The 57,671-nt window shown below is 45.7% G+C and carries 53 protein-coding genes (2 of these 53 cut by a window edge); 34 read left to right on the top strand and 19 right to left on the bottom strand.

Annotation, left to right across the window (positions count from 1 at the left end; all coding sequences use genetic code 11):
• From BN3912_RS03120 to BN3912_RS03090, 7 genes are all read right to left on the bottom strand, one after another.
• Positions 1–1,837, bottom strand: the 5' portion of a protein-coding gene (locus tag BN3912_RS03120) for an ATP-binding protein (protein ID WP_023984447.1). Its footprint begins 11 nt before the window's first position; only the first 1,837 of its 1,848 coding nucleotides appear in the window; the start codon lies at positions 1,835–1,837; its stop codon lies beyond the left edge, outside the window.
• Positions 1,838–1,845: 8 nt separating this feature from the next.
• Positions 1,846–2,955, bottom strand: a complete 1,110-nt coding sequence (locus BN3912_RS03115; RefSeq protein WP_023984448.1) for a hypothetical protein — start codon at positions 2,953–2,955, stop codon at positions 1,846–1,848.
• A 4-nt stretch (positions 2,956–2,959) separates the two neighbouring features.
• Positions 2,960–3,826, bottom strand: coding sequence for an adenine-specific DNA-methyltransferase (gene yhdJ / locus BN3912_RS03110; protein WP_023984449.1), 867 nt, complete (start codon positions 3,824–3,826; stop codon positions 2,960–2,962).
• Positions 3,827–3,853: 27 nt separating this feature from the next.
• Positions 3,854–4,060 (bottom strand): helix-turn-helix domain-containing protein, encoded by a 207-nt coding sequence (locus BN3912_RS03105; protein WP_023984450.1) that lies wholly within the window; start codon positions 4,058–4,060, stop codon positions 3,854–3,856.
• Positions 4,061–4,239: 179 nt separating this feature from the next.
• A complete protein-coding gene (gene mobV / locus BN3912_RS03100) occupies positions 4,240–5,601 on the bottom strand; it encodes a MobV family relaxase (RefSeq protein ID WP_023984451.1) in 1,362 nt (453 codons plus the stop codon).
• Positions 5,602–6,193: 592 nt separating this feature from the next.
• Positions 6,194–6,586 (bottom strand): hypothetical protein, encoded by a 393-nt coding sequence (locus BN3912_RS03095; protein WP_023984452.1) that lies wholly within the window; start codon positions 6,584–6,586, stop codon positions 6,194–6,196.
• Between the two features lie 22 nt (positions 6,587–6,608).
• Entirely contained in the window at positions 6,609–7,841 is a 1,233-nt protein-coding gene (locus BN3912_RS03090) for a site-specific integrase (protein WP_023984453.1), read from the bottom strand.
• Positions 7,842–8,132: 291 nt separating this feature from the next.
• Between BN3912_RS03090 and BN3912_RS03085 the strand changes: the two genes are divergently transcribed.
• The gene (locus BN3912_RS03085; RefSeq protein WP_023984454.1) at positions 8,133–9,116 is read left to right on the top strand and encodes a hypothetical protein; all 984 of its coding nucleotides are present in this window, start codon (positions 8,133–8,135) and stop codon (positions 9,114–9,116) included.
• Between the two features lie 128 nt (positions 9,117–9,244).
• Here BN3912_RS03085 and BN3912_RS03080 read toward each other — a convergent pair whose 3' ends face one another.
• From BN3912_RS03080 to rlmN, 4 genes are read right to left on the bottom strand one after another with little or no spacing between them, the layout of a single operon-like run.
• Complete coding sequence (locus BN3912_RS03080; protein ID WP_023984455.1) at positions 9,245–10,237, bottom strand: lysylphosphatidylglycerol synthase transmembrane domain-containing protein; 993 nt, start codon at positions 10,235–10,237, stop codon at positions 9,245–9,247.
• Positions 10,238–10,240: 3 nt separating this feature from the next.
• The gene (locus tag BN3912_RS03075; protein ID WP_023984456.1) at positions 10,241–11,344 is read right to left on the bottom strand and encodes a PdxA family dehydrogenase; all 1,104 of its coding nucleotides are present in this window, start codon (positions 11,342–11,344) and stop codon (positions 10,241–10,243) included.
• Positions 11,344–12,288, bottom strand: coding sequence for a DUF4837 family protein (locus BN3912_RS03070; protein WP_023984457.1), 945 nt, complete (start codon positions 12,286–12,288; stop codon positions 11,344–11,346). The genes BN3912_RS03075 and BN3912_RS03070 overlap by 1 nt, the downstream gene beginning before the upstream one ends.
• Positions 12,275–13,315: a dual-specificity RNA methyltransferase RlmN gene (rlmN, locus tag BN3912_RS03065; protein WP_023984458.1), complete on the bottom strand. Its 1,041-nt coding sequence runs from the start codon at positions 13,313–13,315 to the stop codon at positions 12,275–12,277. The genes BN3912_RS03070 and rlmN overlap by 14 nt, the downstream gene beginning before the upstream one ends.
• Positions 13,316–13,494: 179 nt before the next feature.
• Here rlmN and BN3912_RS03060 point away from each other — a divergent pair, with 179 nt between their 5' ends.
• Both BN3912_RS03060 and BN3912_RS03055 read left to right on the top strand, forming a co-directional pair.
• Positions 13,495–14,808, top strand: a complete 1,314-nt coding sequence (locus BN3912_RS03060; protein WP_023984459.1) for a SpoIID/LytB domain-containing protein — start codon at positions 13,495–13,497, stop codon at positions 14,806–14,808.
• Positions 14,809–16,086 carry an MFS transporter gene (locus BN3912_RS03055; RefSeq protein WP_023984460.1) on the top strand — a complete coding sequence of 426 codons (1,278 nt, stop codon included), beginning with the start codon at positions 14,809–14,811 and terminating at the stop codon, positions 16,084–16,086.
• Positions 16,087–16,305: 219 nt separating this feature from the next.
• Here BN3912_RS03055 and BN3912_RS03050 read toward each other — a convergent pair whose 3' ends face one another.
• On the bottom strand, positions 16,306–16,755 hold the full coding sequence (locus BN3912_RS03050; RefSeq protein ID WP_023984461.1) for a type I restriction enzyme HsdR N-terminal domain-containing protein: 450 nt from the start codon (positions 16,753–16,755) through the stop codon (positions 16,306–16,308).
• 108 nt (positions 16,756–16,863) lie between these two features.
• Here BN3912_RS03050 and holA point away from each other — a divergent pair, with 108 nt between their 5' ends.
• From holA to BN3912_RS03030, 4 genes are all read left to right on the top strand, one after another.
• Positions 16,864–17,892: a DNA polymerase III subunit delta gene (gene holA / locus BN3912_RS03045; protein WP_023984462.1), complete on the top strand. Its 1,029-nt coding sequence runs from the start codon at positions 16,864–16,866 to the stop codon at positions 17,890–17,892.
• Between the two features lie 778 nt (positions 17,893–18,670).
• Positions 18,671–19,108, top strand: a complete 438-nt coding sequence (locus BN3912_RS03040; protein ID WP_036859657.1) for a helix-turn-helix domain-containing protein — start codon at positions 18,671–18,673, stop codon at positions 19,106–19,108.
• A gap of 90 nt (positions 19,109–19,198) precedes the next feature.
• Positions 19,199–19,978: a dihydroorotate dehydrogenase electron transfer subunit gene (locus tag BN3912_RS03035; protein WP_023984464.1), complete on the top strand. Its 780-nt coding sequence runs from the start codon at positions 19,199–19,201 to the stop codon at positions 19,976–19,978.
• Positions 19,966–20,877 (top strand): dihydroorotate dehydrogenase, encoded by a 912-nt coding sequence (locus BN3912_RS03030; RefSeq protein WP_023984465.1) that lies wholly within the window; start codon positions 19,966–19,968, stop codon positions 20,875–20,877. Before BN3912_RS03035 ends, BN3912_RS03030 begins: the two co-directional genes overlap by 13 nt.
• A 355-nt stretch (positions 20,878–21,232) precedes the next feature.
• On the opposite strand, the gene aroC is transcribed toward BN3912_RS03030, so the two are convergent.
• Both aroC and BN3912_RS03020 read right to left on the bottom strand, forming a co-directional pair.
• On the bottom strand, positions 21,233–22,306 hold the full coding sequence (gene aroC / locus BN3912_RS03025; RefSeq protein ID WP_004368167.1) for a chorismate synthase: 1,074 nt from the start codon (positions 22,304–22,306) through the stop codon (positions 21,233–21,235).
• An 11-nt stretch (positions 22,307–22,317) separates the two neighbouring features.
• On the bottom strand, positions 22,318–22,947 hold the full coding sequence (locus BN3912_RS03020) for an FKBP-type peptidyl-prolyl cis-trans isomerase (protein ID WP_004368168.1): 630 nt from the start codon (positions 22,945–22,947) through the stop codon (positions 22,318–22,320).
• Positions 22,948–23,460: 513 nt separating this feature from the next.
• Here BN3912_RS03020 and BN3912_RS03010 point away from each other — a divergent pair.
• The 11 genes from BN3912_RS03010 (at position 23,461) to BN3912_RS02960 (ending at position 37,023) form a co-directional block, all read left to right on the top strand.
• Positions 23,461–25,668 carry a S8 family serine peptidase gene (locus tag BN3912_RS03010; protein WP_023984466.1) on the top strand — a complete coding sequence of 736 codons (2,208 nt, stop codon included), beginning with the start codon at positions 23,461–23,463 and terminating at the stop codon, positions 25,666–25,668.
• Between the two features lie 165 nt (positions 25,669–25,833).
• Positions 25,834–26,328 carry a flavodoxin FldA gene (gene fldA, locus BN3912_RS03005; RefSeq protein ID WP_016665564.1) on the top strand — a complete coding sequence of 165 codons (495 nt, stop codon included), beginning with the start codon at positions 25,834–25,836 and terminating at the stop codon, positions 26,326–26,328.
• Between the two features lie 26 nt (positions 26,329–26,354).
• Complete coding sequence (locus tag BN3912_RS03000) at positions 26,355–26,708, top strand: DUF2023 family protein (RefSeq protein WP_016665565.1); 354 nt, start codon at positions 26,355–26,357, stop codon at positions 26,706–26,708.
• Positions 26,709–27,297: 589 nt separating this feature from the next.
• Entirely contained in the window at positions 27,298–29,418 is a 2,121-nt protein-coding gene (locus tag BN3912_RS02995) for a glycoside hydrolase family 20 protein (protein WP_023984469.1), read from the top strand.
• Between the two features lie 312 nt (positions 29,419–29,730).
• A complete protein-coding gene (locus BN3912_RS02990) occupies positions 29,731–30,651 on the top strand; it encodes a M48 family metallopeptidase (protein WP_023984470.1) in 921 nt (306 codons plus the stop codon).
• A 188-nt stretch (positions 30,652–30,839) separates the two neighbouring features.
• Positions 30,840–31,289 carry an NfeD family protein gene (locus BN3912_RS02985; RefSeq protein ID WP_004368176.1) on the top strand — a complete coding sequence of 150 codons (450 nt, stop codon included), beginning with the start codon at positions 30,840–30,842 and terminating at the stop codon, positions 31,287–31,289.
• A 46-nt stretch (positions 31,290–31,335) separates the two neighbouring features.
• The gene (locus BN3912_RS02980) at positions 31,336–32,286 is read left to right on the top strand and encodes an SPFH domain-containing protein (RefSeq protein WP_004368177.1); all 951 of its coding nucleotides are present in this window, start codon (positions 31,336–31,338) and stop codon (positions 32,284–32,286) included.
• A gap of 833 nt (positions 32,287–33,119) precedes the next feature.
• Positions 33,120–34,220, top strand: a complete 1,101-nt coding sequence (locus tag BN3912_RS02975) for a UDP-N-acetyl glucosamine 2-epimerase (RefSeq protein WP_023984471.1) — start codon at positions 33,120–33,122, stop codon at positions 34,218–34,220.
• A 12-nt stretch (positions 34,221–34,232) separates the two neighbouring features.
• The gene (locus BN3912_RS02970; RefSeq protein ID WP_023984472.1) at positions 34,233–35,033 is read left to right on the top strand and encodes an SDR family NAD(P)-dependent oxidoreductase; all 801 of its coding nucleotides are present in this window, start codon (positions 34,233–34,235) and stop codon (positions 35,031–35,033) included.
• Positions 35,034–35,093: 60 nt separating this feature from the next.
• Positions 35,094–36,437 carry an MATE family efflux transporter gene (locus tag BN3912_RS02965; RefSeq protein WP_023984473.1) on the top strand — a complete coding sequence of 448 codons (1,344 nt, stop codon included), beginning with the start codon at positions 35,094–35,096 and terminating at the stop codon, positions 36,435–36,437.
• A gap of 19 nt (positions 36,438–36,456) precedes the next feature.
• A complete protein-coding gene (locus BN3912_RS02960; RefSeq protein WP_004368182.1) occupies positions 36,457–37,023 on the top strand; it encodes a helix-turn-helix transcriptional regulator in 567 nt (188 codons plus the stop codon).
• Positions 37,024–37,655: 632 nt separating this feature from the next.
• Here BN3912_RS02960 and BN3912_RS02955 read toward each other — a convergent pair.
• Positions 37,656–38,363, bottom strand: coding sequence for a hypothetical protein (locus tag BN3912_RS02955; protein WP_230204623.1), 708 nt, complete (start codon positions 38,361–38,363; stop codon positions 37,656–37,658).
• Positions 38,364–38,497: 134 nt separating this feature from the next.
• On the opposite strand from BN3912_RS02955, the gene BN3912_RS02950 reads away from it, so the two are divergent.
• The 14 genes from BN3912_RS02950 (at position 38,498) to BN3912_RS02885 (ending at position 50,895) form a co-directional block, all read left to right on the top strand.
• The gene (locus BN3912_RS02950) at positions 38,498–39,091 is read left to right on the top strand and encodes a hypothetical protein (RefSeq protein WP_023984476.1); all 594 of its coding nucleotides are present in this window, start codon (positions 38,498–38,500) and stop codon (positions 39,089–39,091) included.
• A 4-nt stretch (positions 39,092–39,095) separates the two neighbouring features.
• On the top strand, positions 39,096–39,983 hold the full coding sequence (locus BN3912_RS02945; RefSeq protein WP_023984477.1) for a tetratricopeptide repeat protein: 888 nt from the start codon (positions 39,096–39,098) through the stop codon (positions 39,981–39,983).
• A 281-nt stretch (positions 39,984–40,264) separates the two neighbouring features.
• Positions 40,265–41,095, top strand: a complete 831-nt coding sequence (locus BN3912_RS02940) for a prephenate dehydratase (RefSeq protein ID WP_023984478.1) — start codon at positions 40,265–40,267, stop codon at positions 41,093–41,095.
• Positions 41,082–42,257, top strand: a complete 1,176-nt coding sequence (locus BN3912_RS02935) for a pyridoxal phosphate-dependent aminotransferase (protein WP_023984479.1) — start codon at positions 41,082–41,084, stop codon at positions 42,255–42,257. Before BN3912_RS02940 ends, BN3912_RS02935 begins: the two co-directional genes overlap by 14 nt.
• 362 nt (positions 42,258–42,619) lie before the next feature.
• The gene (locus tag BN3912_RS02930) at positions 42,620–43,684 is read left to right on the top strand and encodes a bifunctional 3-deoxy-7-phosphoheptulonate synthase/chorismate mutase type II (protein WP_016665570.1); all 1,065 of its coding nucleotides are present in this window, start codon (positions 42,620–42,622) and stop codon (positions 43,682–43,684) included.
• A gap of 24 nt (positions 43,685–43,708) precedes the next feature.
• Positions 43,709–44,485, top strand: a complete 777-nt coding sequence (locus tag BN3912_RS02925) for a prephenate dehydrogenase/arogenate dehydrogenase family protein (RefSeq protein WP_016665571.1) — start codon at positions 43,709–43,711, stop codon at positions 44,483–44,485.
• A gap of 54 nt (positions 44,486–44,539) precedes the next feature.
• A complete protein-coding gene (locus tag BN3912_RS02920; RefSeq protein WP_004368190.1) occupies positions 44,540–45,493 on the top strand; it encodes an endonuclease/exonuclease/phosphatase family protein in 954 nt (317 codons plus the stop codon).
• A 344-nt stretch (positions 45,494–45,837) separates the two neighbouring features.
• Entirely contained in the window at positions 45,838–47,187 is a 1,350-nt protein-coding gene (gene ffh / locus BN3912_RS02915) for a signal recognition particle protein (RefSeq protein WP_004368193.1), read from the top strand.
• Positions 47,188–47,201: 14 nt separating this feature from the next.
• Complete coding sequence (gene folD, locus BN3912_RS02910) at positions 47,202–48,080, top strand: bifunctional methylenetetrahydrofolate dehydrogenase/methenyltetrahydrofolate cyclohydrolase FolD (RefSeq protein ID WP_004368194.1); 879 nt, start codon at positions 47,202–47,204, stop codon at positions 48,078–48,080.
• Entirely contained in the window at positions 48,081–48,260 is a 180-nt protein-coding gene (locus BN3912_RS02905) for a tetratricopeptide repeat protein (protein ID WP_004368195.1), read from the top strand.
• An 8-nt stretch (positions 48,261–48,268) separates the two neighbouring features.
• Entirely contained in the window at positions 48,269–48,502 is a 234-nt protein-coding gene (locus tag BN3912_RS02900) for a 4Fe-4S binding protein (protein WP_004368196.1), read from the top strand.
• A gap of 7 nt (positions 48,503–48,509) precedes the next feature.
• The gene (locus tag BN3912_RS02895; RefSeq protein WP_023984480.1) at positions 48,510–49,592 is read left to right on the top strand and encodes a 3-methyl-2-oxobutanoate dehydrogenase subunit VorB; all 1,083 of its coding nucleotides are present in this window, start codon (positions 48,510–48,512) and stop codon (positions 49,590–49,592) included.
• Positions 49,589–50,356 (top strand): thiamine pyrophosphate-dependent enzyme, encoded by a 768-nt coding sequence (locus BN3912_RS02890; RefSeq protein WP_023984481.1) that lies wholly within the window; start codon positions 49,589–49,591, stop codon positions 50,354–50,356. The genes BN3912_RS02895 and BN3912_RS02890 overlap by 4 nt, the downstream gene beginning before the upstream one ends.
• On the top strand, positions 50,353–50,895 hold the full coding sequence (locus tag BN3912_RS02885; RefSeq protein ID WP_023984482.1) for a 2-oxoacid:acceptor oxidoreductase family protein: 543 nt from the start codon (positions 50,353–50,355) through the stop codon (positions 50,893–50,895). The genes BN3912_RS02890 and BN3912_RS02885 overlap by 4 nt, the downstream gene beginning before the upstream one ends.
• Before the next feature lie 327 nt (positions 50,896–51,222).
• On the opposite strand, the gene cobC is transcribed toward BN3912_RS02885, so the two are convergent.
• Genes cobC through BN3912_RS02865 form a run of 4 tightly spaced genes read right to left on the bottom strand, consistent with a single transcriptional unit; the run spans position 51,223 to position 54,182 of the window.
• Positions 51,223–51,759 (bottom strand): alpha-ribazole phosphatase, encoded by a 537-nt coding sequence (cobC, locus tag BN3912_RS02880; RefSeq protein ID WP_023984483.1) that lies wholly within the window; start codon positions 51,757–51,759, stop codon positions 51,223–51,225.
• A gap of 9 nt (positions 51,760–51,768) precedes the next feature.
• Positions 51,769–52,611 carry an adenosylcobinamide-GDP ribazoletransferase gene (locus tag BN3912_RS02875; protein WP_023984484.1) on the bottom strand — a complete coding sequence of 281 codons (843 nt, stop codon included), beginning with the start codon at positions 52,609–52,611 and terminating at the stop codon, positions 51,769–51,771.
• 6 nt (positions 52,612–52,617) lie between these two features.
• On the bottom strand, positions 52,618–53,658 hold the full coding sequence (cobT, locus tag BN3912_RS02870) for a nicotinate-nucleotide--dimethylbenzimidazole phosphoribosyltransferase (RefSeq protein ID WP_023984485.1): 1,041 nt from the start codon (positions 53,656–53,658) through the stop codon (positions 52,618–52,620).
• Positions 53,655–54,182, bottom strand: a complete 528-nt coding sequence (locus BN3912_RS02865; RefSeq protein ID WP_023984486.1) for a bifunctional adenosylcobinamide kinase/adenosylcobinamide-phosphate guanylyltransferase — start codon at positions 54,180–54,182, stop codon at positions 53,655–53,657. Before BN3912_RS02865 ends, cobT begins: the two co-directional genes overlap by 4 nt.
• A 207-nt stretch (positions 54,183–54,389) precedes the next feature.
• Between BN3912_RS02865 and BN3912_RS02860 the strand changes: the two genes are divergently transcribed.
• Together BN3912_RS02860 and ilvD are read left to right on the top strand one after the other, a co-directional pair.
• The gene (locus BN3912_RS02860; RefSeq protein WP_023984487.1) at positions 54,390–55,610 is read left to right on the top strand and encodes an OmpA family protein; all 1,221 of its coding nucleotides are present in this window, start codon (positions 54,390–54,392) and stop codon (positions 55,608–55,610) included.
• 411 nt (positions 55,611–56,021) lie between these two features.
• Positions 56,022–57,671 carry the 5' portion of a dihydroxy-acid dehydratase gene (ilvD, locus tag BN3912_RS02855; protein ID WP_023984488.1) on the top strand. 153 nt of this gene lie beyond the right edge of the window, so the window shows 1,650 of its 1,803 coding nt (coding positions 1–1,650); its start codon is at positions 56,022–56,024; its stop codon lies off the right edge, out of view.

Below are 57,671 nucleotides of genomic sequence, written 5' to 3'. Positions count from 1 at the left end.
GATTTGTTTTAAATCGTTCCCGTAAGATTTTTAAGAACGTGGAATTTCTTGAATCCGCATCTTCTACCATTGCTTTATAATCAAGAATATACGCATTTTGTATAACACTTTGCTTCATATCCAAATCTAAATATACAGATTTCGAACGGAAATACATTTCACCATTAGAGAATAGTGGTTTAAACCCATTATTTATCAGATGTTTCCTATACCTATCGTCAAAATCAACAATTCCATAGAACCACATTCTTTGAACTCGATTACCATAATATTCGGCTAAACGTTGAGTTCTTGTATCTAACTGAAATTCTACTATCGAATTTTGTTCTGCACTAATACCCAATCGTTTAAGCTCAACTACAACAACATCAACTTTGGCATTTTCTATTTGTGGATTTTCCGAGAAAAATAATGTCATATCAGGTCTGTCATCATCGTTATCTTTAACCTCACCTTGCGTAATTACATTAATTACTTTGGACATTTCAGCTTCACTTAATACCATATAATAGCTCATAAACTTATCATCAAAAATCCATACATTATTGTTGTACAAATCAGTGATGATATTTTCATCCTTGAACTCGGAAAATTTTGGTGCAATAAGGTTATGAATATCCGCTTCTTTATTTTTGGCATTTAATGTTTGCATTCTTTTTATGACATTTTGTCTAAACAGAATATATTCCGCTAAAGCTCGTGCAGATAAATCAAGTGATTTCTCAAACTGCTCGTCATTTAACTCTTTTGCACCCAAGATTTCTTTTTGGTCTCTAAAAAATTTATCTTGCGCTTTCTTTAATACATCTGACTGCGAAGAATATCCAATGTCATTATTTTCAAAATATCCACTTAAATGAGGATATGTATCATTTAGGTATTTCTCCTTGCTTTTATTATTTCTTTCAATCTGAGGAAACTGTTCTTTTACAACCTCTGCAATAGCATTACGAAAGATGAATTTAATAATACTTAAGTCTGAATCAGGTATAGATAAGTTTATACGAGCTCCATCTACACTCCCTTGAAAAGATTCAGACATAAGCAAAAATATCATTTCATAACCTGTTGGCAAATTTTCTCCTGCAATAATATCTATCTTATGGCTACGTTCGTCTATTGCTAATGCAGTAATGACATTACTCTCTTTTGGAGCAACTTCTCTAACATTATAATATAATTCAATTTTGTTAAAAAGGTCTGTTTGAGCACCTAATGGCTTTATTTGAAAATTCGGTAATTCAACTGTATTGATTGTATCTTTAACACAAGAGCCTCCAATGGTAGTTTTGATATAAACACTTATTTGTTTGCCAGCAAGTTTAGCTTTATAGAACTTCATATAAAAGTTTTCTAATAAAGCTTTCTTTATATAATGTGGATTTATATAATCATTTTTGCCAAGTCTTTCTCCTGTGAAGCCACTCATTCTAAAAATTGAGCCATTGAGTGTTGGCTCGATTTCAGTTATAGTACAATCTTTATCAAATGCTTCATTAAATTCAAAAACTCGTTGTTTTGAATTATCGAAAACGCTTTTAACTTCAACTTTATCAAAATAGCATAAATAGACCAAGCGTCCTAAACCTTTGTGGCTTTGTTCTTCAACATCAAATAATTTGGAAAATTTTCCAAATCTTACATCATTGAATCCAACACCATTATCTGAAAGTATAACTATTAAATTATGCAATTCTCCATAATTACTCAATGATATATTGATATTGAATTCGGTAGCATTTGCATCTAAAGCATTTGCAAACGCTTCAAAATAAATCATCTCAAATGACGATTTAGAGAAAAACATCTTCAATGCTTGTTTGATATTAACTTCCATATTATTTTTTATAATTCATCCTCATAGTTAAACTCAACTCTACTTTGAAGTATTATCTCTTTGAGTACATTCGAAATCAGCCCTGCATCTTCTACTCTTTGAAAATGATGTAGCAGTGTTGGGATATTTATAATTTCCTCTATGCATTCCATATACTTACAAACAATATCTTCTACAACATAAGTTTTGGAAGCATCTTTATACAATTTATCTTTCAAAACACCCACATCATCAAGCGATTTAACCACGAATGTAATAGGATATTTTTCTATTTTCTCAATGTCAAGGAAATACTTTTTGAAATCCAACGTTTCTGTTACTTGGAAAAATCTCCCCAAAGGTTTCATTACAAAATCAATACCTCCATCATTGGCATTTGTTCTTCCTGTCTTATAAAGTTTTAAGGCTTCTTCGTTCAAATTTTCCCAAGAATACCCCCATATAATAGTTTGCTCTTTATAGTAATATTTGAGAATAGCATAACTAACTATCTCAAATAATCTTGCATCAACATTTGGAGCAAGCAACCCTATTATAAACTCATGAACATTTACACTATTGCTATCTTCGATAGCCTGTAATTCTTCGCATTGTGCGATGAAACGTTGAAACGAATCTTGCTTAACTTTCACATATTCATCTATAATTGCGATAATAGCTTTAGCAATATTATATTGGTTCCCATTGACATCAACTATTAATAAATTTTCATTTATCCAATAACGGTTAGTTTCCAAGTTTCGCAAAATAGGAGTTATTTCTGATGTGGGAAAGAACTTTTGGAATTCCGCATTCATTCGATTATTCAATGCGTGATTTTGCAATTTACTTCCAAAAGGAAGTTCTCGTTGTCTCTGAAATAAACGAGAAAATTGCGCTCCTTCATAATTTTTATACATGGAATTTGTATCGAAATTATGTGCTATATAATCTTCAATTATAACATATATAGCATAAAGATTGGCAAAACTGGAACGGGATTTAGAACCTTTACTTGCAGATTTAGTTTTTTCATTTATATATTGAATCAAAAGATTTTTTGTGTAAATCTCCGTTCCATTTTCCCCGTATATTCGGAATAAAATATCTTTAATGATAGGTGTAAAGCTGTGTTCCATAAGTTTAAAAAAACAATGATGGTTGCTGAATATCTGTAGATATTGTTGGTTTATACACTTTTTGTAATGCTTCTAATGGTAATCCTTTGTATTCTGTTGCTAATTCTAATCGTCTAAGTCCGATTTTAATATACTCTTCTTGCAACTCAATCCCAATCGACTGCCTCCCTAAAGTTTTTGCCACATAAGAAGTTGTAAATGTACCAGAAAATGGGTCTAATACAACATCTCCCACTTTGGAACTTGCTTTTATTATTCTTTCAAGTAAGGCTATAGGTTTTTGGGTCGGATGATTTTCATATTCATCCATCCTATACCTAACTCGTGCGAAATCCCAAACATTGCCCGGAACTTTTTCTGTATTGTAAGGCTGTGGCGGATTTTTCCTATAGTCTATCAATTTGCGTTTTGCGCCAGTCTTTGCCTCTACCTTTATATCTTCAGCATTAAAGGTATAGTTGTTTTTATCCTTTACACAAAAAAGAATCGGTTCATACATAGAGCCAAAGTAGCGTTTAGCTTGTACCCCCGAACTATCATAAGCCCATACAAGACGAGATCGAATTGTTAGTTTCTTACGTAGAAAAATATCAAAATACGGCATGAATTGTGTCGATGTCATAACATAAAAAGCCCCTGATGGCTTCAACTTTTTAACACATAAATTCAGCCATTCATAACACCATTCTAAATAAGCTTCATCCGTTTCCCACTTATCTTTACAACCTGCGAAATCCTTTCCTATGTTATAAGGAGGGTCTGCGAATATTAAATCAATCGATTCATCCGCAATTTCTTCATTCAAAGCTATTATTGCATCTGAATGAATTATCTTATGTTCGGTATTCCCTATAACTTCAATATTATTCATATACTTATAAAGTTTTTTGTGCCACTTTCAATATCTGAGTGCATTATTCTCATTTTTAATAAGCCTGCAAACTTTATCTGCAAGCCATAATGTTACAAGCTCATTTTTATCAATCTGCAATATTTGGGCAATTGCTTCAACTTGCTCCCGTCTTGCTTCCCTCTCACCTTTCTCTATTTTGCAATATGTTGCAGTGTCAATATCCAGTGCCGCAGCCCATTGACGTTGCAGCATTTGGTTTTAAATACGAAGTTCTTTTATGCGCTCTGAAAACATCAGTTTTACTCTTTATTGTCTTGACATTATTTGGCAAATTTACTACTTTTATTTTGTTTAAGCACTATTGCAAGCCAATAATTTGGTTGACTTAAATTTAGCGATTGTGGTACAGCTAATTATTTATCTATTTCCACTTAAATTCCCTTGCCTTTCCTTTGCGGTTGTATAGGTCGGCGTATGTTCTGCTTTAACTTCTCGAACTGTTCCTTGAACCACTCGGCAATGGGTTTTCGGTCGATGGCAAGAACTAATCTCGTCCCGTCCGTCGGGTCTTTCACTACTTGAAACCCAGCCTTTTCGGTCGTGAATTTCCGTCCGTGTTCCTCCGAGTAGAGTACCCCCGCATACTCCAACGGCTTTCCCTTGACGAGCGTTGCGGTTTGCCTTTCATCGAATCCCACAAGGCGGCAGAGGTTTTCGATACGGAGCATTTCACGGAAATAGGGAAACCATGCCGCCGCCCTTGCAATTACCGTTTTCAAGAAAGATATTTCCTCCTTGTGCTTCGTTTCCTTGTCCGCTATCTCCCTGCGGTGCTTCCGTTCTACTTCTGCCATCTGTCGGCTGTGGTCTGCCTGCATGTTCTGTATTCTGTCTTGCAGGGCTTCGATGGTTTCCTCGTGGTCGGCTACCTCCCTATGCAGGGCGGTGTTCTCTTTTTCCAATGTCTTGACCTTGTTGCTGCCGAAAAGAGAACCGACACTCTCGGCGATGTTAGCGGCTGCGGTGGTTGCTGCCCCTTTCAGCTTCTCGGTCTGTATTTCTTTTTTCGCCCGTCTTAGTTCTTCCCGTGCCGATTCTTTCTGCTGTTGCAAATCCACCACTTCCGCTTTGAGGTCGTCGGCGAGTTTCTGTATATCCCGATAATACTGCTGCGTGGACTTGTGGCGAGCCTTCGAGCCGTCTATGCCCCTTTGCAACCCGTATTTCGCCATAGCTTCGGCATAGGTATCTTGGTAGGACTTCAATTTCAGCCGTGTCATAATATCGTCTGCGCACAGCCTCACGGTATCGGTCGGCTTCTTGCGGTATCGCTTTTTCGTCTGTTCCTCCCTTTTCCTGCGCTTTCGCTCTCCCTTGACGATGGGAACGAGCGTAACGTGTATATGCGGTGTTTCCTCGTCCCTGTGCAGGTGAGCCGCCACGATGTTCTCCTTTCCGAACGTGTCGGCGAAGTATTTCAGATTGTCGGCGCACCACTCGTCCAAACGCCCTTCTTCCTCTATCCGCTTCATGTCCTCGTGCGTTCCCGATACGTTGATGCGGATAGCCCGTACTTGGTTGCTTCCGATTTTGCGTGTCAGCCCCGCTTTTTCTAATCTCTGCTGTATAGCCGCCGAACGGTCTTTCACCCCGTCGGGGTATTTGATGAGCCTGCGGTTTAGGTGTGTGCGTGTGGGGTCGGCGTTCTTCGGTATGATGAAACGCTCGATATGTGCGGTCGTTCCGCTGTCGCTGCCGTGTGCCTTTTCCATGTGTAAAACTACGAAACCCATATATTCTTCCTTTCTTTTTTGGCTTGTGAAACAATGATTTTTTGTATCTTCGGGGGCGGCAAATGCCGTCCCCGATGGGGTGTGCAGAGGGGCTTGCCCCTTGCCTTATTAGGGAATTTTCAGCGATACGTAGTATTGCGGCTCGGAAAATTCCCTAATAAGCTATGGTATTTTCTTCGTAAATACCCTGCGGCATGCCGTCCGTCTGTCTGTCTGCCTTTCCGCGGTGGCTGTCCCTGCCGTCTGCTTACCCGTATAACTCCACCTTATTATTTTTCCCTTTCGGTCGGTGGTGGGCGGCGGGGTGGTCGTTTCCGTTTTCAAAGGCTCATTTGCACGGGGCGGTCGGATACAAGGTTTTCCCGATAAATACGCTCGCAGCGAAGCGAGAGGAAGATTTATCGGGAAACGGCGCAGCCGCTTGACCTTTTAGCCAACATAAAGCCCCGTGCTTGCTTTGCCTTTGTAAACGGAAATGATTGCTCCGCTTTCCTCTGAAAAGAGAAATAGAACCTGAAATATATATCACCATAGTGATAGGTTTGCATGTTGGTATGTTGGTATGTTGATATGTTGGTATGTTGATATATCATCATGCTTTCCAACGGCTGTTGGGCTTGCCGTCCGAAACAACCGACACGAATACCGTCGTTTTCTCTTTTCGCCCGTTTATAATCCTTTCCAACAACACTTTGCGGACTTTCGCCGCCCCGAACGATTCAATACGGAAAGCGAGGGCGGCTATCGTTTCGAGGTTGTAAACCTCCGCGCTGTATCTGTCCGATATGCGGATAATGCGCTTTATGTCATATATACTCAAAACTCCACTTTTGCAGAGTGCCTTTATCCCGGCCCGAACCGTCGGGGCGATAACCCCGAACAGTTCGCAGATTTCCCACTCGGTCATGGCGGTTGCACCTATATCGCTTGGCAGGAAGATATTGCCCTGCCCGTCCATCGTGATAATATTCCTTTCTTCTTTCATCGGTATGCTGTTTTTAATTAAATTAAATAGCTCGGCAGATATTCTTCTCCATATCTTCCAACTTGTGCGACAAGGTTTCCATGTCTTGGCTTATCTTTTGGGCGGTGATTTTGGCGTAAATTTGGGTGGTCTTTATGTTGGTATGCCCCAAAAGGCGGCTCACCGTTTCAATGGGTACACCGTGCGACAGAAGTACGGTCGTGGCGTTCGTGTGGCGTGCGACATGGTAGGTCAAACGTACCTTGAAGCCGCATTGTCTGCCTATCTCTTTAAGTATCTTGTTGCAACTTCCGTTACTCGGAACGGGGAAAACATGACCGTTCCTTGCCAGTCCCTTGTACTTTTCGATGATACGTTTGGGAACGTCCAAAAGGCGGATGTTCGATTCAGTGTTGGTTTTCTTTCTTCGGGTGATTATCCACAGGTTGCCATCGAAGAATGTTTGCAGGCGGTCGGCGGTGAGGTTCTTCACGTCCGAATACGCCAAACCCGTGAACACCGAAAAGACGAACAAGTCCCGTACAAGCTCGTGGGTGGCGTTCTTCATGGGTGCGTCCATGAGCGTCTGTATCTCCGTTTGCGTGAGGTAGCCCCTATCCACGCTTTCGGGAGAGTTGATATATCCGGCAAAGGGATTGAACGGCAAACGCCCGTCGTTCCTCGCAATGGAAACTATGTGTTTCAACACAATCATGTAGCCCCACACGGTATTGGTGCGGCATTTTTTCTCCGTGCGCAAAAAATACTCGAAATCGTTGATGAACGTGAGGTTAAGTTCCTTTAACGGAATATCCTCACGTTTGTAGGTATGGGGCAAAAACTCCCGAATATGGTTGCAGACCGTCCGATAACGGGTAAATGTACCCTGCGCCCTGCTGTGCCCGACTTTCTTCTCAAATTCGGCGTTGTGCTGCTCGAACAGCTTCAGCAAGGTTTCCTGCTTGATGCCGATACCGAGATAGGCGTCTTTGAGTTTGGCGGCGGTAACATAACCGTCCGTCTGCATTAACTCTTGATAGCGGCGGTTTACCTCCACACGGATTTTATCCACCGCAAGGTTGATTCTCTGTGCTTCGACGCTCTTGCCCGAAGCACGGTTGTTCTTCACGTCCCACAGCCGTGGGGGAACGTCCATCTTGCAACTGAACTGTTTAATCTCGCCGTCCACCGTGATACGGCACATCAGAGGCAGGTTGCCGTTGGGCTTCTCGCTGCCTTTCTTCACGTAAAATAATACCTTGAATGTACTACGCATAACTCACTCCTTTTTTGGTTACAAAATTAGTTATTAGTGAGTTACCGACAGCTATGTAAATCGACGCAAAACGCAGAAACAGAACCTTTTAGCAAGAAATCTGCACCCGTTACGGGAGTAACGAGGTGGTAACTGAACTTCTGCACCGTTTGGCTTCGAGGTGGTATTTCGTTGGCTCTGCCCTATAGAAAAACAAAGCGTAACGAACGCTCTATCAGCTAATTCGCTACACTTTGCCCAAATTTACTTTTTCGCTATGTGTTTATTTTAATATTTTCGATATCTATTTTTATGATGAATAAATTCTACACAATTAGTCTTTTTTTCTTGTTTTTGCTTTATGTAACAGGTGTAAAAGCCGAAAGCAAGTTGATTAAAGTTACTTCGTCGGATACGCAGATGACGTTTTCGTATCTGCCGAACGGTATGGTCGACCGTGCAATTCTAACCACCCAAGACGTCGGCCCTATGGGGAAAACCGTCTTTACCTTTACCTATGAGAGCGATAGGGTGATAGAAAATGTTGTTGAAACCGTGCTTGGAGACGAAATGCACCAGCGAAGAACCTCGGTAATAAAGGATGGATTGATTACCGAAGAGACGTTGGAAACGGAGGAAGACGGTATGGATATGATGGGTGGAGTAGTACAATATGAGAAACAAAAGACCTATCGTTACAAATATGATACCCGGCAACGCATGACAGAGGTTACAGCCATCGATAATGAGAATACCGAAGTGCATTACTCCTTTACGTGGCAAGGCGATAATATAACTAAGGTTACGATTACCGTAAACGGCAATTATGCGGGATACATCGACTACGGTTATTATGATGTAAGCGCGAATAAGCATCTTACAATGCTGTATTGTCCGGTGGTAATCGTCTGTTCGTATGGCGGAATGATACCTTACGGACAAATTCAGGCGGGCAACTATGGAGTGCCTCCGGTAGGGTTGCTTCGCGAAATCAGTTTCCGTGTGGACAATACCTATGCCGATAAACTCGACATTGCAGCCGATGATATCAGCCTAAGTTATGAAAACGGAGCCGACGGATTGGTTAGAAATATCCGACAGATGGAGGGTGCGGAGCTGGATGTCATATCGTTGGAATGGGATGTGACGAGTGGAATTAGGCATTATGCGGAGCGTGTAATAGACGGTGAGGCTGCATATTACGACCTTGGCGGGCGCAAATTGCCGCAGCGCGGGCACGGACTGACGATTATAAAAGATGCCGACGGCAAAACGAAAAAGGTGTTGAACCGCTGATAAGTTGTAGGGATAGGTGAGCTATATCTACTTCTTATGCTGCTTACATGGCCTGTCTATCGCACATAGACAGGCCATGTGTCTTTGGAATATACAACATATAATCGGAGAAAAAGCAAGAAACGGAGCTATTTCTTCTTATCCAATTTAATCATAAGCAGGCCGATACCTGTCCATACAAGTTCTCTCAACCGCACGATGAGGGCCACAAAAATGCCGGCATTTGCCGTCATTCCCATGTTTGTTACAGACATCAAGAAGCCGCCTTCGCGCCCTCCAAGTTGCAAAGGCATAAAGAACAAGAGGTTTGCAAACAGTGTAGTGAAGGCGATAATGAGGATACATTGCAGGTAATTTACACTGGGCATGAGCACCAGCAGTATGAAAAACACCTCTAAGGCCGAACATATACGGCAGGTCATTTCCAAGAATACGGCCGCTACGAAAGTCTTCTTGTTTTGCTTGTGCAAGGCTGCAATCTGCATGTCGATAGTGTCTAACTGCTCCCGGTGGCTTTCTATGAACGGTTGTGCCCATTTCTTTAGGTAAGGTATGTGGCGCAGAATGTTCATGGCCCGCACGGCCAGTCCTTTTCGGTAGCCCGTTATGAAGAACCAAATACCCAATATGCAGAACACGCCTACGGCAGCTATCAGCATTGCTATGGGCAGATTTACGGGCTCGGTACATATATATAGCACGCACGAAAGCAGCCAAAAGCAGAAATGAGTGAATATGTGAGTCGTTACATAGAGTATGACCGACGACGATGCACGTTCGGTTCCGATCTTCGGGGCCAGCTCCATAATGCGGTAAGGCTCGCCGCCCATCAGTCCTCCGGGCGTGGCATAGTTCAGCGCAAAGCCCGATACGGTGATCTTATACAGCCACCGGAAGCTCACATGTTCCTGCTGTTTATCGTCGTTGCCTGCATTGATGATGAGATACCATGCGCCCGTATTGAACAGATATAAGAAAGCCCAAAGCACGACAACTGCTGCAAACCAATAGCCTGCATGCCGCAAACCGTTCCATACTTCGGTAAAATCGAGCTGCGTAACCATGACAGCCAGCAGCAGTATACCGAAGATGAAAAAGGCGTTCTGGTATCTCTTTTTCATGCTTTATTGCTCGGATGCCGCTGTTTGTTCGTGCTTCTTGGGGATAGAGAAGCGCACTTTTTCGCTCTCATCCCGCTTCTCATGATAGAGTTTACGTAAGGGGTTTCCCATCGGTTCGTCGTATTCGTTACGGTTACGGAAGGTGTCTATGGCAAGATAAATGGCCTGACGCAGCGGATTTTCGTCGGTAAGTTGTTGCCTATCCGTACAGAATATGTCGTTGCAATAGGGTGCCGTGCACACGATGGGGAGCCCTGTAAGCAGGCTGATATTATCGGATGGCGACAGCGTATGCAACGGTATGGCGCCTTGATCGTGGTACATAGCCAAGATAGCATCGAAGGCATCGTAGTCTGTACTGCCGAAGAAACGCTCTGCAGGGTACGGTCCAAAAGCGTTGATACCGCTCTCTGCGAGCTTTGCAATAGCCGGTTTAATGATGTTTTCTTCCTCTGTACCGCCGGCATCGGGGTTGAGTGCAAGCACTGCAATGCGCGGGCACGAGATACGGAAGTCGCGTTTCAATGCGTTGAAAAGTATTTTGGCTTTAGTTACGATGCCTTCCTGACTGATGTTATTACTTACATCTTTCAGGGCAACACCATTGGTTACCGTGGCTATACGCATAGAATTGTTGATGTAAAGGGCGAGTCCTTTTTTACCGTCTCCTATGCATGTTTCTACATAACTGTCGGTTCCTTTGAATTTGAAGCCCTCTCCTTTGACGTTAGAATTACAGATCGGCGCCGTTACCAATACGTCGTAAGCATCGTGACGGAAATCTGTCATGGCCTTGTCGAGTGCTTTCAGCGCTGCTTCGCCCGACTCCTGTGTGGGTGTTCCCATATCTATTTTCACTTCATCATCGAAACATGGCAGCAGATTAATACGCCCGTTGCAGGCCTCTTCGGCACTGTTGATAATGCTGAAGTTGGCCTCTAAGTCGAGTGCCTTGCGGTGGTAAGCCGCCACTTTGGGCGAACCGTAGATGATAGGCGTGCACAGTTCGAGCATTTCAGGTTCGGCAAAAGCCTTGAATATCATCTCATAACCGATGCCATTCGTATCGCCATGCGTTATTGCTACGCGAATTTTCTTATCTTCCATTATTGTTTTGTTTTAATTGTATATAAAGCAGATTCGATTTGTCTTAATAGATTTCGCTTCTTGGTTTCGGGGGCGAAGACGAATGCCTCGGCAATGTATGTAGCGCCGTTGCTGCGTATAACGCGGCTGACAAACGGACCTCCCATAGCATCACCGTGCATCTCCCACAGTCCTTTTATAAGTATGCTGCCGTTAGAATGGGTTCCCGACTGCGATATATAGCACGAACGGGGCACGGTAGTCATATACATATCATCGGTTTCTCCCTTGATATTCGCCCGCATTACGCTATCCCTGACGGCGATGAAGTTACGGTCTGCCGGGCCTTCCAGCCTGTAGATGCAGAGATTTTGCATACCGTTTGCGGTGTTATTCGACAGCCATATAAAATCTTTTCCCTGCTTGGAAGCCTGCATGTAGGCAGGTATAAGCATGTCGATGCCGAAGAGTTGTCTTATTTTTTCCTCGGCCTTCGGGTTATGTTTGACTTTTAAAGCTGCGATATGTGCCCCCATTTCGAAGGCTGTCAGCTGTGTGTTCAGCCGCTCTGCATTCTTTACAGCGAAGATTTTCAGTGCATCTGCGGTCGGTGCACCGATATAAGTAATGAGCTGGGGATGGGCATAAACGTCTTTTTCCTGCCTGATTTGCGCAGACGGATAGCGCAAACTGTCTATACGAACGATAACGATATTGCGCGAAAGTCGCCATGCAGCGTTGAAACTCTGTTCGTTTATTTCGGATACATCGAACGACGGTTCGGGCTGGGGCAGCCCTTTAACTTCCTTGGATAGTACGGCAAAAAGTGTACTATCTACATCTCCTACGGCCAAGACACTATACGGGTGCCCGCCGGATGCCGGCTTTAACGAAAGATTACCGCTGCATGAAACGAGCAACAGCAGGGCTGTAATTACGCAAAACGCGGTTTTAGTTTTTTTCATCTGCATGCTTTTTGGCCGTAGAAAGTAGTCCGCACGCTGCAAAGATATCCTCTCCGCGGCTGGCTCTTATCGTGGTGAAGAGACCGTGAGCAGTGAGATAATCGCGGAAAGCCTCCATTGTTCTGTCGTCGGCCCCACGGAGCGGCACGTTCGGAATTTGGTGGAAACGGATGAGATTGATACGACAATCGAGCCCTTTCAGCAGCTTTACGATTTCTTTAGCATGCGTCTGTGTGTCGTTGATGCCCCCGAAAACGATGTATTCGAATGATAATCGGCGTTGATGAGAGAAGTCATAATTGTGCAAGAGGTCTACGATTTCTCGGATAGGCATGCCACCCTCTGCCGGCATAAGGCCAGCACGCTGCTCATGAATGGGGGAATGAAGGCTGATAGCCACATGGCAATCGCTCTCTTCGAGGAACCTCTTGAGCTTGTTTCTTACACCTACGCTGCTCACAGTGATACGTTTCGGGCTCCACGCATAGGCATAATCGGCGGTCAATATATTGGTGGCACGTAGCACATTCTCTAAGTTATCCATGGGTTCTCCTTGCCCCATGAACACAATGTTGGTAAGTTTATCGCGTTCGGGTAGTGCATATATCTGGTTTAGAATGTCTGTTGCGGTAAGGTTCCCCTCATATCCTTGCTTTCCGGTTTGGCAAAATAAGCAGTTCATTTTGCAACCTACCTGCGACGAAACGCACAGTGTGGCGCGGTCTTCATCGGGTATATAAACGGTTTCCACGTACTTTCCCTGCTCTGTAGGGAACAGGTATTTGATCGTTCCGTCGTTGGAATGTTGCTCGTCTATGGGAGATGCGCAGCCAATAGTGTATGCTTTTTTCAGCTTTTCGCGGTTACTTTTCGAGATATTCGTCATGTCGTCGATGCTTACAACGTGCTGCCGATAGAGCCATTTGGCCATCTGACCGCCGGTAAATGCGGGCATTTCGAGCTCTTTAGCAACGGTTTTCAGTTCGCTAAGTGTCATGCCTAATAGTGGTATTTTGCTGTTTTGCATTACTATTCTACGTATTCAAAGGGCAAAGTTAGTGAAAAAATGGCTAATCGGGCATATTTTCGGACATTTTGTATTATATTTGTACCGTAGATAGAGCGTATGTCTAACCGAAGTAGATGGTAGCTGTATGATAATTAAAAGTACCGAATAATAAGAACTTTTGTAACTGACAAGCAAATATGAAGAACAAACAAGAGCCCGAAGTTGCGGTAGGTATCGTGAACGGAGAGCAGATACGGTTCACATTGAACAGGCCTTATGCGGTCCAAGGCACTGAATTTACGGGTGCCCAAAGCGTGGAAATATCGGGAGAAAAGATATTGTGGAATGGCAATATGTACGATGAATTGCTGTTTGAACCGCTTGTACCGGATGCCTCGTTTTCGCTGTCTGACGTGACCATAGGCGTGAACTTTCACTGGGAACGTAAGGAAACACAGACCTTTCTCGGTACGTTAAGGTTGATTACAGATGGCGGAAAAGTGCTCGCCATTAACCGCCTGCCGGTGGAAAAGTACTTGGAGAGCGTTATTTCGAGTGAGATGAGCGCCACATCTTCGCTCGAACTATTGAAAGCACATGCCGTTATTTCGCGCAGTTGGCTGCTTGCACAAATGGATAAGAGCAGAAAAACAAAAGGTGAGAAAACTGCGTTTGTATGTAATGAGAACGAAATACTTAAATGGTACGACCGCGAAGATCATGACTTGTTCGATGTGTGTGCCGATGATCATTGCCAGCGCTATCAGGGCATAACCAAAGAAACGAGTCCCCACGTGGCACAGGCTGTGGGAGCAACACGCGGCGAAATACTGGCCGACAGCATGGGTGAAATTTGCGATGCACGCTTCAGTAAGTGCTGCGGAGGTGCGGTGGAAGAGTTTCAATGCTGTTGGGAAGATGCGCCGAAGAGCTATCTTAAGGCTCTCGTAGATGCAAAACATGGCGAACTTCCCGACCTGACGGTTGAAGCAAATGCACAGGAATGGATTCGCAGAAGTCCCGAGGCATTCTGCAATACAAACGATAAACGGGTGCTCTCGCAGGTGCTTAACGACTATGATCAGGAAACCTCGGACTTTTATCGGTGGCACGTAGTCTACACGCAGGAACAATTGAGCACCCTCGTAGCTAAAAAGTTAGGTATCGATTTCGGCGAAATAATCGATTTGGTTCCTATGGAAAGAGGTAAAAGCGGGCGTCTTTGTAAACTGAAGATTATAGGAACGAAGCGCACGCTTGCCATAGGAAAGGAGTTGGAAATACGGCGTGCATTGAGCGAGAACCACCTTTACAGCTCGGCTTTTGTGGTAGATAAATACGACTATAGAGACGGTATTCCGCAACAATTCGAACTGACCGGCGCCGGTTGGGGGCACGGAGTAGGCCTCTGCCAGATAGGGGCAGCCGTGATGGGAGAGAGAGGATACGAGTACGAACGCATATTGTTGCACTATTATCCGGGTGCCGAAATTAAGCAAATATATAGGTAAATGAACATAAAAAAGCCTTTGGTATGGGCACCCACGCTGTATTTTGCAGAAGGACTTCCACATGTTGTGCTCGTTACTTTGGCCGTAGTAATGTATTTGCAGCTCGGTATGTCGGACACGCAGATTGCCTTTTACACCGGTTGGCTGGGCTTGCCTTGGGTGTTGAGGCCGCTATACGGACCGTTCATAGAACTATATCAGACAAGAAGATGGTGGGTGCTTGCCATGCAGATGTTGCTGGGATCGGCGTTGGCCGGCGTTGCTTTTACGCTTAACGGCAGCTTCTGGGTGCAAGGAACGATGTTTTTCTTCTTGCTGATGGCGTTTTCGAGTGCCACATACGGTATTGCCGCGAACGATTACTGTAGGCTTGAAATGGGCGATGAAAACCGTTCGTGGTACGTAGGTATACGGAATACATTTTATAATATAGCCATTATATTGGGGAAGGGATTGCTTGTACCTGCTGCAGGTATACTGCAAGTGCTGTTTCGCAATCAGAAAATTTATACATGGAGCCTTGTTTTTTTCGGACTGACCGGTATTTTTATCGCCTTTTGGCTTTATCACGGGCTTGTTTTGCCCCGGCAAACGTCGGCGGAAAAATATAGTGCTAAGGTTATAAGAAATGGTATGCATGATGCGTATTTTGCTTTTCGGCACAGCTATTCCGTAAAAGAACTGACGGTGTTTTTGCTGTTTTTGTTTTTTTTCTGCCTGCCCGAAGGCATGTTGTTTAAGATGTCAGACACGTTTTTGTTACGTCCGGGTTCTGCCGGAGGGCTCGGATTGTCGCCACAGGAGTATGGTTTGGCAAGTGGAACCGTGGGAGTTATCGGGCTTATAACGGGCGGTATTGTGGGTAGAATGCTCATCCGAAGAAACGGTTTGCAGCGTTGGCTTTGGCTAACGGCATGTGCTGTTACGTTGCCCAAAGCAGTTTATGTTTATTTGAGTTATGCTCTGCCCGAGAATGTATGGCTTATCAGCGCTTGTATATATGCCGAACAGTTTGGCTGCGGCTTCGGTTATGCGGCGTTTACGGCATGTGTATCGCACATGGATAGAGGTGTTGGCGGCAAATATTGTCGCGATATTTGCAAGAGTATAGGCTATTTAGGGCTGATGATATGTGGTATGGTGTCGGGATATGTTAAGGATATGCTCGGTTTTCGTCGATTTTTCATCGTTATTTTGATGCTCTGTGCGGTTACTTTTGCGATGACGTGGCTGATAAAAACAGATATCGATTTCGGTGAAAAAACAGACGAAGGATGATAGGAGTATGCTTTATGGGGGATGGATATGCCATGTAACGCCGTTATATGGGCTTTGTAATATCTTTAGATGCAGCTTTTGTTTTTAATATTCGGAGTAAATTGTGTGGTTTTAATAGGAAAATAGGGTGGAAAAGCTGATGCCCTATCGGTTGTAAGCGGTATGGTTTACGGCTATATTTTGTACTAAAAATTCATATAGAAGAATTGCCCGTTTTTGTTAAATATTTTTGTAATCGGGAATATTCGCTAAAAAGTGATACTGTTGAGTATCGTAATCCATCTTACAGCAATAGTGTTGAAGCCCGTTGCTTACGATCAGATAGTCTACATGAAGTAGCATATTGTAGACTGATATCTGGTCGAAAACTTTCTGAGATAGCTGTATGGAGGGCGCTTTATATTCGATGATCATGCGTGGATGTAGGTTCTTGTCGTAGAGAACACTATCGGCACGAAGCTGTTTTGTACCGACTTTCAGTTGTAGTTCGTTGGCCAAAAGGGCAGAGGGGTAACCTTTATGGTCGATGAGAAAATGAATAAAATGCTGTCGAACCCATTCTTCGGGAGTTAGGGCTACGTATTTTCTGCGCAAGACATCGAAGATAGTCGGCCGCTCCTGTGTACCTGACAATTTAATTTGGAAACTCGGTAGGTTTAATGGAATCATTTTATTATCTTTGCAATTGATTGCAAAGATAATAAAATGATAAGAGATTAGGGATATGAAGCAGATTATTTTCATCATACGTTGCCTAATCGGAAATCATGAGTGGTTATGACAGAAAAGAAAACTGGCGCAACTTTTGAAAATATCATGCGGGATTTGAAGGCTCGTAAGTTTTCACCTATTTATATATTAATGGGGGAAGAGGCTTATTTTATCGATAAAATCTCTGATTATATCGCCGAAAATGTGCTGCAACCCGAGGAACGTGATTTCAATCAGAATATCGTTTTCGGCTCTGATGTGAATGCTGCACAGGTTGCAGACTTGGCAAAAGGCTATCCTATGATGTCGGAATATCGGGTGGTGATAGTGAAAGAAGCCCAGAATATCAGGGCTGCCGAACCGCTTGAAAAGTATCTTGAAAAACCGGTTATGTCGACTATTCTTGTTCTTTGTCATAAAAACGGGAGTATCGATCGCCGTAAAAAATTGGTATCGAAAGCCGAAGCTGCCGGTGTAGTTTTTGAAAGTAAGAAGAAAAGAGATTATGAACTGCCCGGATTTATAGAAGGATATCTTCTCAAACATAAGGTTGCTATCGATAATAAGTCGGCTTCTATGATTGCCGATCATATCGGTTCAGACCTTAACAGACTAACCTCTGAACTTGATAAGCTCCAGATTTCGCTGCCGGAGAATGATAGAAGAGTGACTCCGGAGATTGTGGAAGAGCAAATTGGAGTAAGTAAAGATTTTAATGCGTTCGAACTGAGAAATGCGATAGTAAATAGAGATATTTTTAAAGCAAACCAGATAATCAATTATTTTGACAGAAATCCTAAGGCAGGTTCAATATTCGCTTTCCTCCCTTTGCTCTTTAATTATTTCCAAAATCTTATGCTTTCTTATTACGCTCCTAACCGTAACAATGAAAACTCTGTCGCACAGTTTTTAGATTTAAGATCGGTATGGGCGGTAAAAGATTATATGGTGGGAATGAGGAATTATACCGGAATGAAAACAATGCAGATAATTTCTAAATTTAGAGAAATTGATGCCAAAAGTAAGGGAATAGATAACCCAAATACACCATCTGGGGAGCTTATGAAGGAACTTTTATTCTTTATTTTGCACTAAAATATACTGTTTTTAGTGCTGTTTTTTGCTAAATCCATCATTTTTTTAATCCTCTTTTTAGGCTATAAAAGTCCTTTATTTCGGGACTTTACCATGTTTTTACCCCCTTCAAAACTCGCGTATTTTCAACAGATAGGGCAGTCGTTCGGAAATTCTTTAGAAATGAAGAAAAACACCTGTTATACCTATCGGTAATTCATAATTAGGATATTTTAAATGTTTTGTATTGTAAATTTTAATATGTGAAATTGGAAATAAATATATATTATTAAATTATCAGTGCGTCGTAATATGTATATGTTTAATAATTCAGTTTTTTATTTCATTATATTTGCAAATGTAGAGGCGCGGCGTTGTATTTGTAAATGCATAAAAATACCGCCCTAAATGTAATATATAAAATATTGATTTTCAGAATATTAATATTATATCCATAATGATTTTATCAATAATGAATGATTATTTTACCCGTAAAGGTGTATATATTGATGTTGTAGATAGATTATAGACATAATTAACTGTAAATACCCCAATATTTTATTCATTTCCTTTAAATAAAGGAATTACGATGTTTTATTACTATACATTTACATTTACATTTATATAACATTCTTAAATGCTACCGTTTGTTTACGTTTGTAATATTTGCGTTTGTGCTTTTAATTATTTCAAAATTAAATAGTATTTATAAATGTTGTGCATATCGTTTTTTTGTTTTACCTTTGTAAAATCGATGGAAATATGATATTTTACCTAAATATGACTACGATTTGGACGTATGAAAGATAGAATTAGACAGTTGATGATTAATCAGCATATGACTCAACAGAGCTTTGCCGATATGTTAGGAATCTCTCCAGCATCTCTTAGCGGAATATTTACAGGCAGAACGAATCCGACATTAAATCATGTTGATGCCATTAGGAAGAAGTTCCCGAGTATTAATCTGGATTGGTTACTTTACGGACATGGTGCAATGTTCGCAGATAATAAGACCTTGGAGGAAACTGAAACTGTAGATTCAAGTGCGACGGAGCCTATGATCGATTTTGATACCCACTTTGCCCTTTCGTCATCTGCACCCGATGTTCAGGCTCAAAAAATATCGAATAATGTCGAAAAAACTATTGTGAAATATCTTGACAAACCACAAAGAAAGATTACAGAGATAAGGGTTTTCTACGATGATCAGACTTGGGAGACGTTCAAGCCCTAAAAACTGTCTTCTAATTAAATAATGTATTAGGCAGATACATATTATATTATCTTTTTGTATCTTTGTAAAGTAATTTATTCACGAACAAAGATGAAGAAGTATTGTATTGACCTTTTAGTCAATTCTGTTGAGGCTTTAAGCAAGCTACATTTCCTTATACGTCTTACAGACTCAACGCCTCTTCCAGATATGTTGCCGGGACAATTCGTTGAAGCGAAGGTGGAAAATTCGCCGAAAACCTTTCTCAGGCGTCCTATTTCTATTAATTATGTGGACAAGGAGCATAATGAATTGTGGCTGCTTGTGGCTGCTATCGGCGACGGAACCCGTGCTTTATCGAGATTGCAGCGGGGAGATAAACTCAATTGTATGCTTCCTTTGGGGAATGGTTTTACCTTACCAAAGGACAAGAAAGACCGTTTTTTGCTTGTAGGAGGTGGTGTCGGCATTGCTCCGCTACTCTTTTTAGGCAAAAAGATCAAAGAAATAGGAGGCACACCTACTTTTCTTTTAGGAGCAAGAACGGCAGAAGGACTCATCGAACTCGACCATTTTAAGGCGTTAGGCAGCCTGTATTTGACTACCGAAGACGGATCTGCCGGCGATAGAGGCTTTGTTACCGACCATTCTATCTTGCGAACAAGCCGCTTCGACCATATTGCTACCTGCGGTCCAAAGCCGATGATGACGGCTATAGCACGCTTTGCAAAGGAACAGGGCATAGATTGTGAAGTGTCGTTAGAGAATAAAATGGCCTGTGGAATAGGTGCCTGCCTGTGCTGTGTGGAAAAGACGACAGACGAAGGCAATATATGTGTGTGTAAAGAAGGCCCAGTGTTAAACATTAAGAAGTTATTATGGCAGCTCTAAATGTAAAGATAAATGACATCATATTCAAGAACCCTGTCATGACTGCATCGGGCACCTTTGGCTACGGAACGGAGTATGCAGACTTCATACCCTTAGGAGGTATCGGCGGTATAGTGGTAAAGGGCACGACTTTACATGCCAGACAAGGCAACGACTACCCACGTATGACGGAGACAGATGGCGGAATGTTGAACTGTGTAGGGCTGCAGAATAAGGGTGTAGATTACTTCTGTAAACAGATTTACCCGCAAATAAAGGATATAGATACCCATATTATCGTGAATGTAAGCGGCAATTCGCCCGACGATTATGCCGAATGTGCTGCCCGTATAGATGCTTTACCGAACATACCGGCTATAGAATTAAACATTTCATGCCCCAATGTGAAAGACGGGGGCATGGCTTTCGGTGTAACATGCAGTGGAGCGGCAAGCGTTGTCAAGGCCGTAAGGCAGCGTTACCATAAAACTTTGATCGTGAAACTCTCGCCTAATGTTACGGATATAACCGAGATTGCACGTGCTTGTGAGGCCGAAGGAGCAGACTGTGTGTCGCTGATCAATACGCTTATGGGTATGGCCATCGATATAGAGAAACGCCGTTCGTTGTTGAGTATCGGTACAGGCGGACTCAGCGGACCTGCCATAAAGCCCGTGGCACTGCGCATGGTGTGGCAGGTAGCCAAGGCTGTTAAGATTCCCGTTATAGGCCTTGGAGGCATTTGCACTGCCCAAGATGCCATTGAATTTTTAATGGCCGGCGCCACTGCAATACAGATCGGAACGGCTAATTTTATCGATCCGATCACGACAATCAAGGTTCGCGACGGCATTAACGAGTGGCTGGACAAGCATGGATGCAGCTCTGTAAACGAGATAATCGGTGTGCTCGAAGCATAAATTTTCCCCGTTTAATTTATTTCACGAACAGGAATAGGCAGCACAAGTATTGTTTATTCCTGTTTTTGTATGAATATTTTACGTCGATAAAAGGTTTATGTAATTGAAAGACAAGACAGATATAATCCTTATAGATGTCCATTCAGTACTGATGAAAGGAAAATCTGTGTTTTTTAGACAAAATTTGGGAGCTACCAATCGGTAGCCCCCAACCAACACAAAAACTAAACTAGACTTAACTAAACTAAGTTGGAATTTTCACAAACTCCTCATTGTTGTGTGCAAAGATATATATAATTTTTGACATATCGACACAAAAATATGTTAATTAACCTTACATCTTCATGAAATAAGATTACTTTATGGTTTTATTAAACAGATAATTATCTAAAATAACCATAGCGGTCATGGCTTCTACGATGGGCACCGCACGCGGGAGAACGCACGGATCGTGCCTGCCGCGCACATCTAATTTCGTCGGATTTCCTGCCGTATCTACTGTGTTTTGCTCACGTAGAAGCGTGGCAACCGGCTTGAATGCCACGCGAAAATAGATGTCCTGTCCGTTACTGATACCGCCCTGAATGCCGCCGCTATTGTTGGTTAAGGTCGATATACGGCCGTTTGTGCTTACAAATTCGTCGTTCTGCCGGCTTCCTCTTTCGCTTACACCGCTGAAACCTTTACCGTATTCGAAACCTTTCACGGCGTTAATGCTCAGCATGGCAGCGCCTATTTGGGCATGAAGTTTGCCGAATTCCGGCTCTCCCAAGCCCACAGGGCAACCACGCACCACACACGTAATAACGCCACCTATGGTGTCTCCCGCAGCTTTCACCTCTGTTATCAGCTCTTCCATGCGGTGTGCCGTTTCTGCATCGGGGCATCTTACCGCATTTGTTTCAATCTTGTTTAAGTCGTACAGGCGGTAGTCGCGGTCTAAAGCAATATCGCCCACCTGCGATGTATAGGCCCTTATGTCGATGTTCAACGGCCGCAGGGCCAGTTTAGCCAAGGCTCCTCCCACGCATCTGCTGATGGTAATGCGGGCCGATGAGCGCCCTCCACCGCGATAATCCCGCAGACCATATTTATTTAAATAGGTAAAGTCGGCATGCGAGGGGCGGAAAGCATTGCGCATATTATCGTAATCTTTCGAATGCTGGTCGGTATTGCGAACAATGAACCCGATAGGGCTGCCTGTAGATTTCCCTTCGAATACCCCGCTCAGCAGCTCCACTCGGTCGGCCTCTTTCCGGCTTGTAGTAATCTTACTCTGCCCGGGGCGACGTCGATCCAGTTCGTTCTGTATGAACTCCAAGTCGATACCGATGCCCGGAGGCATACCGTCTACCACCCCTCCGATGCCCTCTCCGTGGCTTTCGCCGAAGGTTGTAAGCGTAAAAAGATTACCGAACGTGTTTCGCATGCCCTTTGCTTTTACGATTTGTGATGATGGTTGCAGTCGCCATTATGGTGCCCGCAGCAGCCGTGGTCATGCCCATGATGGTGCTCATGCTCCCCATGTTCGTGGTCGCATCCGCCGCTGCAATCGCCGCAATGACAGCCTCCTTCGCCGCTCATGCGGTTGATCATGGCTTGTATTTCTTCGTTCGAAGCCTCTCGAGTCTCTACAATATGTCCTTTGAAATTAAGCGTTTTGCCCGCTAAGGGGTGATTCAAATCCATCTTAACGCTGTTTTCGGTAATGTCGAGCACATGCCCCATGAAGCGATTACCGTCCTCGTTCTGCAGCGGAACCATAGCATCTTTGAAGATATTCTCATGGTCGAAGTGCCCGTTTACGGTAAAAATCTCCTTATCTAAGTCGAGTACACGCTCCTTAAAGAACTCTCCGTACGCCTTTTCAGGGCCCAAGGTAAAGTCGAATTCGGCATCTTTATCCAGATCGGCCACGGCCTTTTCGAACGCTTCAAGTGCTATACCGAAGCCGCTGATGAACTGGAAAGGCTTGTCAGATGGCGCTTCTTCAACTAAATTTGTATTACCTTCGTCTACCGTGTACAGCTTGTAAGCTACGGCGATGTACTTGTTGGGTTTGTTGTTCATTTTGTTTCGATGATATAAAATAATGTGCAAACTTACACATTTTTTTTGGATTAAGCAGACAAACAGCTCAAAAAGTGACACTCTTTGTCGTCTCTGTCGGCGGAGTTTAGCGCCGTATATATTTGTGTGCCACAGACTTGTATGTGTCATAGATTTGATGTATCTTTGCAAGCGGTATGGTTTGCCAAAGACGGGTACGACCGGCTGTGCCGACTTTTGTACCGGTTGTTATCGGCAGACATAGCATAGGGAGACCTCCCCCGGCCCCTCCGAAGGAGGGGAGTGCCTTGCGGAAAGGGGATAAGGATGATATATTGCGGCCTCCCCCAGCCCCTCCAAAGGAGGGGGATGCCTTGCGGAAGATGGGTAAATATACTACATGTAGGGGTTTTCGTGCCTTTTCGTTTGGAGCGGGGGTGCAATCTAACTGCGTTAAATACACTGTTTGTTTCTGTCAGATTGCCTGTCTGTCGCCGATAAACATAAGGTATATTAGCGTTAAAACATAGGGTTATGAAGAGAATATGTATCGTATATTTGTTGATGTTGTGCGTTATGGGTGCAATGGGGCAGCGGGCCGACTACACTAAAATGTCGGCCTTGGTACGACGTATTGTTATTGAAGAAGCCGCAAGGCAACAGAATAAGCAGGGAACGCGGGCTTCGCATGGTGCAGAGGCACCCTTGCTGACGGCGTTTGTATGCATAAACGGCGATGCCGGCGAGGTGCTTCGTGAAAACCGTTGTACCGATCTTGCGCAGTTCGGCACTATCCATATCGCCGCCATTCCCATCGACCGGCTCTCACAGATGTCGATCGACCGCCGCGTGTTGCGCATTGAAGCACGCCAAGGTATGCATGCTCTTTTGGATTCAATGGCCGTTCATATCGATGCTATACCCGTTTACGCCGGCATGGCACCGCTGTCTCAGGCTTATACAGGTAAGGGAGTGGTGATGGGCATACAGGATGTAGGTTTCGATCTTACGCATCCTAATTTCTACGATGCCGCGATGCAAAACTATCGTATCAAGCAGTTGTGGGATCAACTCTCGGCCGATACCTTGGGCAGTAGGCTTTATGTGGGGGCTGAATATAAGGGGAAAGACGCCCTGTTGGCCTATGCACATTCGCGAGACGGACTGAAACAGACGCACGGAACACAGACATTGGGCATTGCAGCGGGCAGTGGAGCGGGCACGAACTATCGCGGTATTGCTTATGAGAGCGATATCTGCTTGGTAAGCAATGCCATTTCGGCCGATAAAGAGTTTATCGATAGTGCCGATATTTATAAATATACTTATGCTACAGATGCCTTGGGATTTAAATACATCTTCGATTATGCCAAGACACACGGGCAGCCTTGCGTTATTTCATTCAGTGAAGGATCGCCACAGGACTTCCGCGGAGACGACGTATTATATTATGAAGTGTTGGACAGTTTGGTAGGACCCGGGCGCATTATCGTATCTTCGGCTGCGAATGAGAGCATACGTAAGACTTATATAATAAAAGAACGCGCGCGTAAGTCGGCGGGTACGTTTTTCGAAAACGGTCTGCCTACTACCTATTTTACCCTTAAAAGCGATGCCCGCTTTACCCTTCGCATGGTGGCGTATGGTGCGCATAACGATACGATTTCTATACCCTCGCAGGATATTTTGGCGCGTACAGACTCTCAATATGTAGATACGGTGACCTTTGGCGGGCAGCGTTTGGCGATTAATATTGCCGCCTATCGGTCTTGTTACAACCGTGGGGAAACCGTATTCGATGCAGTCCTCTCTGCTGCGGAGCCTTTGGGAGCGCGATGTCCTGTATCTTTGGAGTTGGTGGGAGAGGGGAGCGAGGTAGAATTTTACCGCGGTAACGGCACGTTGACCGTCAATAGTCTTAACCCGAACCTGTGCGATGGCGAGCCTACGCATAACATCTTTTCGCCTTCGAGCGCCGCCTGTGTCGTTTGTGTGGGCGCTTCAGCTTACCGAACCGGCTTTACTAACAGTGCCGGCGAGTATATAGATATAAACTGGGGCACGGGTGGAGCGTATGCAGGTTTCTCTTCTGTGGGCCCTACTTATGACGGACGTATCAAGCCCGACGTCGTTGCACCCGGAACGAACATAGTTTCTTCTTACAGTAGTTACTTTGTTGAAAATAATCCTACGGAGTATAAAATGAAGCTCAATATATCGTATTTCACGGTCGGAGGGCGTACATACGCATGGAATTGCGATGGCGGAACGTCGTTTTCTGCGCCTGCCGTGGGCGGTGCTATCGCCCTTTGGCTACAGGCTAAGCCCGATCTTACGCGTGAACAGATTATGGATGTTTTTGCCCATACGTGCACCCGTTACGACCGAGCGATGACTTATCCCAATAATTATTATGGGTATGGGCAGATCGATGTATACAAAGGTCTGCTGTATATATTAGGCCTGTCGGGCGTAGAAGGCATTTCCGACCATCATCCCTCTGCTGTGCGTGTAAACGTTACGGCCTCCCGACAGGTCGTCATTACATTTGATGATGTTGCCCGATGTTCGTTTAGCGTAAACATATACGGTACTTCGGGCAGTTTGATAGGCAAAAGAACGTTTGCGGCAGGACAGTCTTCCTATGCAATGGACATGACTTCTCTGCCCGAAGGTGTTTATGTTATTCAGGTGAACGGTGGCACGCGCGGCACTACGGGCTCTGTCTTGGTAAGGTTGTGATACTGTCTGTTATTTACAAAACAACTCGGTAAAACACTAAATTGCATACTTATTTTTAGGTATTTTGCCTAAATCGTTATTTTTAGGTATTGCGGTATTTGAAAAATGTCTATATCTTTGCAACATCAAAACAAGAAAGTTATTAACATAAAAATAAAATTTAAAATGAAAACAACAGTTGTAGTGTACGGTTCTTCGACAGGAACGTGTGAAAGTATAGCACAGACTATCGCGTCGAAACTCGGTGTAGAGGCAGTGGATGTTGCCAAGCTAACGGAAGATACGGTAAAGGCTAACGATAATCTTATTATAGGAACGTCTACATGGGGTGCCGGTGAATTGCAGGATGATTGGTATGATGGCATAAATACATTGAAGGCCGCAGGCCTTTCGGGTAAGACTGTAGCAATCTTCGGATGCGGGGATAGCGAGTCTTATGGCGACACTTTCTGCGGAGGAATGGCAGAACTGTACAACGCAGCCAAGGAAGCTGGCGCCAATGTAGTGGGCTCTGTGGCAACCGATGGCTATACCTATGACGATTCAGAAGCTGTTGTAGATGGCAAATTCGTAGGACTTCCTCTTGATGATGTTAACGAAGACGACAAGACGGAAGGGCGTATAGACGCTTGGTTAGAGGAAATTAAGCCGTCTCTTTAAGCAGAATAAAAACGATGCATGCAGGCATGGATACTCCTTCGGATATGAAAGTGCTCATGAATCATATCTATGAGTACAAGAAAGGAGTACGACAGATGGTTCTTTACACCTTTAATAAAAGGTACGAGGAGTTTGCTGTAACGCGCCTGCAACATCAAAATATAAAGTATATCATTCAGCCTGTGGGCAACGATCGGTTAAACCTATTCTTCGGAAGTGCCGAATGTATCGATGCCATAAGGCTGATTGCAACCAAACCCTTGAACAAGTTAACGCCCGAAGAGGACTTTATTCTGGGCGCAATGTTAGGGTATGACATACGTGTACAGTGCGAGAGGTATTGTCAGCGTAAATGTGTGAGCTGTGAAAAAGCTCAATGAATGAAGATAAACTTTTTTAGATCTTGTTCGCTAAAATAAAGTATTCATAATGTTTTTGTATAAATTATATTAGGCTGGCTGTGAAGTCAGCCTTTTATTTTGTTGTTTCTGTCGGCGCTTTATTATGGGGAGAGAACCGCGAAAGGATGCGTATGAAAACGGTTGCGGTTTATTGTATTGTTCGAGAAATATGTATATATATATTTGCCCATGTCTTGGTTTATCTGTAATTTTGCAATTATATAACTGTCAACCTCCGTGGTTCATGCTGTCAACCTCCGTGGTTCACGCTGTCAATCTCCGTGGTTCATGCTGTCAACCTCCGTGGTTCATGCTGTCAACCTCCGTGGTTCATGCTGTCAACTTCCGTGGTTCACGCTGTCAACCTCCGTGGTTCACGCTGTCAACCTCCGTGGTTCATGATGTCAACTTCCGTGGTTCATCGTGTCAACTTCCGTGGTTCATCGTGTCAACCTCCGTGGTTCATCGCGTCAACCTCCGTGGTTCATGCTGTCAACCTCCGTGGTTCATGATGTCAACCTCCGTGGTTTAACTGTGGAAAAAGGTATGTATAAGCTGATTATGGGGTATGAGTAAGATGTTTATTTCTACTGACAATCTATTCAAACAAATCATGATGAAACAAACGTATTCATTTTTTATCGGCGTTATCTGCTGTGTGTTTTCGGGCTTTATGCCAAGTGAAATAAGTGCACAGCAACTGCTTCCTTTGCCTAATCGGCTCGTTTACCGGTCGGGAAAGTTTTGTATTGATGGGAGAACCCGTATCTATACCAACATTGAGTCGCCTAAAGACCACCTGTTTACGGAAACTGTAAACGAACTGTTAGGTGTGAATTTAGCAAGTAGCAAGGGGGAAAAGAAGAAAAATCAACTGCGCCTGTTGCTGACAGAGCCGGCTGCCGATCCGGAAAGAGTGCCTTTCGATAAACGACTTCAAAGCTATATATTAGATGTAACAAAGGAAGGTATCACCATTAAATCGCATTCCGAGGCGGGCATTTATTATGGTCTTCAAACGTTGAAAGGCCTGCTCGCGGGGCGCGAAGTGCCATTCGTGCATGTTGAAGATACCCCCCGTTTCGCTTACAGAGGCTTCATGATCGATTGTTCCCGCCATTTCTGGACGGTAGATTTCATTAAGAAGCAGATCAGAATGATGGCCCGTTTGAAGTTGAACCGCCTTCACCTGCACCTGACCGATGCGGCCGGATGGCGTATGGAGATAAAGCATTACCCCGAGCTCACACAAAAAACGGCCTATCGTACCCATTCTCATTGGGATAAATGGTGGCGCAACGGCGACCGCCGTTATTGCGAAGCAGGCACAGCCGGTGCGTATGGCGGTTATTATACGCAGGATGATTTGCGCGAGATCGTAAGATATGCGGCTCTGCACCATATCACCGTGATACCTGAAATAGATATGCCCGGCCACAGCGAGGAAGTAACGTTTGCCTTACCCCAACTGTCTTGCGACGGTAAAGCGTACTCCGACCTGTGCATAGGTGCCGAAGAAACGTTTCAATTTGCAGAGAATGTGCTCAGCGAAGTGATGGATATCTTCCCTTCCGAATACATTCATATCGGCGGAGATGAGGCTGCAGCAGAGCATTGGAAAACATGTAAACGCTGTCGGCAGCGCATGCACGACAATCATTTGACCGATGTATCGCAGCTACAAGCCTATATGATGAAGCGTATCAATAGGTTTCTCAATGCTCACGGGCGCAAACTCATCGGATGGGACGAAATGATAGACGGCGGACTTCCGCAAGGTTCCGTCGTTATGGCGTGGCGCAGTATCGACAAGGGAGTAGAGGCAATTAAGGCAGGCCACCATGTTATTATGAGTCCGATAGACTGGTGTTACCTCAATTTCTATCAGGATAACCCCTTTACCCAACCGGAAGCCATGGGCGGATATGCTCCCTTGAAGGCTACTTATGCCTTCGAACCTGTGCCGGAAGCATTGACCGATACTGCTGAAATTAGTCTTATCGACGGCGTTCAGGCCAATTTGTGGACGGAATATGTAGAACATGCCGACCACGTGGAGTACATGACTTACCCCCGACTGATGGCTATTGCCGAGATAGGATGGAACGGCGGTGCGAAAGATTATGCCGCCTTCAGAGAACGGGCACAGGCTATGGTAGACCAAATGCGTGCGGATGGTTATCATCCTTTCGATCTCCGTCACGAGAGCGGGCCGCGCAAAGAGAGTCTTACCGGTGTATCTCATGCCGCTATGGGTAAGAAAGTAACTTATCTCTCGCCCTATTCGGCGAAGTATCCTGCGGCGGGCAACACCTCTCTTACCAATGGGAAGCATGGCGATTGGAGCTATAAAGACGGCCAATGGCAAGGCTTTATAGCCGGTAAAAAGATGGATGTGGTTATCGATATGGGGCAGGAAACGGAGCTGACCGATATATCTGCCGATTTTATGCAGTTCGCAGAACATTGGGTGTTCCAGCCTTGTGAGCTTACGATTTCGGTGTCTTCCGACGGTAAGAACTATATGCCGATCGATCATCGCCCGTCTGTCAGAGACGAAATGAAGCACAGCATCCGCACTTATCGGTGGGAAGGGCATGCCAAGGGGCGCTACATACGCTACGAAGCCAAGACCGATAAGGATGGCGGATGGCTTTTTACCGACGAGATTGTGGTAAATAAACAGTAACAGGCGCCTTTTGCAGAAATGGCGCAGGGCACGGTTTGCACTGCAGGCAAGGCAGGATATGGAGGACAGATATGGGGTATATCGCCGACAGACGTACGGTTTGAGGCGAATATACCCCATATCTGTTTCCGGTATATGTGCCGTTTGTTTTTCGCGTATCTGTTGCGGAGCTCTCCCGAAACGTTCTTTTGATGCCTCCGTATCGTGCAGGTGCGGCAGCCGGAACGCCAGTAAAAAAACGATAATTTTCTTTGTTTTCTCCGCAAGTTGCACTAACTTTGCGCGTTAGATAGTTATAAAAACGTAGTAAAAATGAAGAAATTAAAGTTTTTGTTCGTTGCGGTAGCAGCCGCTGTTCTGGTATCTTGCGGAACTACACGTACCGTTCCAATCACCGGAAGGAAACAAAATCTTCTCGTATCCGATGAACAAATACTCAGTCTGAGCAATCAGGAATACGCCAAGTACATGCAAACAGCAAAGATATCTACCGATGCTGCCAATACTGCTATGGTGAAACGTGTAGGACGCAGATTGGCCACAGCGGTTGAAAACTATTTGGTGAACAACGGTCTGGCGGCCGAAACCAAGCAGTTTGCTTGGGAGTTTAACCTTGTACAAGATAAGAGTGCCAATGCTTTTTGTATGCCCGGAGGCAAGATTGTGGTCTACGAAGGCCTGTTGCCTTATACGCAGAACGAGGCTTCGTTGGCCATAGTGCTCGGTCACGAGATAGCCCATGCGGTGGCAAAGCATAGTGCCGAGCAGATGAGCAAGCAGATAAAGAACCAGATGGGCGTACAAATTCTGGGCACGGTGCTTGGGGCTACCGTTGGCAACAACACCGCCCAAGTGGCGCAAGTGATAGCCCAAAACGGCCTGCAGTTCCGTACGTTGAAGTTCTCTCGTAGCAATGAGACCGAAGCAGACCACATGGGATTGATCTTTGCAGCCATGGCAGGCTACGATCCCCGTGTGGCTATTGCTTTTTGGCAGCGCATGTCGCAGGGCAAGAGCAACCAAAGCGATGTGTTCAGCGACCATCCTTCCGATGCTAAACGTATTGCCGCCCTGCAACGCGAGATGCCCGAAGCGCTGAAATATTATAAGGGCGGAACAGTTGCTCCGGCAGTTTCGAGTCCGTCTTCCATCAGTCTGTCTAAGCTGACGGGCGGAAGTAGAGCCGCAAATACTGCTCCCCAGTCATCCAAGAAGGGCAAGCGGCGCCGGTAGGGTAAATCTTGCAAGTCTGCATGGTGCGCAGTTTACGAATGCCGCACGAATGGAACAAGATGCCCGTTTGTGCGGCATTTCGGTTTCATAAAGGCAAAAATATGCCGAATAATCGTATTTTTGTTGTAGGTATGAAAATATTTTTTTACCTTTATCCCAACATTATTAACTGTTAATAAATATCTTTTATGATCGAATACTTTACACAACATCTGTGGTTGTTTTGGACGATAATCGCCATGGGCTGTCTGATTATCGAGCTCGGTTCGGGCGACTTCTTCATTACCTGCTTTGCTATAGGCGCCGTTTGCAGTGTGTTCGCCTCCTTTATCGGTGTTCCTTTCTGGCTGCAGGCTGTTGTTTTCGCCCTGTTTTCAGTGTTGAGTATTTTATTTATCCGGCCGTCGTTGCTGAAACGTTTGCACGCTGCGGGCCGAGAACAGCCCAGCAATGCCGATGCTCTGATAGGCCGTATCGGCACCGTGATAGAACCTATAACGGCGGGAGGCAGCGGCTATGTGAAGATCGATGGCGACGAATGGCGCGCCGTTTCGGCCGAAACAACCGCCATAGAAACGGGAGAAAAGGTAAAAGTAGTGTCGCTCGAGAGCATCGTTGTTACGGTGGTAAGAGCATAACACACGGCAAACGATTTTTCTAAACACATTAAATAGTTATTATATTATGATTGCAACTTACGCCATTATCGTTCTTGTTGTCTTGGCACTCCTATTTGTCAAGATGACCGTAGTTATCATCCCCCAGTCCGAAACCAAGATTATAGAGCGGTTCGGAAAATACTATGCCACCCTTAAACCGGGCATCAATATCATCATTCCCTTTATAGACAGGGCTAAAACCATAGTAACTGTGGTGCGCGGGCGCTACCTCTACAGCAACACTATCGACCTGCGCGAACAGGTGTACGACTTTGATAAGCAGAACGTAATTACCAAAGACAACATTCAGATGCAGATTAATGCGCTGCTATATTTCCAGATCGTCGATCCGTTCAAGGCTGCCTACGAAATCAATAACCTGCCTAACGCGATTGAAAAGCTCACTCAGACAACGCTTCGTAATATCATCGGAGAGATGGAACTCGACCAAACGTTGACGTCGCGCGATACGATTAACACCAAACTTCGGTCTGTTCTCGACGACGCAACCAACAAATGGGGCATTAAAGTGAACCGTGTAGAGCTGCAAGACATTACACCCCCGAGCAGCGTATTGCAGGCCATGGAGAAACAGATGCAGGCAGAACGTAACAAACGTGCCACGATTTTGACCAGCGAAGGCGAGAAACAAGCCGTGATATTGAAGTCGGAAGGTGAGAAAACCAGTACGATCAACCGTGCCGAAGCTGCCAAACAGCAGGCCATATTGTATGCCGAAGGAGAAGCAACCGCACGTATCAGGAAGGCTGAAGCCGAGGCCATCGCCATTCAGAAGATAACCGAAGCCGTGGGACAAAGTACAAATCCCGCTAATTACCTGCTCGCCCAAAAGTACATCACCATGATGCAAGACCTTGCAAACGGCGACCAGACCAAGACCGTTTACCTGCCCTACGAGGCCACCAACCTGCTCGGAAGCCTCGGAGGCATTAAAGATTTGTTCAACATAAAGTAATAAAACCACCGCTATCTTACCGGAAAGGCCGCGAACAGCGGAAAGATAAAGGAGCTGTTTTCTGTTTCTTGCGCCTTTATCTTTCCGCTGTTCGCGGCCTTTCCGTATTGTTTAAATCGGTTTACTGCCGCCTTTGTTATTCCCTTTAGGGCACTGCCGTACCATTAAAGGCGGTCTTTTATTCATAAGGAGACGGTCTTTTTATCGTAAGGAGACGGTCTTTTTATCGTAAGGAGACGGTCTTTTTATCGTAAGGAGACGGTCTTTTTATCGTAAGGAGACGGTCTTTTTATCGTAAGGAGATGGCCTCTTTATCGTAAGGAGATGGCCTTTTTACCGTAAGGAGATGGTCTCTTTATCGTAAGGAGATGGTCTTTTTATCGTAAGGAGATGGCCTCTTTACATCATGAACCACGGAGGTTGAGGCTGTGAACCACGGAGGTTGACGCGATGAAGCACGGAGGTTGACACGATGAAGTACGGAGGTTGACGCGATGAAGCACGGAGGTTGACACGATGAACCACGGAGGTTGACGCTGTGAACCACGGAGGTTGACACGATGAAGCACGGAGGTTGACACGATGAAGCACGGAGGTTGACGCGATGAAGCACGGAGGTTGACATTAAGGAGATGGCCTCTTGCAACGCTGCACCGTTATAGCTGTTCAATTATACCGCAATTCTTTAATTTTCAACTTAACCGCTTAATCCTGTAATATTTCTCGGAATTAAATTGTATCTTTGCAACAAATAGGTAATATCCGGCCACTTGAAAGCAATTTTTTTATGCGTTCATGAACAGATTTTGTCGTCATCATTAAAATAATATACAATGAATATCTGTATTGTTGCTGGGGCACGACCGAACTTTATCAAGGTTGCTCCGATTATGCGCGCAGTGGATAGGGCTGCAGCTGCAGGCAGACAAATAGCCTATACGTTGGTTTTTACGGGGAAAGAAAGCGATCCTACCGTAGAAGAAACGCTCTTTAAAGACCTCCGGATAAGGCATCCTGACGTATATCTTGGTGTGGATTGTGAAAATCTCAACGAGCTTACAGGGCAGGTAATGTTTCAGTTCGAGCGTTATCTTAGGCAGCACTCAGAGACGAAGGCAGTCGTTGTAGTAGACGATCTTGCATCGACTATGGCCGCTGCCATCGTTACCAAGAAGCAGGGAATAGTGCTTGCGCACATTGCGGCCGGCACCCGTAGCTTCGACATCAGTATGCCCAAGGAAATCAACCGCTTGGTGATAGACGGGCTGAGCGATATTCTTTTCACCGCCGGAATAAGCAACAACAGCATTGCCAATAGGGAAGGAGCAGAGCTGAGCAAGGTGTATATGGTGGGAAATGTGCTGATAGACAATCTTCGTTTCAACCATTCGCAGCTGACGCGCCCCGCCGTTATGGACGAAAAAGGGCTCTCCGAGCAAGGATACATCGTGTTTACACTCAACCGAAAAGCCCTTATAGCCGACAAAGACAACCTTCGAAAGATGATCGGGCGGATGGTGTCGAGCGTAAGCACCGATACTCCGATCCTTGCACCTCTGCGGAGTAGCGCCGAAAAAGCCGTGAAAGAGTGCCTGCACAACGTACAGTCGCCGTTCCTGTTCGTACCGCCTCAGAGTTATTTGGATTTCGAATATATCACCTTGCATGCCAAGGGAATTGTAACAGACAGCGGGAATGTGGCCGAAGAAGCGACTTTCAACGGCGTTCCCTGCATCACCCTGAACAGCTACACCGAGCATATAGAAACCGTGAAAGTGGGAACCAACGTGCTTGTGGGCGAGGATTCGGAGAAGTTGGGCAATGCTTTGACCGATTTGGTAAGCGGCAATTGGAAACATGCAAGCATCCCCGACCGGTGGGACGGGCACAGTGCAGAGCGCATCGTACAGATACTTTCAGACTATAAATACTAAATTTACGCGCAGATGAAAAAGATTGCATTGATAACAGGTGCCACGAGCGGCATCGGCAGGGCATGCGCCCAAAGGTTCGCCATGGGCGGTTATAACTTGATACTTACCGGCCGCAGGCAGGATAAACTCGAAACCTTGAAGCCCGGACTCGAGGCTGAAGGGGCAATGGTAAAGCTGCTTTGTTTCGACGTTCGCGACAGCGAGGCGGCTCGTTCGGCCGTGATGTCGCTGCCAAACGAATGGCACGACGTGGATGTACTTATCAACAATGCCGGCTTGGCGCTCGGTCTTGAAAAAGAATACGAGGGCAATCCCGAAGATTGGAACACCATGATCGATACCAATATCAAAGGTCTGCTCACGATGACGCGCCTCATCGTGCCCCGTATGGTGGAGCGCAACCGCGGACATGTAATCAACATAGGCAGCGTGGCCGGCGATGCCGCTTATGCCGGCGGCGGCGTATATTGCGCCACTAAGGCAGCCGTAAAAACGATAACCGATGGGCTTCGCATCGATGTAGCCCATACCTGTGTGCGCGTAACCAACATTAAACCGGGCTTGGTAGAGACTCATTTCAGCGTTACACGCTTTCATGGCGATGCCGAACGGGCCGAAAACGTGTACAAGGGCATACGCCCGTTGACGGGAGACGACATTGCCGACGTGGCTTTCTATGCTGCCTGCGCCCCCGAACATGTGCAGATAGCCGAGGTGCTTGTGCTTGCTACCCATCAAGCCAACGGCACCGTGATCGATCGTAACCCCGATAGAGTAGAAACATCGGCATCGTCTGCTGCCGACAGGCCATAGGTCTAAGTGAGACAGAGAGCAGGTCTGTCGGCAGTATGTCTTATATTTAATTCGGCGACATTGCACGCACATCAAGATAATTACACATTCCTGACCGAAGCACCCATACACCGTGTTATCGGAACAATGGCCGTACCGACGATTATCAGCATGATGATAACCAGCCTGTACAATATAGCCGACACCTTTTTCGTGGGGCAAATCGACACACAGTCTACGGCTGCAGTGGGCATAGTCTTCTCGGTTATGTTCTTTATACAGTCGTTCGGCTTCTTTTTCGGGCACGGATCAGGCAATTACATATCACGTGAACTCGGGGCAAAGCGGCATGATAACGCCGTTAAAATGGCTTCTACCGGCTTTTTCCTATCCTTCTTCATGGGCATTTTGGTCATGATAACGGGCTTAGTGCTGCTTCATCCGCTCTCTGTATTGCTGGGCAGCACGCCTACAATATTGCCCTATACGGAACGTTATCTCGGTATAGTGCTCTTGGGAGCACCCTTTCTCATGTCTTCGCTTACGCTCAACAACCAGTTTCGCTTGCAAGGAAACGCCGCCTACGGCATGTATGGTATCGTTACAGGGGCTGTCTTGAACGTTGTACTCGATCCTTTGTTCATCTTTACCTTCGGTCTTGGCGTCGTTGGAGCAGCAATTGCCACGGTTATAGGGCAGGTGGTGAGTTTTTGCATCTTATTGGTAATGACGCGAAAGGGCGAAAACATACCGATAAGTTATAGGAATTTCGCGCCTACATGGCAGAGATTTAAGGAGATATTCTATGGCGGATCGCCGTCATTATCCCGTCAAGGGCTTGCATGTGTATCGACTATCATGCTTAATATAGGCGCCGGAGCCTACGGAGATGCCGCTATAGCGGCGATGTCGGTAGTGAACAGGATACTTATGTTTGTGTTCTCGATGATTGTGGGCTTAGGTCAAGGGTTCCAACCTCTATGCGGTTTCTGTTACGGAGCTCGACTTTACGACCGTATGCGTGCCGCCTTCTGGTATTGTGTAAAGGTTGGAACGGTGTTTCTTGTTGTGTTTTCCGTCGTTGGATTTGCATTTAGCGATGTTACAATAGGCGTCTTCCGCGATGATACCGACGTTGTAGCGATAGGAACTGTAGCTTTAAGATGGCAATTGGTATCGTTTCCGCTCAATGCATTTGTAATGATGGGCAACATGTTGCTGCAAACGTGTCGTAAACCCGTTGGTGCCAACCTGCTTGCAGCGGCGCGGCAAGGGCTGTTCTTTATCCCTCTGATTGTGATACTTCCCCATTTCTTCGGTTTGAAAGGCGTAGAAATGTGTCAGACATGGAGCGATTTGTGTGCTTTTCTGATAACGATACCCGTTGTATTTCATGCGTTCCGCAGCATGAAAACAGATAAATAATAGATATAAACGACTGAAAATGGAAACGACTTTGTATATAAAAAACATGGTGTGCGACCGCTGTAAGATGGCCGTAGATAAGACCTTGCGCGACAAGGGGCTGCATCCGTTGTCAGTAGAGCTCGGTGTAGTGAAGGTTGCCGAGGCGATTTCGGCCGATATGCGTGAGGAATTGCGCGGAGAGCTTGAAAAGATAGGGTTCGAACTGATGGACGATAAGCGCCGTAGAACTATCGAACAAATCAAGAATGCGGTCATTCAGCTGGTGCATTATCGCGATAACGCGTCGACGGTGAACCTGTCTGATTACCTTGCAGCCCAGCTCCATAGCGACTACAGTGCGCTGAGCAAGTTGTTCAGCGAGGCAACCGGCATGACTGTAGAGCGTTATTATATCCTGCAGCGCATAGAAAGAGTGAAAGAATTGCTGTGGTACGATGAGCTTTCGCTTACGCAGATCGCCCTACAGATGAACTACTCGAGCACGGCATACCTATCGAACCAGTTTAAAAGCATTACAGGTATGACGCCTTCGCAGTTCAAAGCATTGGGCAAAAACACGCTGAAGGAGTTGGATAAGATATAGGTTTTGGGGTGATGGATTAGGGATTAGGGAGGAGTGGGGGCCTCCCCCGTCCCCTCCGAAGGAGGGGGGTAGGGTTGATGGACTAAGGAGGAGGGAGAAGTGAGGACCTCCCCCAGCCCCTCCGAAGGAGGGGTGTGTGGTTGATGGATTAAGGAGGAGGGAGGAGTGATTAATGGGTGTATTGTAGGGATTTGGCTTATCTAAGGCCTGTTGTGCCATTCCGTTTTTATGATACATGTATAAAATGATGTGCGAGTTAAGTTCCCTCAGTTCAACCGAAGCAACTACCTGCGGAGCATAGAAATGCCATCTAAGTCTGTTAGAAATACCATCCGAAGCAGACAGACATGCCCTCTAACGGCAATACACATAACATATTCTCAACCCACAGATTATAAATTAAGCGCGAACACCATACTCCTCTCCTTAATAAAGGCAGACTATGAGAGTATGAAACATGACACCCTGAAGCAATCCATCTCCTCTCTGTCTCCCCTTTCTAAGGAGAAAAGTACATTTAGACCGCGCCCTCGCTCCAAACGAAAAAGCACGAAAACTCCTACGTGCAGTATATTTACCCATCTTCCGCGAGGCACCCCCCTCCTTTGGAGGGGCCGGGGGAGGTCCTAACTTTACTCAAATCCCCAACTTCGAGGAACTCTATTGCTTTCGAAAGATACCTGAAAACTGAAATTAGGATTTACGTTATATTTCACTGCAGCGCCTATACGATCGCCGATGTTGTTGAGTGTATAAAGTGGATAGGGTATGCGCTGCGTGTTTACAATGCTCTTTTGTGCATAGAGATAAGCCTCCCAATGCTCGTTGAACCTATAGCCCAGCACTGCCGAAAGGCCTGCATCGCGGTAACTGTCGTGGCTCCAAGACGTGTTATTGAAATAACCTCCCACGGCAAGAGACAGCTTATTATTGAGCGGTATGGCATACATGGCCGAAATATTCTGTGCAAATCCGGCTCCATGAGGAGCATTCTTGCCGAAGAAAGCGAATACCGAAGCCCCGATATTTACGTTGAGTCCGCGGTGAAGGTTCCAATTATAAAAGCCGTTCCAATAAGAATAAGGATACATGTTGATGGGCAATACTTGTCCTTGAGCATTCATCGGCGGCAGACGGAGCGTGTCTTCGGGGATGGCGGAAACACACCCTTTGATGTTTGTAACGGCCGTAGGTTGCGGATGCGTATCGGCTATGGTGGGAGCAAGCAGCCGTATAGAGTCGTTAGGTGCTACCTTTTGCTTCGATGGGCGGCTCTCTTGCTGCGCCATTCCGGCAAGACAGCACAGACAGGCATATAGTATAATAATCGTTTGTTTCATTTGATGCAAAAATAGATGATCCATGCAACATATCAAAACTTTTAATACAATTTTCATTTTAATTATCAATTATTATTTTGTCCCTCACATGAATTGTCGTATTTTTGTCCGCGTAACTAAATTCGGAATGCGATATGAAAAGGGTTTTAAGCATGCTTACGGCAGCTATGTTGCTTGCTGTAGCGCCGCTTTCGGCACAGAATAAGAAAACAGGAACAAAGGAGAGCTTCGGTAAGAAGGTGTCTAAATTCTGGAAAAAGACCAAGAAAGAGATGGAAGATGCAGGACATGAGTTGGGTGACGCTATCGGGTTCGAAGATCGCATAGCACGAGAAGACGATCTGGTAAAGGTAGACGGCACTTATTACATGCCTATATATAAGGTAAATCTGTATAAAGGAGCCGATGCAGACGAGTATTGCGAGGCAAGCAGGAAGAAGTTCGGGGCACGTTATCCCAATGCCGATATACAGTCGGTTGTAATACCTCAGGGCGATTGGATAAGCAAAACGGTGAAGCAGAACGACAAAATAAAGGGTTATCAGCAAACTCTATATTGCTATGTATTGGCACGCGATGGCAACGATGGATATATCTATGCCAAGTTTGTATATGCAAGATATAAGGATGTAGGCGGAACTTACAATCCTGTAAGCGGCATGTGGGGAACATGGGAGCGTACCGATGTGATACCGAATGCTACTTATACGAAACTTTTAAACAAATGATATCATGAATTTTTTTAAGGCATTATTCGGAAGTAAGGTAGAAACAAAGCAAGAAAAGAAGGAAGAAGAGAACGCTAAGAATTTCGAAGTGTTGAAATACGATGGCGTAAGAGCGTTGCAAAGCGGCCAGATTACCTACGCTATGCAGTGCTTCTCGCATGCTTTGAAGCTGCAGGAAGACTTGGAAATTCGCGATTATTATTCGCAAGCATTGATACGTAACGGCGATATGTTGCATGCCTACGGGCAGTTGCAGAAACTTGCAGAGGCGCAACCCGATAATCAACAGATATTTATTCGTATGGCCGACGTGGCCTACATGATGGAAGATTACGGCTCAATGGCCGATTCTTGCGAGAAAGCATTGCTTATCGACAAGGATAATCCGTTAGTGATGTATCTCTATGCACGTGCATGTATCGGGCAAGGAGATAGCTCCAATGCCATCGCGATGCTAACAAAAGCCATCTCGTTGAAGGCGGATTACGGCGATGCATACCTGCTTCGTGGCGAAACATACCTCGGTTTGGGCGACTTGGATAGTGCCGACGCCGATGCCGAATACCTGCTGAAACATGCACAAGACAGCGAAGAAACGTACATGTTGAAGGCACGTATCGAGGAAAAACGGGCTAACTATGAGCAGTCGATCGACTTTTATAGCAAGGTGATAGAGCTAAATCCGTTCTCGGCCGTGGCATTTAAGGAACGCAGTGCTGCCAAACGTGTTGCCGGAGATGAGCAAGGAGCCGAAGAAGACATAAAGGCTGCCGAGGAAGTAGAGGCAGAGCACACCTCGTATGTCGGTACTGAAGGAAAAGAAAACAACGACTCCAACATCGAAGAAAAGATGAACAGAGCCTATAAGAATAATAATCCGTATGGCTTTTGAAATAAGAAAAATGAAATTAAAACAATAATTTTTCTTCGGAAATGTTTGTGTAAACGAAATAAAAACTATACTTTTGCACGCAATAGAAACAAAATAAAGAACAACTATGGGTAAGTCTTACGCATCTTTCTATTACTTTTATTTTTACTTTGCAAGGCATTGTGAAGCGGGAAGTTGCGTGTAGATTTCAACTTAAGACCATCATAAAACCGAAAAAGGTTTACGTAAGAGTCCCGCTTCATACACTGTGAGGCGGGGCTTTTTTATAGAAATAAGCGCTTATGAAGAGAATTGCAATACAGGGGAACATTGGTTCTTTCCACGATATAGCCGCCCACCAGTACTTCGAAGGCGAGCAAGTACAGCTGATATGTTGTGCCACTTTCGAAGAAATATTCCGGAAAATCGAGGACGATCCCACGGTGATAGGTATGATAGCCATAGAAAATACCATCGCCGGATCGTTGTTGCATAATTACGAACTGCTGCGTTCGTCGGGCACGACCATTGTGGGTGAGCACAAACTTCATATACAGCATGCCATTTGCTGCCTGCCTGAAGACGGGTGGGACAGTATTCACGAGGTGCATTCACATCCCGTTGCGTTGATGCAGTGCCGCCGTTTTCTGGCGGAATATCCCCATTTGAAAGCCGTAGAAGCAGAAGATACCGCCGGTGCAGCGGCATATATAAAGCGGTCGAATGCCCGCGGATGGGCGGCAATATGCCATGCCGACGCCGCTAAAATGTATGGAATGAAAGTACTCGAAGACCATATAGAAGACAATAAGCATAATTTTACCCGCTTTCTGGTGGTAACCGACCGGCGCAAGGCCGACTTCCTGCGCCCGCTTGAGCGTGCCGATAAGGCAAGTCTTGTATTCTCCTTGCCACACGAAGAAGGTTCCCTGTCGAAGGTTCTCACCATACTTTCTTTCTATAACATCAATCTCACGAAGATACAGTCGTTACCGGTAATCGGACATGAGTGGGAATATTTGTTCTATGTAGACGTCACTTATACTGATTCAACGCGCTATCGACAGAGCATAGATGCGATTATACCGCTGACAAAAGAACTAAAAATCATTGGTGAATATGAGCAACGTTAAACCTGCAGAGCGTCTCTCTGCCATACAGGAATACTATTTCAGCCGGAAATTAAAGGAAGTTTCGAGGCTTAATGCTGCCGGAGAAGACATTATTTCGCTTGCCATAGGCAGTCCGGATATGCCTCCTTCGCGGCAAACAATCGATAAATTGTGCCAGACGGCACGCCAACCGAGTGCGCATGGTTACCAACCTACCGCCGGTACACCCGAACTTTGCGAGGCCATGGCGGCTTTCTATCGCCGTTGGTATGGCGTTGTACTCGATCCGAAAAGCGAAATACAGCCGCTTATCGGCAGCAAGGAAGGCATTCTTCATATTACTTTGGCCTTCGTGAACCCCAATGAAAAGGTGCTTGTTCCTAATCCCGGCTATCCTACATATACCTCCTTGAGCAAGATACTCGGCGCTCAAGTGGTGAATTACGACCTTTCTGAGGCCGATGGATGGCAACCTGACTTCGATAGATTGAGAAACGATACCGATTTAGAGGGCGTTAAACTCATGTGGACCAACTATCCGAACATGCCGACCGGCGGAAATGCAAGCATGAAAACCTACGAACGGCTGGTGCGGTTCGCACGGGAACATGATATTGTTGTGGTGAACGACAATCCTTACTCTTTCATTTTGAACGACCGCCCCGTTTCTCTGTTGCAGATAGACGGTGCAAAGGATTGCTGTATAGAACTCAATTCGATGTCGAAAAGCCATAATATGGCGGGTTGGAGAGTAGGACTTTGTGCCTCGAATTCTACGTTCATATCGTGGATATTGAAGGTAAAGAGCAACATCGACAGCGGCACCTTTCGGGGCATTCAGCTTGCTGCAGCCGAGGCATACAATACGAATACCCCCGAATGGCACCATGAATATAACGTACAAATCTACAAACATAGGCGCAAGATAGCCCAGCAAATCATGGCAGCTTTAGGGTGTACGTTCGATAGCCGGCAGGTCGGCATGTTTCTTTGGGGGCGCATACCCGAAAAATATGCCGATGCCGAAGAGCTTACAGAGCGCGTTCTCCACGAGGCGAAGGTATTCATAACCCCGGGATTTATATTCGGCAGCAACGGAAAACGCTATGTCCGTATCAGCCTTTGTGCCAATGAAGAGAAGATGGCGCAGGCGCTTTGCCGCATCAGGTCGGTAGAGTGGTGAACACAGAATGCCGTTCTATGACATCATGAAGCACGGAGGTTGACACGATGAAGCACGGAGGTTGACGCGATGAAGCACGGAGGTTGACGCGATGAAGCACGGAGGTTGACACGATGAAGCACGGAGGTTGACACGATGAACCACGGAGGTTGACGCGATGAAGCACGGAGGTTGACACTGTGAAGCACGGAGGTTGACACGATGAAGCACGGAGGTTGACGCGATGAAGCACGGAGGTTGACGCGATGAACCACGGAAGTTGACGCCGTGAACTGCGGAAGTTTACGCACAGACGGCCCTTCTATGGCACGTAGAGTGCCTATCTATTGCAAACAGATAATACATATAAAAAGAATATAACGATGGAATTGGATTTATTACCCCTTAATCTACCGAGTGATCGCGAACGCCCTATCGTCATTGCAGGCCCCTGTTCGGCAGAGACCGAGGAGCAAGTACTTACTACAGCCCGACAACTTAAACAGAAAGGATGCCACATGTTTCGTGCCGGAGTGTGGAAACCACGCACGAAACCCGGCGGGTTCGAGGGGAAAGGAGCGGAGGCCTTGCCGTGGTTGAAGCAGGTGAAAGACGAAACAGGCATGCTTGTTACTACCGAAGTAGCCACACCCGAACACGTGGAGTTGTGCCTGAAATATGGCTTGGATATGCTGTGGATCGGTGCCAGAACATCGGCCAATCCGTTCGCGATGCAGGCTTTAGCCGACTCTCTTAGGGGAGTCGACATACCTATATTCGTAAAAAACCCCGTTAATCCCGACCTTGAATTATGGATCGGAGCTATGGAACGTCTCAATCAGGCTGGCATTAAAAGGCTGGCAGCCATACATCGCGGCTTCTCCAGTTACGACAAGAAGATATATCGGAACCTGCCTATGTGGCAGATAGCCATAGAACTTCGTCGCCGTATACCTGCCCTTCCGATCATTTGCGATCCCAGTCATATCGGCGGACGCCGTGAACTTATCGCGCCTTTATGCCAGCAGGCGATGGATTTGGGGCTCGATGGACTGATCGTAGAGAGCCATTGTAACCCCGATAAGGCATGGAGCGACGCCAAACAACAGGTTACTCCGGATGTGCTGGATTACATTCTGAGCTTGCTTGTGGTACGGGATGAGCATACTACAACCGAGGGATTGCACCAGCTTCGCGGGCAGATAGACGAATTAGACAATCAGATTATGGAGCTTCTTGCCAAGAGATTGCGCATTTGCAGAGAGATCGGACAGTACAAAAAGGAACATAATATGACCATATTACAGTCGTCTCGTTACAACGAAATATTGGAAAAGCGGGGCGCACAAGGCAGCCTGTGCGGCCTATCCCCCCAATGTGTGGCAAGAATATTCGAGGAGATTCACGAAGAGAGCGTGCGCCAACAGCTGGAAATCGTGAACCGTTAAGTGGTTGAAGAAGCATTATATAAAATGAGGATATTGGTTTTGGGAGCGGGAAAGATGGGAAGTTTCTTTCTTGACCTGCTCAGTTTCGAGCACGAGACGGCAGTTTATGAGAAAGAACCCATGCGTATGAGGTTCACTTACAACTGCCAACGTTTCACGAAAGTAGAAGAAATAAAAGCGTTCAAACCCGAGCTTGTGATCAACGCTGTTACGGTAAAGTACACCATTCCGGCATTTAAAGAAGTGATACCTTATCTGTCCGACGAGTGTATCATCAGCGATATCAGCTCGGTGAAGACCGGTCTGAAAGACTTCTACGAACGATGTGGGCATCCTTATGTGTCCACTCATCCCATGTTTGGGCCCACTTTTGCCAACCTGCACCAACTGAGCGAAGAGAATGCCATCATCATCAACGAGGGCGACTATATGGGGCGAATTTTCTTTAAAGACCTGTATAACAAGCTCGACCTTAACATCTATGAGTATTCTTTCGAGGAACACGACAAGACGGTGGCCTATTCGTTGAGCATACCTTTTGTAAGTACGTTCGTTTTTGCTGCTGTGATGAAGCATCAGGATGCCCCGGGAACAACCTTCAAACGCCACATGCGCATAGCTAAAGGTGTGCTCAATGAAGACGATTACCTGCTTCAAGAGATATTGTTCAATCCTTATACGCACGATCAAGTATCGCAAATCAGGACAGAACTCAAGGAACTGTTGGAGATAATCGATAAGAAAGACGCCAAGGGAATGAAGGCCTATCTGGCGAAGATCAGGAAAAACGTGAAGGAATAGCGGGCACCGAATACCGATGCGGTGCCGCATAAGAACCGTAAAACACGATGTGCGATGATACTTTCTTTATTGCTTGCAAGCGTTTTTACCTTTGTGGAACTCAACTGCGAGAACCTTTTCGACTGCCTGCACGATACTTCGAAGCAAGACGAAGAGTTCATGCCCGACAGTTATCGCCACTGGACGCGTACCCGATATTGGCGAAAGTTGAACCATATAGGGCAGGAAATCCTTTCGTGCGGCGAGGATACGTCGGGCTGGTCGTTGCCGGATATGGTGGCTCTCTGTGAGGTGGAAAACGACAGCGTGATGCATGATCTTACGATGCGTTCACTGCTTCGTAAGGCCGGATACCGCTATATCATGACCTCTTCGCCCGATCTGCGGGGCATAGACGTGGCGCTGATGTATTCTCCTTTTAGCTTTTCGCTTCTCAATCATCATTCCATACGGGTGGCGCCCATGAAAGATATGCGCCCTACACGTGATATCTTGTACGCTTCGGGCGTCGTTCTGTCGGGCGATACGCTCCATGTGTTCGTGGTACATGCACCGAGCCGTGCGGGCGGAGAGGCTGCCACGCGCCCCTTCCGCATGCTTGTGGCCCGCCGATTGGGTGCTGCCGTCGACTCTATACGCCGCTTGTCGCCCCGCGCAAAGGTTATTGTAGCGGGCGATTTCAACGATTATTCCGATAGTAGGAGTATCGACTATGTTTGCAAGAGAGGACTCATAAACGTGTCGGAAGGCGCAAAAGGTTCGCATGGAGCCAAGGGTACCTACCGTTACAAGGGCGAATGGGGCAGTTTGGATCATATTCTTGCAGACGAAGACCTTGCCGACAGTCTTGTCGAGTGCCGCATACACGATGCGCCTTTCTTGCTTACAGACGACAAAACCTATGGGGGTAAGCAGCCTTTCCGTACTTATATCGGCCCGAAATACCAGCAAGGATTTAGCGATCATCTGCCCCTTGTGGCGCGTTTCCGTATCGGGCATTGCCGATAAAAAGCCATCCGTTTGGGATAAATCTTTTTCTTATATTTTATAAACGGTACATCTGCCGTGCTCAGACAAGGCATGTATCGAAACTATACATGCCGCCTGTCGCCGATAGGCGTACCGTCTGCTTTCCTTGCCTTGTATCTCCGCTTCAAACGTCTGCTTTGTGTATCTCTATCGCCTTGTATGAGCTATGATGACGTATAAACCGTTGCACACTCAAAAAAGATATGAGCATTTTTGGCAGAAACTGTTTTAAATAACATTAAATCGTGCGGTTTTAATTCTTTTTTCATTCCTATATTCCGTAAATTTGCAGATATTATTGGAAAAATAAGACACAGATATTTATGTTTGAAAACTTAAGCGACAGGCTCGAACGCTCGTTCAAAATACTCAAGGGCGAAGGTAAAATAACGGAAATCAACGTTGCCGAGACGCTGAAAGACGTGCGTCGTGCGCTGCTCGATGCCGATGTAAACTATAAAGTTGCCAAGAATTTCACCGATACAGTAAAGAAGAAAGCGCTCGGAATGAACGTTCTTACTGCGGTTAAACCGAGCCAATTGATGGTGAAGATCGTGCATGACGAGCTGGCAGAACTGATGGGTGGCGAGGCTGCCGAGCTGAAACTCTCGGGGCGTCCGGCCATTGTACTGATGTCAGGTTTGCAAGGTTCGGGTAAAACAACGTTCAGCGGAAAGCTCGCCAATATGCTTAAATCGAAGCAAAAGCGCAATCCGTTGCTCGTAGCCTGCGATGTTTATCGTCCTGCAGCTATCGATCAGCTTAAAGTGGTGGGCGAACAAGTAGGCGTACCCGTATATTCCGAACCCGACAGCAAGAACGTTATCGAGATAGCAACCCATGCCGTAAAAGAAGCAAAGGCCAAGGGTAACGACGTTGTTATTGTGGACACGGCCGGACGATTGGCAATAGATGAGGAGATGATGACCGAGATTTCCGAGCTTAAAAATGCCCTCAATCCCGACGAGACGTTGTTTGTAGTAGACTCGATGACGGGGCAAGACGCCGTAAATACGGCCAAAGAATTCAACGACAGGTTAGACTTCGACGGCGTAGTACTTACGAAACTCGACGGTGATACGCGTGGCGGTGCTGCTTTGAGTATCCGTACGGTGGTAACAAAGCCTATCAAATTCGTCGGTACAGGGGAAAAGATGGAGGCTATAGATGTGTTCCATCCCTCACGCATGGCCGATAGAATACTCGGAATGGGCGATATCGTTTCTCTTGTAGAGCGTGCCCAAGAGCAATTCGACGAGGAAGAAGCGCGGAAACTCCAAAAGAAGATACAGAAAAACAAGTTCGATTTCAACGATTTCCTGAACCAGATAGAGCAGATTAAAAAGATGGGTAACCTGAAAGATCTGGCCGGTATGATACCCGGAGTGGGCAAGGCAATCAAAGATATTGATATAGACGACGATGCTTTCAAGGGTGTTGAAGCCATTATCAGGAGCATGACACCGAAAGAACGTAGTAATCCTGAGATGCTTAACACCAGTCGCCGTCAGCGAATAGCTAAGGGCTCGGGAACGAATATTCAGGAGGTTAACAGGCTTATCAAGCAGTTCGACCAGACTCGAAAGATGATGAAAATGGTAACGGGTAACCAAATGGCGGGCATGATGAGTCGTATGAAAGGCATGAAGATGCCCGGGATGCCTAAAATGTAAGAAAGGAATAGCAAATGCAACTGATCGACGGAAAGGCTACGGCTGCTGCTATTAAGGCAGAAATAGCCGAAGAAGTAAAGCGGATTATGGCCGCCGGAGGAAAACAACCCCATCTGGTTGCCGTGCTTGTAGGGCACGACGGAGGTTCCGAAACATACGTAAAAAATAAGGTAATTGCCTGCGAGGAGTGTGGTTTTAAGTCTACCTTGATACGTTATGAGGAAGACGTGAAGGAAGAAGAGCTGCTTGCTTGCGTAGACAGACTGAACAACGATGCCGATGTGGATGGCTTTATTGTGCAGTTACCCTTGCCGAAGCATATCGACGAACAGAAGGTTATTATGGCCATAGACTACCGTAAAGACGTAGATGGTTTCCATCCTGTGAACGTAGGCCGTATGTCTATCGGTCTTCCATGTTTCATCTCGGCAACGCCGCTCGGTATCTTAACTCTGTTACAGTATTATCATATCGAAACATCGGGTAAGAAATGTGTGGTGTTGGGGCGTAGCAATATCGTTGGCAAACCTATGGCTCAACTTATGATGCAGAAGCAATATGGCGATGCTACGGTTACTGTCTGTCATAGTCGTTCGCGCGACTTGAAAGAAGAATGCCGTAAGGCTGATATCGTTATTGCAGCCATCGGGCGGCCCGACTTCGTTACTGCAGATATGGTAAAAGACGGTGCAGTGGTGATAGACGTAGGAACTACGCGTGTTGCCGATGCCACTCGTAAGAGCGGTTTCCGTCTGAATGGCGACGTAAAGTTCGATGAAGTGGCGCCAAAGTGTAGTTTTATCACCCCTGTCCCGGGCGGAGTAGGCCCCATGACCATCTGTTCGTTGATGAAGAATACGCTGGCTGCGGGAAAGAAAGAGTACTATCGATAAATGAATGCGGAAGAGTTTTACCGGCAAGGCAACCGGTATCGTAAAGAAGGAAAGTGGCAACAGGCGATGAACAGCTATTTGGAAGCCATTGCATTGAACCCGCATTCGCCTGCTGTAGAGGCGAAAGAGATGCTCGACAGCATCATGGAATTTTATTGCAAAGATATATATAATCCTTAAAGACGTAAATGAGCAAGATTAAAGGTGCCATTGTCGTCGACACAAACCGCTGCAAAGGATGTTCTCTTTGCATAGTGGCATGCCCGAAAGACGTTATAGCTTTGGCACAGAAAAAGGTAAACGTGCATGGGTATTCGTATGCGGAAGCCGCATTCCCCGATGAGTGTATCGGCTGTGCGAGTTGCGGAATAGTTTGTCCGGATGCCTGTATAACCGTGTATAAAAAGAGAATTGAGGAGTAAAAACATAATGGCAGAACAAGATGTAGTATTGATGAAAGGAAACGAGGCTATAGCAAATGCCGCGATACGCTGTGGTGCCGACGGGTATTTCGGATATCCCATTACTCCTCAGAGCGAGATTATAGAAACGTTGGCCGTGCTGAAACCTTGGGAAACAACCGGTATGGTAGTGCTTCAGGCAGAGAGTGAAGTGGCGGCAATCAATATGGTTTATGGCGGTGCAGGGGCAGGCAAGCGCGTTATGACCACCTCTTCATCGCCGGGAATTGCACTGATGCAGGAGGGTATATCCTATATGGCGGGCGCAGAGATACCCGGTGTATTCGTGAATGTACAGCGAGGTGGCCCGGGTTTAGGTACCATTCAGCCGAGCCAGAGCGACTATTTTCAGGCCACGCGTGGCGGAGGTAACGGTGATTACAACGTAATAGTATTGGCTCCGAACTCGGTTCAAGAGATGGCAGACTTTGTGGATTTGGCTTTCGAACTGGCTTTCAGATACCGCAATCCGGCCATGATATTGAGCGATGGCGTTATCGGTCAGATGATGGAAAAGGTGGTGTTGCCGCCTTACAAGCCACGAAGAACAGAGGCAGAAGTCCGAAAAGAGTGCCCATGGGCATCGGTCGGCAGGACTAAAGACCGCAAACCGAACATCTTGACATCGCTTGAACTGAAGCCGGAAGTAATGGAACAGCGCAATATACATCTGCAACAGAAGTATCGGAAGATAAAAGAAACGGAGGTACGTTGCGAAATGCAACGGATGGATGGTGCGGATTACATGATCGTAGCATTCGGAAGTGCGGCCCGTATTGCCGAGAAAGCAGTCGAACTTGCCGCTGCTGCCGGTCTTAAAGTGGGCTTGTTTCGTCCTATAACGTTATGGCCGTTCCCCGAAAAGCAGGTTGCAAAAGCCGCTAAAGGCAAGAAAGGCGTGCTCGTGGTGGAGATTAATGCCGGACAGATGGTGCAAGATGTGCGCTTGGCAGTGAACGGTGAGGTAAATGTAGAGCACTTCGGGCGCCTCGGGGGCATAGTTCCCGATCCGGAAGAGATTGTAAATGCGTTGAAAGAAAAGTTGGTATGAGTAACGAAATAATAGCTCCTGAAAACCTCGTTTATGCCAAACCGGCACTGATGAACGATACACTGATGCACTATTGTCCGGGATGTTCGCACGGTGAAGTGCATAAACTCGTGGCCGAGGTGATAGAAGAAATGGGGATGGAAGAGAAAACTGTGGGTGTTTGTCCCGTAGGCTGTGCCGTCTTCGCCTATCGTTATCTCGACATAGACTGGCAGGAAGCCGCTCATGGACGTGCCCCTGCGGTGGCTACAGGTATCAAAAGACTTTGGCCAGACCGTATGGTTTTCACTTATCAAGGGGACGGCGATCTTGCCTGTATAGGCACTGCAGAGTCGATACATGCACTAAATCGCGGCGAAAACATCGTAATGATATTCATTAATAACGCCATCTACGGCATGACGGGCGGACAAATGGCGCCGACAACGCTGATAGGTCAGAAAACTGCAACGTGCCCCTATGGGCGTGATCCGATACTTCACGGTTATCCGTTGAATATTACCGAGCTGGCTGCACATTTGGAAGGAACCTGTTATGTTACGCGTCAAAGCGTGGAAACCGTAGCAGCTATCCGTACAGCCAAGCGTGCTTTACGCAAAGCATTCGATGCCTCGATGGCAGGAAAAGGCTCTTCATTGGTGGAATTCATATCGACTTGCAACAGTGGATGGAAAGTTACGCCTGTTGAAGCTAACAAATGGATGCAGGAGAACATGTTTGCGAAATACCCGAAAGGCGACTTAAAAGACACTACAAACGGATGAAAACAGAGATAATCATATCAGGTTTCGGCGGTCAAGGGGTGCTCTCGATGGGGAAAATCCTCGCCTATTCGGGGTTGATGGAAGATAAAGAGGTGACATGGATGCCGGCTTACGGCCCCGAACAGCGTGGCGGCACGGCCAATGTTACCGTGATAGTGAGCGATGAGCGTATATCTTCGCCTATTTTAAGTAAGTACGATGTGGCGATAGTGCTCAATCAACCCTCGCTTGATAAGTTCGAAAGCAAGGTTAAACAGGGCGGAATACTGATTTACGATGGCTTCGGAATAGTAAATCCTCCTACAAGAAAGGATATTACAGTGTACCGTATCGACGCGATGGATAGGGCTGCAGAGATGAAGAATGCCAAGGTTTTCAACATGATAGTGCTTGGAGGATTGCTCAAGGTATGCCCCGTAGTGAGTACAGACGGACTGAAGAAAGCTCTCTTCAAGTCGTTGCCGGAGCGTCATCATGCCATGATACCGCTGAATATGCAGGCGGTTGAGGAAGGTATGGGGTTAATTGAACCAATATAATAACTTGATTTTTTATAACTCTCTAATTTTGGAGGCAGGCCGCAGTGATGCGTCTTGCCTTTTTTGGTGCGCATCTTATCGGAACCAACGGAAAGATGTGAAAGGGGTAGAGCATGCGTATATCTTTTCTATATGCTATGTATGTTGCGGATAGACATGCCGAATGTGTGCAATATCTTTATGGTGTATGGCATACGGAATAAAAAGAAACTTTCCCGATACTAAAAGGTAAAGGGCTAAAAAGGTAAAAAGGATTATATGCAGAATAAAGGAAGTTTATCGCAATACCTCATAAAAAGGGCCGAGAGAGACAGGCTATTTCGGCCGTTAAATATCGATTTCTTCGATGCCGCCATAATCGATAAGATGTTCGAAAGCATGCTCTTCGGTAAACAAACCGCCGAAAATACCGGCGCAGATGAGCACGCCACCGTGGGCAAACACGGCAACATGTTCGTATGGTTTGCCGCGTAATTCTTCTAAAAAGCAGGAAACGCGCCGATACATCATAGGGAAACTCTCGCCATTGGTGGCTGCCAAGTGCATATAATCATCGAACCAAGCATGGATGGCAGGATCTTTTTTCTCGATATCATCGTAAAGTTGCATTTCCCAATCGCCCATATTCATCTCTTTGAGACGGTTGTCGATAATGGAATTCGGATATCCGCAGAACGTAGCAAGCCTGTGTGCCCGCGATAGGGGCGAAGAATATACGGCGTCGAAAGCCGGATAGCGTTGCAATTCGGCTTTGGTAACGGCGGCCTCTTGGGCGAATGTTTCGGCTACGGGCACATCGCTCCAGCCGTAGCAGGTGCCTTTGGGCACATCTACCCGTGTGTGTCTGATCAATACGACTTTCATATTCTGTATTTATTCTATGTATCTAAGTCCGTATTCGATGGCAACGGTTGCATAAAACGATAGTTCGATCAGTAGGAAAACGGCACCACAACAGTCGCCGGTGTATCCTTTTATCTTTTTCGATATATAAAGACATAGGAAATACATCACTACCCCGGGAATGAAAATGGCCTCTATGGGAATGAATATATAGCCTTCTTGCGCCAACGTTTTCAGTGGCTCGTAGGTCGAAAGCGCCCATATAATGCCAATAGGCAGGCAACCTTGCAGAAACAAACCGATGCCTGCCTTGACTGTAAACCTGCGATAAACAACACCGTTCTTAGCTGTATCTTCAGTACGTGCATAAGGAAGCATCTGTGTAAGCTGCGCTGTGAGCATTTTACAGAACGGATCGGCGGCCAAGACCGTAAGTGCAACCTGCACGCCGTTATTCATTTGGCAAAGAAACTCGAATAACAACAACAGATAGATTATAAGGCCAAGCACACCGTATGTACCGATGCGAGAGTCTTTCATAATACCGAGAATACGTTGTTTGTCGTTTCCGCCTCCACCGAAACCATCGAAGAAGTCGGCAAGACCGTCTTCGTGAAGCGCTCCGGTGAGCAGTATTCTTGTGCAAATGGCTGCAAGTATAGCCGTTTGCAAAGACATAATCTGGCTTCCGAAGTAAATTACGGTAGCCATGATGATGCCAGTGAGCCAACCTGTAAGCGGCCAGAATTCGACGACTGCCTTATAGGCATTCTTGTCAGGCTGATAGAATCGCCAAAACGGCAGTCGGGTAAAGAATATGAATGCAGCAGCTATACGGTCGCGAATTTTGGTGTTGTCTATAGGTATTTGCATGACGTTTTAAAAATATTTGGTGATTTTCGCATTGTCGAAAGTATTCATTTCGTTTATCATTCTTACGGCACTGTCGATGATGGGATAGGCACAAAGGGCGCCGGTTCCCTCGCCAAGGCGCATTCCGAGGTTCAATATCGGCCTGACATTCATCAGTCTGAGCATCTTGCGGTGCCCGCTTTCGTCGCCGCAATGGCAGAAAATGGCATAATGCAATATGTCTGGATACAGGTGAGATGCTACCAACATGCACGCTGACATGATGAACCCGTCGACCATGATGGGCAGTTTACGCTCGGCGGCCCGTAGCATTGCACCGATCGCCGCTGCCATTTCGAAACCTCCGAAGTACAGAATAGGGGAGATGTGAGGCGATGTATTTCTATAATGAGTAACGGATTGGCGGAGTACAGATAGCTTGTGTCGGACACCGGTATCGCTTAATCCTGCTCCGGCCCCTATACATTCCGAAAGCGGAATATTGCCGAAGAGCGACATCCATATACTTGAAGGCGAGGTATTGGCAATTCCCATCTCGCCAAGACTGATGATGCGACAACCGTCTTTTATACAATCGTCGACGAGAGAAACCCCGATGTCGATGGCCAGAGTGTATTCCTTGTCGGTCATTGCAGGCTCATGAAGAAAATTCTTTGTGCCTCGTGCTATTTTTCGATCGATGATCTTGTCGGAATAGGTCGAAAGATCATGGTCTACGCCCACGTCGATGAGTTTCAATCGGAAGCCGTGCTGTCGGCAGAACATATTTACTCCGCCCCCGCCGTGAGCGAAATTTATCATCTGTTGCCATGTAACTTCGCGCGGCGAAACACTTACTCTTTCACACTCAATGCCATGATCTCCGCCGAACAGAAGGTGATACGGGCGCCGTAGAGTGGGCGAGAGTGTCTGCTGGATGAGGCATATTTGCATGGCAATATCCTCAAGCATCCCCAACGAACCTTTGGGCTTATTCAGGTTATCGATCTTTTCTTGAATGGAATTACGTAAACCTTGGTCAGGTTTCTCTATTGAAAATTTCCTCATTTTATCTTAACCGGTATGCCGCTAACCATCAAATAAACTTCGTTTGCCTTAGAAGCAATATACTGATTTATCCAGCCTTCGAGGTCTGTAAAGCGTCGTTGTACGACATTGTTGCTTACTCCGCCGCTGCCGATCTCATTGGTTACGAAGATAAAAGTGGCCTCCTGATCGGTGAATTTGTCGAATTCGGCCTTGATTTCGGCCAATGCTTCGTCTACAGAAGGCTGTTCTTGTTCCGGCATAGTATGGTTGTAGAAGAAATTGGTGCACCAAAGAGTAACGCAATCTATAACCGCCACCTTATTATATATATAGTGACGGCTCAGATACTTTTCTTCTTCAATGTTGGTCCATTGCGGGCCTCGCCGTGCTTGATGTCGCAATACCCGCTCTTGAAACTCGTTATCGCTCACATGAGCAGTAGCTATATAGATGGGATTTGTAGATAAAGCCAATGCTAACCTTTCGGCGTATGTGCTTTTTCCGGACCGTTGACCGCCCGTAATCAATATGATATGCTTCATAATGCGAAGATACAAAAAAGATTATACCTATTGGTGAAAAAGTCTATAAAACTGTCCTTATGGTAGAAGTTTTATGTTCTTTATGCTCTAAAGCATGAAAATTTGTAAAATAATTTGTTGGTTTCGATAATTTTTTCTTATTTTGCACCCAGATAACATAAATGATATTTAAGTATTAACAAACAATAATAATAGTTTTAGAGAGACATGAAAAAATTAGTACTTATGTTTGCTGCCGCAGCTATGGCAGTTTCTGTTTCGGCACAGACTGTAACAGAAAGCAAGACTTTCGACAATTTCTACATTGGTATCAATGGCGGAGTTGCAACCAAGATGACCGGTCAAAGAGGATGGCTTAAGGGCTTAAATTCTAATGCAGGTCTTCGTATCGGTCGTTATTTCACTCCTGTTTTCGGATTGGCAGTTGAAAGTAACGCTTACTTCTCAAACAAACCTTTCGCTTCTACCGGTACAGCAGTTCGTTTTTTAAACACATCTCTGTTGGGTACTGTTAACTTGAGTAACTGGTTCGGAGGCTATAAAGGTGAGCCACGTGCATTCGAAGTCAGCCTTATAGGTGGTCTCGGATGGGGACATGCGTTCGGTAATCATGGCTTCAACTATGCTTACGTAACGCATAACAATCTTGGTGCCATTACCAGTCTTGGCAAGAAAGGCGATAACCTGACATCTAAAGTAGGTTTAGATTTCGCTTTCAACCTCGGTTCAAGCAAGGCATGGCAGTTCTATGTAGAACCTTCAGTGATATGGGGATTGAATGATGCCGTTGCTGATGGTGCTATTGCTCTCGGTCATAGTGGCGTTGCATATAACATAAACCATGCATACGCACAGTTGAATGCAGGCTTTATTTATAAGTTCAGAAACTCTAACGGTACTCATAACTTTACTATCGCAAAAGGTCGTGACCAAGCTGAAATTGATGGACTTAATGCTCAGATCAATAGTCTTCGCAGCGATTTGAACGGCAAGGATTCAGAATTAGCGGCTAAAGACCGTCAGATTTCCGATCTTCAGGATGCTCTCGATGCATGCAACAAGAGGCCTAAGTATGTGAAACCTGTAACTGCTACCAACCTGCAACCCACCGTTCTTTTCCGTCAGGGTAAGAGTGTAATTGATCCGGCACAGTATGCTCCGATCGAACTTATTGCTCACTATATGAGAAATCATAAGGATGCAAAGGTAGAAATCAAGGGTTATGCTTCTCCTGAAGGCTCTAAGGAAATCAATCAGAGACTCTCTGAAGAACGTGCACAAGCCGTTAAAAACGCCCTTGTAAAGAAGTATAAGATTGCTGCAAGCCGTCTTACGACTAAGGGCATGGGCGCAACAGACAAGCTCTTCGAGCAGGTTGAGTTTAATCGTGTTGCTACATTCAACGACAGTTCTAAGACTGAAGAGTAGACATTCAGATGGAATGATTAATATAAATCCTCGGTGCGAGAAGCGCTGAGGATTTTTTTATTATCTCCGTAAGAACTTTTTGTCTTTCTTACATGTTAGGTTTATGGTGAGTAGAAGTATGGCATAAATTTAACAGACATAAGCTTCGTTTTTCTTGTATCGATGTTCTGTGGTATATGATAAAAGAAGATAGTTTTTCTTTCCGTAAGATATTTCTTCAAAATTATAGATCACTCTCCTTAATACAAATGTAAGTGAAATAGGGTGTTTGTATATTAAATTGATATTATTTTGCCCCGTTTATTTATTAATTCGAAGATTGCGAGAAAAATAAGTATAAAATTATTGCCTGTTACATAAAATCTGATTAACTTTGCATTAGTAACAGTAGCGTATATACAAAAATAAGATATGAAACATAAATTGAGGAGTGCCGTCTGCACAGAGGGCAGAAGAATGGCAGGAGCGCGTGCCTTATGGGTGGCAACAGGTATGAAACAAAAGCAATTCGGTAAACCTATTATTGCCATTGTCAATTCTTTTACTCAATTTGTACCGGGACATACGCATCTTCATGAGGTAGGACAGATCGTAAAAAAGGAAATAGAAGCCATGGGATGTTATGCTGCTGAGTTTAATACAATAGCCATCGACGACGGTATTGCGATGGGCCATGATGGAATGCTTTATTCGTTACCGTCGAGAGATATTATTGCCGACTCCGTTGAGTATATGGTGAATGCCCATAAAGCAGACGCTATGATCTGTATTTCCAACTGCGATAAGATTACTCCGGGAATGCTCATGGCAGCTATGCGGCTCAATATACCTACGATATTCTGTTCGGGCGGTCCGATGGAAGCTGGCAGATGGAATGGAGAGAATGCCGATTTAATAACAGCAATGATAAAAGGTGCCGATGCTTCAGTAAGCGAAGAAGATATACGAAAGATAGAGAATAGTGCCTGTCCCGGGTGCGGTTGTTGCTCCGGAATGTTCACTGCAAACTCGATGAACTCACTTACAGAGGCGATAGGTCTTGCGTTACCCGGCAACGGAACCATTCTTGCCACACATAAAAACCGCATTCGGTTGTTTAAGGATGCCGCCCGTAAGATTGTAGAAAATGCATTGAAATATTACGAAGAAGGTGATGAGAGCGTGCTTCCGCGTAGTATAGCTACGCGAAATGCCTTTCTTAATGCTATGACTTTGGATATCGCCATGGGCGGAAGTACCAATACGGTGCTTCATTTGTTAGCTGTAGCGCAAGAAGGAGAGGTTGATTTCACGATGAGCGATATCGATTTGCTCAGTCGTAAGGTACCTTGTCTTTGCAAATTGTCGCCGAATACCCAGAAATATTCGGTGCAGGAGTGTAATCGAGCAGGCGGTATATTCGGAATACTGAATGAACTTGCTAAAGGCAGACTTATAGATAAGGATGTGAAGCGCGTAGATGGATTGACACTCGGAGAGGCACTTACGAAGTATGATATTACGGGGGAAACTGTCGAACCGGAGGCTATTCGCATTTATCACAGTGCTCCCGGCTACAAATTTTCTACTGTTATGGGCAGTCAGGATGCTCAATGGGAGAGTCTTGATACCGATCGTAGCGACGGATGTATCCGCGATTTGGAGCACGCTTATACCAAAGATGGCGGCTTGGCTGTGCTGTTTGGCAATATCGCCCAGAACGGCTGTGTGGTAAAAACGGCAGGAGTCGATGAAAAATTGTGGCATTTCAGTGGTCCTGCAGTAGTGTTCGATTCGCAGGATGATGCATGTGAAGGGATTTTGGGTGGTAAGGTGAAAAGGGGTGACTGTGTAGTAATAACCCATGAGGGGCCAAAGGGAGGCCCGGGAATGCAGGAGATGCTTTACCCAACCTCTTATATCAAGAGCATGCACATGGGTAAGGAATGTGCTTTGATTACTGATGGCAGATTTTCCGGAGGTACCAGCGGACTGAGCATCGGGCATATTTCTCCCGAAGCAGCAGCAGGTGGTAACATTGGTAAAATAATGGATGGAGACATTATTGAGATAGATATTCCC

It is taken from the genome of Prevotella phocaeensis, from assembly GCF_900065875.1.
Classification (GTDB): Bacteria; Bacteroidota; Bacteroidia; order Bacteroidales; family Bacteroidaceae; genus Prevotella; species Prevotella phocaeensis.
This window is presented reverse-complemented; position numbering and strand designations above follow the sequence as displayed.

Excerpts from the sequence above, each read along its gene's own strand:
- BN3912_RS03115 (WP_023984448.1), bottom strand. The coding sequence starts at position 2,955 with ATGGAACACAGCTTTACACCTATCATTAAAGATATTTTATTCCGAATA.
- yhdJ (WP_023984449.1), bottom strand. The coding sequence starts at position 3,826 with ATGAATAATATTGAAGTTATAGGGAATACCGAACATAAGATAATTCAT.
- BN3912_RS03105 (WP_023984450.1), bottom strand. The coding sequence starts at position 4,060 with ATGCTGCAACGTCAATGGGCTGCGGCACTGGATATTGACACTGCAACA.
- mobV (WP_023984451.1), bottom strand. The coding sequence starts at position 5,601 with ATGGGTTTCGTAGTTTTACACATGGAAAAGGCACACGGCAGCGACAGC.
- BN3912_RS03095 (WP_023984452.1), bottom strand. The coding sequence starts at position 6,586 with ATGAAAGAAGAAAGGAATATTATCACGATGGACGGGCAGGGCAATATC.
- BN3912_RS03090 (WP_023984453.1), bottom strand. The coding sequence starts at position 7,841 with ATGCGTAGTACATTCAAGGTATTATTTTACGTGAAGAAAGGCAGCGAG.
- BN3912_RS03085 (WP_023984454.1), top strand. The coding sequence starts at position 8,133 with ATGATGAATAAATTCTACACAATTAGTCTTTTTTTCTTGTTTTTGCTT.
- BN3912_RS03080 (WP_023984455.1), bottom strand. The coding sequence starts at position 10,237 with ATGAAAAAGAGATACCAGAACGCCTTTTTCATCTTCGGTATACTGCTG.
- BN3912_RS03075 (WP_023984456.1), bottom strand. The coding sequence starts at position 11,344 with ATGGAAGATAAGAAAATTCGCGTAGCAATAACGCATGGCGATACGAAT.
- BN3912_RS03070 (WP_023984457.1), bottom strand. The coding sequence starts at position 12,288 with ATGAAAAAAACTAAAACCGCGTTTTGCGTAATTACAGCCCTGCTGTTG.
- rlmN (WP_023984458.1), bottom strand. The coding sequence starts at position 13,315 with ATGCAAAACAGCAAAATACCACTATTAGGCATGACACTTAGCGAACTG.
- BN3912_RS03060 (WP_023984459.1), top strand. The coding sequence starts at position 13,495 with ATGAAGAACAAACAAGAGCCCGAAGTTGCGGTAGGTATCGTGAACGGA.
- BN3912_RS03055 (WP_023984460.1), top strand. The coding sequence starts at position 14,809 with ATGAACATAAAAAAGCCTTTGGTATGGGCACCCACGCTGTATTTTGCA.
- BN3912_RS03050 (WP_023984461.1), bottom strand. The coding sequence starts at position 16,755 with ATGATTCCATTAAACCTACCGAGTTTCCAAATTAAATTGTCAGGTACA.
- holA (WP_023984462.1), top strand. The coding sequence starts at position 16,864 with ATGACAGAAAAGAAAACTGGCGCAACTTTTGAAAATATCATGCGGGAT.
- BN3912_RS03040 (WP_036859657.1), top strand. The coding sequence starts at position 18,671 with ATGAAAGATAGAATTAGACAGTTGATGATTAATCAGCATATGACTCAA.
- BN3912_RS03035 (WP_023984464.1), top strand. The coding sequence starts at position 19,199 with ATGAAGAAGTATTGTATTGACCTTTTAGTCAATTCTGTTGAGGCTTTA.
- BN3912_RS03030 (WP_023984465.1), top strand. The coding sequence starts at position 19,966 with ATGGCAGCTCTAAATGTAAAGATAAATGACATCATATTCAAGAACCCT.
- aroC (WP_004368167.1), bottom strand. The coding sequence starts at position 22,306 with ATGCGAAACACGTTCGGTAATCTTTTTACGCTTACAACCTTCGGCGAA.
- BN3912_RS03020 (WP_004368168.1), bottom strand. The coding sequence starts at position 22,947 with ATGAACAACAAACCCAACAAGTACATCGCCGTAGCTTACAAGCTGTAC.
- BN3912_RS03010 (WP_023984466.1), top strand. The coding sequence starts at position 23,461 with ATGAAGAGAATATGTATCGTATATTTGTTGATGTTGTGCGTTATGGGT.
- fldA (WP_016665564.1), top strand. The coding sequence starts at position 25,834 with ATGAAAACAACAGTTGTAGTGTACGGTTCTTCGACAGGAACGTGTGAA.
- BN3912_RS03000 (WP_016665565.1), top strand. The coding sequence starts at position 26,355 with ATGGATACTCCTTCGGATATGAAAGTGCTCATGAATCATATCTATGAG.
- BN3912_RS02995 (WP_023984469.1), top strand. The coding sequence starts at position 27,298 with ATGAGTAAGATGTTTATTTCTACTGACAATCTATTCAAACAAATCATG.
- BN3912_RS02990 (WP_023984470.1), top strand. The coding sequence starts at position 29,731 with ATGAAGAAATTAAAGTTTTTGTTCGTTGCGGTAGCAGCCGCTGTTCTG.
- BN3912_RS02985 (WP_004368176.1), top strand. The coding sequence starts at position 30,840 with ATGATCGAATACTTTACACAACATCTGTGGTTGTTTTGGACGATAATC.
- BN3912_RS02980 (WP_004368177.1), top strand. The coding sequence starts at position 31,336 with ATGATTGCAACTTACGCCATTATCGTTCTTGTTGTCTTGGCACTCCTA.
- BN3912_RS02975 (WP_023984471.1), top strand. The coding sequence starts at position 33,120 with ATGAATATCTGTATTGTTGCTGGGGCACGACCGAACTTTATCAAGGTT.
- BN3912_RS02970 (WP_023984472.1), top strand. The coding sequence starts at position 34,233 with ATGAAAAAGATTGCATTGATAACAGGTGCCACGAGCGGCATCGGCAGG.
- BN3912_RS02960 (WP_004368182.1), top strand. The coding sequence starts at position 36,457 with ATGGAAACGACTTTGTATATAAAAAACATGGTGTGCGACCGCTGTAAG.
- BN3912_RS02955 (WP_230204623.1), bottom strand. The coding sequence starts at position 38,363 with ATGAAACAAACGATTATTATACTATATGCCTGTCTGTGCTGTCTTGCC.
- BN3912_RS02950 (WP_023984476.1), top strand. The coding sequence starts at position 38,498 with ATGAAAAGGGTTTTAAGCATGCTTACGGCAGCTATGTTGCTTGCTGTA.
- BN3912_RS02945 (WP_023984477.1), top strand. The coding sequence starts at position 39,096 with ATGAATTTTTTTAAGGCATTATTCGGAAGTAAGGTAGAAACAAAGCAA.
- BN3912_RS02940 (WP_023984478.1), top strand. The coding sequence starts at position 40,265 with ATGAAGAGAATTGCAATACAGGGGAACATTGGTTCTTTCCACGATATA.
- BN3912_RS02935 (WP_023984479.1), top strand. The coding sequence starts at position 41,082 with ATGAGCAACGTTAAACCTGCAGAGCGTCTCTCTGCCATACAGGAATAC.
- BN3912_RS02930 (WP_016665570.1), top strand. The coding sequence starts at position 42,620 with ATGGAATTGGATTTATTACCCCTTAATCTACCGAGTGATCGCGAACGC.
- BN3912_RS02925 (WP_016665571.1), top strand. The coding sequence starts at position 43,709 with ATGAGGATATTGGTTTTGGGAGCGGGAAAGATGGGAAGTTTCTTTCTT.
- BN3912_RS02920 (WP_004368190.1), top strand. The coding sequence starts at position 44,540 with ATGATACTTTCTTTATTGCTTGCAAGCGTTTTTACCTTTGTGGAACTC.
- ffh (WP_004368193.1), top strand. The coding sequence starts at position 45,838 with ATGTTTGAAAACTTAAGCGACAGGCTCGAACGCTCGTTCAAAATACTC.
- folD (WP_004368194.1), top strand. The coding sequence starts at position 47,202 with ATGCAACTGATCGACGGAAAGGCTACGGCTGCTGCTATTAAGGCAGAA.
- BN3912_RS02905 (WP_004368195.1), top strand. The coding sequence starts at position 48,081 with ATGAATGCGGAAGAGTTTTACCGGCAAGGCAACCGGTATCGTAAAGAA.
- BN3912_RS02900 (WP_004368196.1), top strand. The coding sequence starts at position 48,269 with ATGAGCAAGATTAAAGGTGCCATTGTCGTCGACACAAACCGCTGCAAA.
- BN3912_RS02895 (WP_023984480.1), top strand. The coding sequence starts at position 48,510 with ATGGCAGAACAAGATGTAGTATTGATGAAAGGAAACGAGGCTATAGCA.
- BN3912_RS02890 (WP_023984481.1), top strand. The coding sequence starts at position 49,589 with ATGAGTAACGAAATAATAGCTCCTGAAAACCTCGTTTATGCCAAACCG.
- BN3912_RS02885 (WP_023984482.1), top strand. The coding sequence starts at position 50,353 with ATGAAAACAGAGATAATCATATCAGGTTTCGGCGGTCAAGGGGTGCTC.
- cobC (WP_023984483.1), bottom strand. The coding sequence starts at position 51,759 with ATGAAAGTCGTATTGATCAGACACACACGGGTAGATGTGCCCAAAGGC.
- BN3912_RS02875 (WP_023984484.1), bottom strand. The coding sequence starts at position 52,611 with ATGCAAATACCTATAGACAACACCAAAATTCGCGACCGTATAGCTGCT.
- cobT (WP_023984485.1), bottom strand. The coding sequence starts at position 53,658 with ATGAGGAAATTTTCAATAGAGAAACCTGACCAAGGTTTACGTAATTCC.
- BN3912_RS02865 (WP_023984486.1), bottom strand. The coding sequence starts at position 54,182 with ATGAAGCATATCATATTGATTACGGGCGGTCAACGGTCCGGAAAAAGC.
- BN3912_RS02860 (WP_023984487.1), top strand. The coding sequence starts at position 54,390 with ATGAAAAAATTAGTACTTATGTTTGCTGCCGCAGCTATGGCAGTTTCT.